This is a genomic window from Tenacibaculum sp. MAR_2009_124 (genome assembly GCF_900105455.1).
Taxonomy (GTDB): domain Bacteria; phylum Bacteroidota; class Bacteroidia; order Flavobacteriales; family Flavobacteriaceae; genus Polaribacter.
Window position 1 is genome coordinate 1,618,015 of record NZ_FNSF01000001.1, and the last position, 57,671, is coordinate 1,675,685.

General features: G+C 31.7%; 59 protein-coding genes (2 of these 59 only partly in view). 28 read left to right on the forward strand and 31 right to left on the reverse strand.

Going from position 1 to position 57,671, the window contains the following annotated elements; all coding sequences use genetic code 11:
• The 3 genes from dapA to BLW23_RS06175 all read right to left on the reverse strand — a co-directional run.
• Nucleotides 1-645 carry the 5' portion of a 4-hydroxy-tetrahydrodipicolinate synthase gene (gene dapA, locus BLW23_RS06165; RefSeq protein WP_093668329.1) on the reverse strand. It extends 231 nt beyond the left edge of the window, so only the first 645 of its 876 coding nucleotides appear in the window; it begins with the start codon at nucleotides 643-645; its stop codon lies off the left edge, out of view.
• On the reverse strand, nucleotides 645-1,157 hold the full coding sequence (locus BLW23_RS06170) for a DUF6913 domain-containing protein (RefSeq protein WP_093668330.1): 513 nt from the start codon (nucleotides 1,155-1,157) through the stop codon (nucleotides 645-647). The genes dapA and BLW23_RS06170 overlap by 1 nt, the downstream gene beginning before the upstream one ends.
• A gap of 64 nt (nucleotides 1,158-1,221) precedes the next feature.
• Entirely contained in the window at nucleotides 1,222-2,238 is a 1,017-nt protein-coding gene (locus BLW23_RS06175; RefSeq protein WP_176829764.1) for an esterase-like activity of phytase family protein, read from the reverse strand.
• Between the two features lie 160 nt (nucleotides 2,239-2,398).
• On the opposite strand from BLW23_RS06175, the gene BLW23_RS06180 reads away from it, so the two are divergent.
• A complete protein-coding gene (locus BLW23_RS06180) occupies nucleotides 2,399-2,785 on the forward strand; it encodes a DoxX family membrane protein (protein WP_093668332.1) in 387 nt (128 codons plus the stop codon).
• 69 nt (nucleotides 2,786-2,854) lie between these two features.
• Here BLW23_RS06180 and BLW23_RS06185 read toward each other — a convergent pair whose 3' ends face one another.
• The 9 genes from BLW23_RS06185 to BLW23_RS06225 all read right to left on the reverse strand — a co-directional run bounded on the left by BLW23_RS06185 (nucleotide 2,855) and on the right by BLW23_RS06225 (nucleotide 11,732).
• Nucleotides 2,855-3,313, reverse strand: coding sequence for a GyrI-like domain-containing protein (locus BLW23_RS06185; RefSeq protein WP_093668333.1), 459 nt, complete (start codon nucleotides 3,311-3,313; stop codon nucleotides 2,855-2,857).
• 37 nt (nucleotides 3,314-3,350) lie between these two features.
• Nucleotides 3,351-4,070 carry a helix-turn-helix transcriptional regulator gene (locus BLW23_RS06190; RefSeq protein WP_093668334.1) on the reverse strand — a complete coding sequence of 240 codons (720 nt, stop codon included), beginning with the start codon at nucleotides 4,068-4,070 and terminating at the stop codon, nucleotides 3,351-3,353.
• Between the two features lie 22 nt (nucleotides 4,071-4,092).
• Nucleotides 4,093-4,791, reverse strand: coding sequence for a lysoplasmalogenase (locus BLW23_RS06195; RefSeq protein ID WP_093668335.1), 699 nt, complete (start codon nucleotides 4,789-4,791; stop codon nucleotides 4,093-4,095).
• Between the two features lie 63 nt (nucleotides 4,792-4,854).
• The gene (locus BLW23_RS06200; RefSeq protein WP_093668336.1) at nucleotides 4,855-5,523 is read right to left on the reverse strand and encodes a lysoplasmalogenase; all 669 of its coding nucleotides are present in this window, start codon (nucleotides 5,521-5,523) and stop codon (nucleotides 4,855-4,857) included.
• Between the two features lie 21 nt (nucleotides 5,524-5,544).
• Entirely contained in the window at nucleotides 5,545-7,542 is a 1,998-nt protein-coding gene (gene ligA / locus BLW23_RS06205) for an NAD-dependent DNA ligase LigA (RefSeq protein ID WP_093668337.1), read from the reverse strand.
• Between the two features lie 21 nt (nucleotides 7,543-7,563).
• A complete protein-coding gene (locus BLW23_RS06210; RefSeq protein ID WP_093668338.1) occupies nucleotides 7,564-8,136 on the reverse strand; it encodes a DinB family protein in 573 nt (190 codons plus the stop codon).
• Nucleotides 8,137-8,303: 167 nt separating this feature from the next.
• A complete protein-coding gene (locus tag BLW23_RS06215; protein WP_093668339.1) occupies nucleotides 8,304-8,678 on the reverse strand; it encodes a lipocalin-like domain-containing protein in 375 nt (124 codons plus the stop codon).
• A 100-nt stretch (nucleotides 8,679-8,778) separates the two neighbouring features.
• Entirely contained in the window at nucleotides 8,779-10,221 is a 1,443-nt protein-coding gene (locus BLW23_RS06220; RefSeq protein WP_093668340.1) for a glyceraldehyde-3-phosphate dehydrogenase, read from the reverse strand.
• Between the two features lie 131 nt (nucleotides 10,222-10,352).
• Nucleotides 10,353-11,732 carry a trypsin-like peptidase domain-containing protein gene (locus BLW23_RS06225; RefSeq protein ID WP_093668341.1) on the reverse strand — a complete coding sequence of 460 codons (1,380 nt, stop codon included), beginning with the start codon at nucleotides 11,730-11,732 and terminating at the stop codon, nucleotides 10,353-10,355.
• Nucleotides 11,733-11,863: 131 nt separating this feature from the next.
• Here BLW23_RS06225 and dapF point away from each other — a divergent pair, with 131 nt between their 5' ends.
• The 4 genes from dapF to BLW23_RS06245 all read left to right on the forward strand — a co-directional run bounded on the left by dapF (nucleotide 11,864) and on the right by BLW23_RS06245 (nucleotide 14,989).
• Nucleotides 11,864-12,640 carry a diaminopimelate epimerase gene (gene dapF, locus BLW23_RS06230; protein ID WP_093668342.1) on the forward strand — a complete coding sequence of 259 codons (777 nt, stop codon included), beginning with the start codon at nucleotides 11,864-11,866 and terminating at the stop codon, nucleotides 12,638-12,640.
• Nucleotides 12,640-13,164, forward strand: coding sequence for a GNAT family N-acetyltransferase (locus BLW23_RS06235; protein ID WP_093668343.1), 525 nt, complete (start codon nucleotides 12,640-12,642; stop codon nucleotides 13,162-13,164). Before dapF ends, BLW23_RS06235 begins: the two co-directional genes overlap by 1 nt.
• Nucleotides 13,157-14,185, forward strand: a complete 1,029-nt coding sequence (gene mltG, locus BLW23_RS06240) for an endolytic transglycosylase MltG (protein ID WP_093668344.1) — start codon at nucleotides 13,157-13,159, stop codon at nucleotides 14,183-14,185. The genes BLW23_RS06235 and mltG overlap by 8 nt, the downstream gene beginning before the upstream one ends.
• A gap of 171 nt (nucleotides 14,186-14,356) precedes the next feature.
• Nucleotides 14,357-14,989, forward strand: a complete 633-nt coding sequence (locus BLW23_RS06245; protein WP_255362744.1) for a lytic transglycosylase domain-containing protein — start codon at nucleotides 14,357-14,359, stop codon at nucleotides 14,987-14,989.
• Nucleotides 14,990-15,019: 30 nt separating this feature from the next.
• Here BLW23_RS06245 and BLW23_RS06250 read toward each other — a convergent pair whose 3' ends face one another.
• The 3 genes from BLW23_RS06250 to dnaA form a co-directional block, all read right to left on the reverse strand.
• A complete protein-coding gene (locus tag BLW23_RS06250) occupies nucleotides 15,020-15,724 on the reverse strand; it encodes an SAM-dependent methyltransferase (protein WP_093668468.1) in 705 nt (234 codons plus the stop codon).
• A 4-nt stretch (nucleotides 15,725-15,728) separates the two neighbouring features.
• On the reverse strand, nucleotides 15,729-16,175 hold the full coding sequence (locus BLW23_RS06255; protein ID WP_255362745.1) for a low molecular weight protein-tyrosine-phosphatase: 447 nt from the start codon (nucleotides 16,173-16,175) through the stop codon (nucleotides 15,729-15,731).
• 72 nt (nucleotides 16,176-16,247) lie between these two features.
• Nucleotides 16,248-17,672 (reverse strand): chromosomal replication initiator protein DnaA, encoded by a 1,425-nt coding sequence (gene dnaA / locus BLW23_RS06260; RefSeq protein ID WP_093668345.1) that lies wholly within the window; start codon nucleotides 17,670-17,672, stop codon nucleotides 16,248-16,250.
• 179 nt (nucleotides 17,673-17,851) lie between these two features.
• On the opposite strand from dnaA, the gene BLW23_RS06265 reads away from it, so the two are divergent.
• The 4 genes from BLW23_RS06265 to secA all read left to right on the forward strand — a co-directional run bounded on the left by BLW23_RS06265 (nucleotide 17,852) and on the right by secA (nucleotide 22,744).
• Nucleotides 17,852-18,286: an acyl-CoA thioesterase gene (locus BLW23_RS06265; protein ID WP_410529742.1), complete on the forward strand. Its 435-nt coding sequence runs from the start codon at nucleotides 17,852-17,854 to the stop codon at nucleotides 18,284-18,286.
• Nucleotides 18,287-18,372: 86 nt separating this feature from the next.
• Entirely contained in the window at nucleotides 18,373-18,945 is a 573-nt protein-coding gene (locus tag BLW23_RS06270; RefSeq protein WP_093668346.1) for a cob(I)yrinic acid a,c-diamide adenosyltransferase, read from the forward strand.
• Nucleotides 18,946-19,043: 98 nt separating this feature from the next.
• Nucleotides 19,044-19,265, forward strand: coding sequence for a DUF2795 domain-containing protein (locus BLW23_RS06275; protein ID WP_093668347.1), 222 nt, complete (start codon nucleotides 19,044-19,046; stop codon nucleotides 19,263-19,265).
• A gap of 125 nt (nucleotides 19,266-19,390) precedes the next feature.
• Nucleotides 19,391-22,744, forward strand: coding sequence for a preprotein translocase subunit SecA (secA, locus tag BLW23_RS06280; RefSeq protein WP_093668348.1), 3,354 nt, complete (start codon nucleotides 19,391-19,393; stop codon nucleotides 22,742-22,744).
• 47 nt (nucleotides 22,745-22,791) lie between these two features.
• Here secA and BLW23_RS06285 read toward each other — a convergent pair whose 3' ends face one another.
• Nucleotides 22,792-24,411: a WG repeat-containing protein gene (locus BLW23_RS06285; RefSeq protein ID WP_093668349.1), complete on the reverse strand. Its 1,620-nt coding sequence runs from the start codon at nucleotides 24,409-24,411 to the stop codon at nucleotides 22,792-22,794.
• A 274-nt stretch (nucleotides 24,412-24,685) separates the two neighbouring features.
• Here BLW23_RS06285 and BLW23_RS06290 point away from each other — a divergent pair, with 274 nt between their 5' ends.
• Together BLW23_RS06290 and BLW23_RS06295 are read left to right on the forward strand one after the other, a co-directional pair.
• Entirely contained in the window at nucleotides 24,686-25,567 is an 882-nt protein-coding gene (locus BLW23_RS06290) for a UDP-2,3-diacylglucosamine diphosphatase (protein WP_093668350.1), read from the forward strand.
• Nucleotides 25,568-25,575: 8 nt separating this feature from the next.
• The gene (locus BLW23_RS06295; protein WP_093668351.1) at nucleotides 25,576-26,586 is read left to right on the forward strand and encodes a glycosyltransferase family protein; all 1,011 of its coding nucleotides are present in this window, start codon (nucleotides 25,576-25,578) and stop codon (nucleotides 26,584-26,586) included.
• Here the strand turns inward: BLW23_RS06295 and ung are convergent.
• A complete protein-coding gene (ung, locus tag BLW23_RS06300) occupies nucleotides 26,573-27,238 on the reverse strand; it encodes a uracil-DNA glycosylase (protein WP_093668471.1) in 666 nt (221 codons plus the stop codon). The two genes, BLW23_RS06295 and ung, sit on opposite strands and share 14 nt — an antisense overlap.
• A gap of 377 nt (nucleotides 27,239-27,615) precedes the next feature.
• Between ung and BLW23_RS06305 the strand changes: the two genes are divergently transcribed.
• From BLW23_RS06305 to BLW23_RS06320, 4 genes are all read left to right on the forward strand, one after another.
• Nucleotides 27,616-29,820: an endonuclease MutS2 gene (locus BLW23_RS06305; protein WP_093668352.1), complete on the forward strand. Its 2,205-nt coding sequence runs from the start codon at nucleotides 27,616-27,618 to the stop codon at nucleotides 29,818-29,820.
• A 1,465-nt stretch (nucleotides 29,821-31,285) separates the two neighbouring features.
• Nucleotides 31,286-31,486, forward strand: coding sequence for a hypothetical protein (locus BLW23_RS06310; protein ID WP_093668353.1), 201 nt, complete (start codon nucleotides 31,286-31,288; stop codon nucleotides 31,484-31,486).
• A gap of 1 nt (nucleotide 31,487) precedes the next feature.
• Nucleotides 31,488-32,072 (forward strand): super-infection exclusion protein B, encoded by a 585-nt coding sequence (locus tag BLW23_RS06315; RefSeq protein WP_093668354.1) that lies wholly within the window; start codon nucleotides 31,488-31,490, stop codon nucleotides 32,070-32,072.
• 162 nt (nucleotides 32,073-32,234) lie between these two features.
• Nucleotides 32,235-32,990, forward strand: a complete 756-nt coding sequence (locus BLW23_RS06320; protein ID WP_093668355.1) for a hypothetical protein — start codon at nucleotides 32,235-32,237, stop codon at nucleotides 32,988-32,990.
• A 260-nt stretch (nucleotides 32,991-33,250) separates the two neighbouring features.
• On the opposite strand, the gene BLW23_RS06325 is transcribed toward BLW23_RS06320, so the two are convergent.
• From BLW23_RS06325 to BLW23_RS23640, 3 genes are read right to left on the reverse strand one after another with little or no spacing between them, the layout of a single operon-like run.
• The gene (locus tag BLW23_RS06325; protein ID WP_093668356.1) at nucleotides 33,251-34,399 is read right to left on the reverse strand and encodes an IS91 family transposase; all 1,149 of its coding nucleotides are present in this window, start codon (nucleotides 34,397-34,399) and stop codon (nucleotides 33,251-33,253) included.
• Entirely contained in the window at nucleotides 34,399-34,698 is a 300-nt protein-coding gene (locus BLW23_RS23635) for a tyrosine-type recombinase/integrase (protein WP_410529743.1), read from the reverse strand. The genes BLW23_RS06325 and BLW23_RS23635 overlap by 1 nt, the downstream gene beginning before the upstream one ends.
• 50 nt (nucleotides 34,699-34,748) lie before the next feature.
• Nucleotides 34,749-35,003: a tyrosine-type recombinase/integrase gene (locus tag BLW23_RS23640; RefSeq protein ID WP_255362746.1), complete on the reverse strand. Its 255-nt coding sequence runs from the start codon at nucleotides 35,001-35,003 to the stop codon at nucleotides 34,749-34,751.
• 596 nt (nucleotides 35,004-35,599) lie between these two features.
• Here BLW23_RS23640 and BLW23_RS06335 point away from each other — a divergent pair.
• The 7 genes from BLW23_RS06335 to BLW23_RS06365 all read left to right on the forward strand — a co-directional run bounded on the left by BLW23_RS06335 (nucleotide 35,600) and on the right by BLW23_RS06365 (nucleotide 40,792).
• Nucleotides 35,600-35,902, forward strand: a complete 303-nt coding sequence (locus tag BLW23_RS06335) for a hypothetical protein (protein WP_093668357.1) — start codon at nucleotides 35,600-35,602, stop codon at nucleotides 35,900-35,902.
• A gap of 2 nt (nucleotides 35,903-35,904) precedes the next feature.
• Nucleotides 35,905-36,132 carry a hypothetical protein gene (locus tag BLW23_RS06340; protein WP_093668358.1) on the forward strand — a complete coding sequence of 76 codons (228 nt, stop codon included), beginning with the start codon at nucleotides 35,905-35,907 and terminating at the stop codon, nucleotides 36,130-36,132.
• A 460-nt stretch (nucleotides 36,133-36,592) separates the two neighbouring features.
• On the forward strand, nucleotides 36,593-36,958 hold the full coding sequence (locus tag BLW23_RS06345; RefSeq protein WP_093668359.1) for a hypothetical protein: 366 nt from the start codon (nucleotides 36,593-36,595) through the stop codon (nucleotides 36,956-36,958).
• A gap of 112 nt (nucleotides 36,959-37,070) precedes the next feature.
• Nucleotides 37,071-37,703 (forward strand): chloramphenicol acetyltransferase, encoded by a 633-nt coding sequence (locus BLW23_RS06350; protein WP_093668472.1) that lies wholly within the window; start codon nucleotides 37,071-37,073, stop codon nucleotides 37,701-37,703.
• 4 nt (nucleotides 37,704-37,707) lie between these two features.
• Entirely contained in the window at nucleotides 37,708-38,280 is a 573-nt protein-coding gene (locus BLW23_RS06355) for a Crp/Fnr family transcriptional regulator (RefSeq protein ID WP_093668360.1), read from the forward strand.
• A 205-nt stretch (nucleotides 38,281-38,485) separates the two neighbouring features.
• A complete protein-coding gene (locus BLW23_RS06360; RefSeq protein WP_093668361.1) occupies nucleotides 38,486-39,355 on the forward strand; it encodes a nuclear transport factor 2 family protein in 870 nt (289 codons plus the stop codon).
• Nucleotides 39,356-39,934: 579 nt separating this feature from the next.
• Nucleotides 39,935-40,792, forward strand: coding sequence for an AraC family transcriptional regulator (locus BLW23_RS06365; RefSeq protein ID WP_093668362.1), 858 nt, complete (start codon nucleotides 39,935-39,937; stop codon nucleotides 40,790-40,792).
• A gap of 8 nt (nucleotides 40,793-40,800) precedes the next feature.
• Here the strand turns inward: BLW23_RS06365 and BLW23_RS06370 are convergent, their stop codons facing one another.
• Nucleotides 40,801-42,093, reverse strand: a complete 1,293-nt coding sequence (locus BLW23_RS06370) for an MFS transporter (RefSeq protein ID WP_093668363.1) — start codon at nucleotides 42,091-42,093, stop codon at nucleotides 40,801-40,803.
• A gap of 71 nt (nucleotides 42,094-42,164) precedes the next feature.
• Complete coding sequence (locus tag BLW23_RS06375) at nucleotides 42,165-42,974, reverse strand: M48 family metallopeptidase (protein ID WP_093668364.1); 810 nt, start codon at nucleotides 42,972-42,974, stop codon at nucleotides 42,165-42,167.
• A gap of 128 nt (nucleotides 42,975-43,102) precedes the next feature.
• Between BLW23_RS06375 and BLW23_RS06380 the strand changes: the two genes are divergently transcribed.
• Genes BLW23_RS06380 through BLW23_RS06390 form a run of 3 tightly spaced genes read left to right on the forward strand, consistent with a single transcriptional unit; the run spans nucleotide 43,103 to nucleotide 45,065 of the window.
• The gene (locus BLW23_RS06380) at nucleotides 43,103-43,969 is read left to right on the forward strand and encodes an alpha/beta hydrolase (protein WP_093668365.1); all 867 of its coding nucleotides are present in this window, start codon (nucleotides 43,103-43,105) and stop codon (nucleotides 43,967-43,969) included.
• A 28-nt stretch (nucleotides 43,970-43,997) separates the two neighbouring features.
• Nucleotides 43,998-44,462, forward strand: coding sequence for a peptide-methionine (R)-S-oxide reductase MsrB (msrB, locus tag BLW23_RS06385; protein ID WP_093668366.1), 465 nt, complete (start codon nucleotides 43,998-44,000; stop codon nucleotides 44,460-44,462).
• 48 nt (nucleotides 44,463-44,510) lie between these two features.
• Nucleotides 44,511-45,065, forward strand: coding sequence for a DUF1572 family protein (locus BLW23_RS06390; RefSeq protein WP_093668367.1), 555 nt, complete (start codon nucleotides 44,511-44,513; stop codon nucleotides 45,063-45,065).
• Between the two features lie 27 nt (nucleotides 45,066-45,092).
• Here the strand turns inward: BLW23_RS06390 and BLW23_RS06395 are convergent, their stop codons facing one another.
• Nucleotides 45,093-45,674, reverse strand: coding sequence for a DUF3575 domain-containing protein (locus BLW23_RS06395; protein WP_093668368.1), 582 nt, complete (start codon nucleotides 45,672-45,674; stop codon nucleotides 45,093-45,095).
• 389 nt (nucleotides 45,675-46,063) lie between these two features.
• On the opposite strand from BLW23_RS06395, the gene ffh reads away from it, so the two are divergent.
• Nucleotides 46,064-47,392, forward strand: coding sequence for a signal recognition particle protein (gene ffh / locus BLW23_RS06400; protein WP_093668369.1), 1,329 nt, complete (start codon nucleotides 46,064-46,066; stop codon nucleotides 47,390-47,392).
• 97 nt (nucleotides 47,393-47,489) lie between these two features.
• Entirely contained in the window at nucleotides 47,490-48,368 is an 879-nt protein-coding gene (gene folD / locus BLW23_RS06405; RefSeq protein ID WP_093668370.1) for a bifunctional methylenetetrahydrofolate dehydrogenase/methenyltetrahydrofolate cyclohydrolase FolD, read from the forward strand.
• A gap of 74 nt (nucleotides 48,369-48,442) precedes the next feature.
• Here the strand turns inward: folD and BLW23_RS06410 are convergent, their stop codons facing one another.
• The 7 genes from BLW23_RS06410 to BLW23_RS06440 all read right to left on the reverse strand — a co-directional run bounded on the left by BLW23_RS06410 (nucleotide 48,443) and on the right by BLW23_RS06440 (nucleotide 56,125).
• Nucleotides 48,443-49,657: a hypothetical protein gene (locus BLW23_RS06410; protein ID WP_093668371.1), complete on the reverse strand. Its 1,215-nt coding sequence runs from the start codon at nucleotides 49,655-49,657 to the stop codon at nucleotides 48,443-48,445.
• Nucleotides 49,645-50,568: a hypothetical protein gene (locus BLW23_RS06415; RefSeq protein ID WP_093668372.1), complete on the reverse strand. Its 924-nt coding sequence runs from the start codon at nucleotides 50,566-50,568 to the stop codon at nucleotides 49,645-49,647. Before BLW23_RS06415 ends, BLW23_RS06410 begins: the two co-directional genes overlap by 13 nt.
• Before the next feature lie 3 nt (nucleotides 50,569-50,571).
• Entirely contained in the window at nucleotides 50,572-51,039 is a 468-nt protein-coding gene (locus BLW23_RS06420) for a hypothetical protein (RefSeq protein ID WP_093668373.1), read from the reverse strand.
• A 160-nt stretch (nucleotides 51,040-51,199) separates the two neighbouring features.
• Entirely contained in the window at nucleotides 51,200-52,069 is an 870-nt protein-coding gene (locus tag BLW23_RS06425; protein WP_093668374.1) for an alpha/beta hydrolase, read from the reverse strand.
• Between the two features lie 15 nt (nucleotides 52,070-52,084).
• Complete coding sequence (locus BLW23_RS23490; RefSeq protein ID WP_317039307.1) at nucleotides 52,085-52,342, reverse strand: cupin domain-containing protein; 258 nt, start codon at nucleotides 52,340-52,342, stop codon at nucleotides 52,085-52,087.
• Between the two features lie 250 nt (nucleotides 52,343-52,592).
• Nucleotides 52,593-53,027 (reverse strand): hypothetical protein, encoded by a 435-nt coding sequence (locus BLW23_RS06435; protein ID WP_093668375.1) that lies wholly within the window; start codon nucleotides 53,025-53,027, stop codon nucleotides 52,593-52,595.
• 458 nt (nucleotides 53,028-53,485) lie between these two features.
• On the reverse strand, nucleotides 53,486-56,125 hold the full coding sequence (locus BLW23_RS06440) for a valine--tRNA ligase (RefSeq protein WP_093668376.1): 2,640 nt from the start codon (nucleotides 56,123-56,125) through the stop codon (nucleotides 53,486-53,488).
• Between the two features lie 180 nt (nucleotides 56,126-56,305).
• Between BLW23_RS06440 and BLW23_RS06445 the strand changes: the two genes are divergently transcribed.
• Nucleotides 56,306-56,716 (forward strand): DUF1573 domain-containing protein, encoded by a 411-nt coding sequence (locus tag BLW23_RS06445; protein ID WP_093668377.1) that lies wholly within the window; start codon nucleotides 56,306-56,308, stop codon nucleotides 56,714-56,716.
• A gap of 602 nt (nucleotides 56,717-57,318) precedes the next feature.
• Here BLW23_RS06445 and BLW23_RS06450 read toward each other — a convergent pair.
• A protein-coding gene (locus BLW23_RS06450) for an efflux RND transporter periplasmic adaptor subunit (RefSeq protein ID WP_093668378.1) crosses the window boundary here: on the reverse strand, nucleotides 57,319-57,671 show its 3' portion. The gene runs 775 nt beyond the window's last position; only the last 353 of its 1,128 coding nucleotides appear in the window; its start codon lies beyond the right edge, outside the window — the gene reads right to left on this strand; the stop codon is at nucleotides 57,319-57,321.

Here is a 57,671-nt window from a genome sequence, read left to right on the forward strand (position 1 = left end):
TTTCGGAAAAGCTTGACCAATCACAGAAATTACTCCAGCTCCTCCCGCTAATACTGTACCTAATGCCAAATCATCATCTCCAGAAATAATTAAAAAATCTTCTGGCTTATTCTTTAATAATTCATAATACTGCTGTTGAATGTTTCCAGCTTCTTTAACTCCTATTACATTATCGTAATCTCTAGCAAGTCTCAATATTGTTTCTGGCAACATGTTTTTAGCTGTTCTACCTGGTACATTATACAAAATAACAGGTTTTGTACTAGCCTCAGCTACCACTTTAAAATGCTGGTAAAAACCTTCTTGCGTTGGTTTACTATAGTAAGGAGCCACAGATAACACGGCATCAATGCCTGTTAAATCTAATGATTTAAGTTCGTCAACTACCACTTGTGTATTATTATCTCCAACACCAAGAACTAAAGGTAAACGTCCTTCATTAACTTCAACAATTACCTTTATTATTTCAATTTTCTCTTCTTTAGTAATTGTAGCACTTTCGGCGGTTGTACCATTTATAACTAAATAGTCTGTTCCATTATCTATATTGTAAGTAACTAATTTTCTTAAAGCGCCAAAATCTACACTCAAATCCTCGTTGAACGGTGTCACTAAAGCAACTCCCATTCCCACAAACTCTTGCATTATATTTTATTTAAAATCGTTAAATATTTTTTTAATTCTTGATTTAAAACTGCTTCATTAAATGTAGCATCTGACACCACTATATCAAAGAGTTTATCATCAATACCTGCAAAGCCAGCTTTTAGCTTCGCTTGCGAATGCAAAGTTATTACATTAGTATATAGATTAGACGATTTTGTATAATTTATAAGCAAATCATAATCATTTTTAACAAAGTTTTTCAAATTGTCAGATTTCAAACTTGCATTAAAACCAATTTCTTTTTCTGTAAAGAACTTAGGCACTTCCTCATCTTTTTTCGAAAAATTTCGATAGACTAAAAAAGTTATATTTTTTTTATCAAAGTTTAACTTACTCGCTAAATTAGATGTTATTACATTCTCAAGTGAAGCATTATCTAAAATAACCGCTACTGATTTTACCTTCCCTCCTTTATTATTGGAGACTATATTCTTCTCTTTAAGTTTATTGTACTGTTTTTCAATGGACTTGTACTTAAAATTACCTATCATTTATTTGTAATTTGTAATCTTTTTTAATAATTAGGGTGATTATTTTTTTGAAATTTCAAAAATTTTATTCTACTATTTCCATCAATATGAATTGATTAAGTTGCTTTCCATATAATTGAAAATTATCATCGGAAATTAAAAGTAATGTTTTATTCCCATTAGGTAAAACATCTCCAAAACAAATTCCTTCTATATTATCTATAACCCCTTCCATTAATTCGGCTTTTACCCATTCAAAATCAAACAACAACTCCTTTTTTAACGGTATATAATTTGAATTCTTCAAAGATTTTACCCCCAATGTATTCGTTGTTTCATTATCTGCACTCGCCTTAAAAATTCGAATGGTATTTCCATAACTCCCATAACCACTTTGATAAATTCTTTCAACAACAAAAAACTTTCCTCTACCAAACTCTAAAATAGCCGTTACTCCATTCAAATTAATATCTCCTTTCGCTGGCTTTTCAAGATATTCCAATTCATAAGCATATTGCTTCGTGGCCTTCTTTTCTTTAGAATCAAAATACGTAATTCTTATAGGAGACTTTTTTTTACTATAGGAAGGTTCTTCTCCATCTATCCTAAGAGGAGCTTCTAAAGACACCCAAAAACCTCTTCCATCAATAGACTTACTAGATCCCTCAAAAACCCCATTATGCCTATGTTTACCTACATCAATATCACCTAAATAATCGGGTAAAAGTACTTCTTCAACAAAACTACCTAAAGAATCCGTTACAAACACGGTAGGTCTTTTATTATTTTTTATAGAGCCCTCACTTGTTACATTCAAATTTCCTTTAGAGTCGACAAAAACCGACTCTAAATCCAATATTTCTTTTTGATAAAACCCATTTATAGTATCATTTATCAATATTGTTTTTTTAAAAGAAACATCTATAATTTTTCCATTCTCAATAACTATTTCCCCCTTTAAAACTCTTGGTTTTTTTGAATCATCTACAACAAAATAATAGGTACTCTTGTTTTTATCAACTCCTGATAGTCCACCAATTACTGATTCTTCAAAAACAACAGAATCTTGAAAAACATACTCATCTAGAAAACGTAGTTGCATTCTCTTAGTTTTACATCCCAAAAAACTGATTCCAATTATTAGGAAACACCAATATTTCTTACCTATCATTATAGTACAATTAGCAATAAAAAGTGCTAAAATAGTATTTATCTATGTAAGGTTTAGAATTTTATCCGTCTAAATCCTAAAACACGAAAACATGAAAAAACATATTCCGTTCTTGTTAAAAGTAATAGCGGCCATTATCATGCTTCAAACCTTATTTTTTAAATTTTCTGGAGCACAAGAAAGTATTGATCTTTTTACAATAGTTGCTGGAGAAAATGAAGCTATAATGCGAATTGGGACTGGCATAATTGAGCTCATAGCTTCAATTTTACTATTTGTTCCAAGTAAAACATGGGTAGGCGCGATTTTGACCATAGGCTTAATGGGAGGTGCTATTATGAGTCACATAACAAAAATAGGAATTGAACATAACGGCGATGGAGGTATTTTATTTGCTTCAGCTATAGCAACATTCGTTATTGGAGGTATTTTATTAATTTTAAATAAAAAGGATGTTCCATTTCTAAATAAAATTTAAATTATTGTTTGTTTAATTACTAACCATTAGTTTCTTTTGTATAAAAAGAAACCAATGGTTTTTTACTTTCTAAGAAATTGCAATAAAAATTTCGACTTCCCCATTTGATGGATCTTTCGCTTTTTCTCCATACAACTCAAAGTCCGCAGTATACTTTCTATTTAAGTCCATTCCCCATATTTCTTTCCATTTATTCACCACAACATCTTTGGTAAGATCTCCTTGGGCTAAAAATTTCTGATAAGAAGAATTTTCAATTGCAATGCCAACCATTCCGTCTGGAATATTATCCAAATCAGACACTCTAAAGCCTAAAACTGTATCGTAAGGCTTGGTATGATCCGATTCATAATTAGTATATACTGCGCAAATGGTGTCATCAATTCTATTATTTATAACACCTTTCATGTCCTTTGTCATAAATTGGTTCCAAAGCATAGGTATATCTTCTTTCGCTTTTTGATTCTCATTAGAAGTTCTAACCGATATACCCACTACATAAAACTGATCTTTTTGTATTGTTTCCATATTTTAGTTTTAAATTCAAAACAAAAATATACTTGAGTTATGACAGCCCTTTGTCAGGGGAGGATAGATATTTTTCGTTACACATTTCGAAGTACTGTTGAATAGTCATGTCATGAGGTTCGAAAGTTTCAATATTATGAACCAACTTTTGCATGCGATCGAGTCTAAAAGCACGAAATTCATTCCTGAAACGGCAAAAAGCAATCAATAACCAATTTTCATTCGTACTATACAAAGCGAAAGGTTCAATAACTCTTTTTGTAAACTTATTCTCCAGTGAATTATACTCAAGTTCTAATAAATTAAAGCTAGTAATAGCTTTTTGAATTTGAATCAAATAATTACTAGATCGCTCTTCCGTTATATTTGCTCTGAACGCAATTCTTTTTGATAATAAATTAGCTTTATCTTTTTGAGAAAATTTTAAAACTGCTTTTATTTTCGTAATAGCATTCTTATAATTTTCAATCAAAGAGGCATCCCTATTTTTAAGAATTAACTGCTCCGCTGTGATTAATGCATTCGCCTCTTCTTCAGAAAACATTACTGGAGGTAATTGATACCCTTCTACTAAAGTATACCCTTTTCCTTCTTCCGTAGTAATTGGAACTCCAGAGTTTTCAAGTGTCCTAATATCTCTATAAATCGTTCGAATACTCACCTGATACTTTTCTGCCAGTTCTCTTGCAGTAACAATCCGTTTTGATTGTAATTGTATTACGATTTGGGTTAACCTAGCTATACGCGGCTTTTCCATGTACTATTTTTTAAGTAGAATATTAATCTTCTCCTTGTAAATCTTCAGCAAATTTAATATCGATTAATTGATTCTTTGATATCATTGCTCTACAAATAAAATATTGCGCAATGATATACAATACAATTATTGAAATGCTAAATAAATGGCTTGGATTGTAGAAATTATTTAACGCTATTAAACTATCTGACAAAACAAATAAAACTGAACCTAATAGCAACCATAAGTTTTCTGTGCTTTTACTTTGTCTATAATTAAGTAATGTTACCGCTCCAAAAGCTGCGATTGTAACCCCATAAACTATAACAGGAATCAATAAATCTCCTAAATTCGAATAAGTAATATACAACACGCCTACAAACAATAAAACAAATGGAATAGCTGAACTTATCATCTTAGCCGTTAAGTGCCTTTCTAAAAAACCTATGGTAATTTTGATGTATATTATATGTGCCATTAAAAATGATGCCAGACCAAACAAAAAATAATTTTGTTTATCTAATAAAAACACATCTCCCCAAAATGAAAAAAATAAACCACTTACAAACCAAAAGTTTGGCTTTTTCACTCCTACCAAATACACAACTACCAATGTTGTCATCAAGAGTGGTTTGAATATAATTTCAAGGATTTTGTTGCTCGTAATTACCGCAAATATATCAGTAATGGCTATCAATAAAAATAACAATGTTGCAATGGTTAATTTGATTTGTTTTGACATTTTAAAATTTAATTATTTATACGATTTCAAGCTAAAAACAGCGGGAAAATTTATTTTCTTTTACTATAACAAGCTATTGTTTCCTTTTGCTATCATTGCTTTACATATAAAATATTGAGCTATAATATATAACGTTATCAATAAAATGTTAACGAAATGATAGGAGCCATAAAAATTATCAAACCCTACAAAAATATTCGAAAAAATAAACAAAGTACTACCAATGAGTAACCATAGGTTCTCTACTTTACTTTCTTGCAGATAATTAAGTAAGCATACTACTCCAAAAATAGCAATCACAACTCCATACAATATTACTGGAAACATCATATTGCCAAGATTGTTAAATATAAAATACATTACGGCAAGAAATAATAATGAAAACGGGATCGTTAAAACAAGGACTCTAGAAATGGAATCCTTTTTTAAAAAACCAATTATGATCTTAATATATATTAAATGCACAATAAGAAACGTTACTAAACCATAAATAAGGTGACTCTTTTCATAAATGAGAAACACATTTCCCCAAAATGAAAAGAAATAACTAACAATAAACCAAGTATTGGGTTTATTAACTCCAGAAAAATAAACGATCAACAAGGTGATCATTAAAAATGGCTTAAAAATGAGTTCAAGACTTCTGTTACTAACAAATACAGCATAAACGTCAATGGCTCCTACAATTAAAAAAAGGAGGTGCGATAATATAATTTTCGTTTGATTATTCATTGTAACACTCTCATTATATTATTAATTTATCATATCTATAAAATCTTGTTCAGAAATAATTGGAACTTCAAGCTTTTGAGCTTTTTCTAATTTACTCGGCCCCATATTATCACCTGCAATTACATAATCTGTCTTTTTCGAAATGGAACTACTTACCTTTCCTCCGTTGTCTTCTATAGCTTTCTTAAGTTCGTTTCTACTCAATTGATGAAAAACACCAGAAACGACAAATGCTTTTCCTTGTAATTTATCTGTTTGATTTTCTAAACTTTCAGCAGAAACTTCTAGTTGTACACCAAAAGATTTCAACCTTTTAACTAACTCTTTATTTCCTTCATTTGAGGAAAAATCAATAATACTTTGTGCTATTCGTTCTCCAATCTCATCTACAGCTATTAATATTTCTAAATTAGCACTCATCAAATTATCCATTGACTTAAAATGCTTTGCTAATTTCTTTGCAACAGTCTCACCTACAAAACGAATACCGAGTGCAAACAATACCTTTTCAAATGGAATTTCTTTAGATTTTTCAATTCCATCAATCATATTTTGAGCAGATTTCTCTGCCATCCTTTCCAATGGAATCACCTGATCTTTGGTTAACTCATATAAATCAGCATAATTTTTAACCAATCCTTCTTTTCGAAGTAAATCAACAGTCTCACCACCTAGCCCATCAATATCCATAGCTTTTCGTGAAATGAAATGTTGAATTCTACCAGTTATTTGAGGAGCACAACCGAACTCATTAGGACAGTAATGCTTGGCATCTCCTTCCGTTCTAATCAATTCTGTACCACATTCAGGACAATTTGCAGCATATTTTGTTGGTAATGAATCTGATGGTCTTTTAGCGAAATCTACCTTGATAATCTTAGGAATTATTTCTCCTCCTTTCTCAACAAAAACAGTATCTCCTACTCTAATGTCAAGTTTTTCTATTTGATCGGCATTGTGTAGCGAAGCTCTTTTTACGATGGTTCCCGCTAAATGAACCGATTCTAAATTTGCTACGGGTGTAATAGCTCCTGTCCTCCCGACTTGATAAGTAATTTCATTTAAAACCGTAGTTACTTGTTCTGCTTTGAACTTATAAGCAATTGCCCATCTTGGTGATTTTGACGTATACCCCAACTCTTCTTGTTGTTGTAAACTATTTACCTTAACTACAACTCCATCGGTTTCATATGGTAAATCATGACGCTTTTCATCCCATGCATTAATAAACTCAAAAACCTCCTCAATACTTTTAGCTAACACAATTGTTTCTGGAACTTTAAACCCTGAATTTCTCGCAGCTTCTAAACTCTCGTAATGTGTTTTATATTTTCTTTCATTTGTTACTGCCTGATATAACAAACAATCTAAAGGTCTTTTCGCTACTTCCGAACTATCTTGTAACTTTAAACTTCCACTTGCAGTATTTCTTGGATTTCGATATGCTTCTTCTCCATTTGCTACTCTCTCTTCATTCATTTTATTAAACCCTTCCAATGGTAAAATAATCTCTCCTCTCATTTCAAAATTCGAAAGGAAATCTTTTTTTGGTACTAAAGGAATCGATTTAATTGTTTTAACATTCGTTGTTACATCATCACCTTGAAATCCATCGCCTCTTGTAACCGCTCTTAAAAACTCCCCATTTTCAAAGGTTAAATTAATCGAAGCTCCATCATACTTTAACTCACAGGTGTATTCAATTTCAACCGAACCTAAATTCTTTTGTAAACGTTTCTCCCAATCTAATAAATCTTCCTTCGAATAAGAATTATCGAGAGAGTACATTCTATTCTTATGGGTTATTGTATTGAAGTTTTTTGTGATATCTCCCCCCACGCGTTGTGTTGGAGAGTTTGAATCGAAAAACTCGGGATGTTCATTCTCTAGTTTTTCAAGTTCTTTTAATTTTATATCAAATTCATAATCAGTAATTGTGGCATTATCTAAAACATAATAGTTATAATTATGTTCACGTAATTCTTCTCTCAATCCTTCTATCCTATCCTTTATTGTCATCGAAAAAATATAGCTATTTAATTATTTTTTAACCTTACCCGTTAATAAACTCACTCCTTTAGGAAAAGGATTTCCAGAAGATCTTCTGAATGATACTATCTGACCAACATGCCAAATAGCATCGGCAATAGGTCCATTTAATTGATTCCAAAAGGGAAATTCAGCCGTGTTATCACCTCTTGGGATTTTCATCACAAACTTTGACAAGTCATTTGACTTCTTTAAAATATCACTAGTTTTTTTAAAATTCTGAAGCGTTTTTTTTCTTAAATCATCAAACACAAGATCATCACTTTTTTCAAAAACTACCTCCTTCCCTTCTACCGCACTTAGAGTCATTACGGATAATACTAATAAATGCTCTAAGGTCTCACGAACTGACCTCGCTTCTTGATTCGGTTTATACGATAAATCTTTAGGTTTCAGTCCTTCTGTTGCCCAATAATAACGAAAACCTAAACCATCTACCATTCTCGCAGCTACAGTACCTTGCGTATACTCTTTAGGAGCTTCAGGTATTTCATAATACGGCAATTTTTGAGCATTTATTTTCCCCATAGTAAACAACATTACAAAACTTAATACAACTCTCATTTAAAATCTAATTATCTATAATACTAAAAATGAACTACTCGTAAAAACATATTTCACTGCAGTTATATTGGCTAAGTTAAGGAAAACTTTTATACATTTTAACTGATAAAATTAGGCATAAAAAAACCGAGGAATTTACCTCGGTTTATATTTTATATAAATACACTTTACTTTTTTAAAGTCATGGTATATACCACATCTTGGTCTGTTGCAGAAAACAACAACTCTTTGTCAGTTAGCTTTAAAATTTTAAAATTATCAATAGCTCCTTGGTTTTCAAACTTTAATACTGTTTCATTATTCTCCAAAGTCCATTGACCTAATTTTTCATTTTTTCTCATCATCATTTTGTAACTTCCATTTTCTTGAAAAACCAACCAACTGTTGTTGCAGTCAGCAAAGGATTCCTTTTCTTCTCCAATTTTTAAAGATTCAATTTTCCATTTTCCAGAAGTTAAAAATGACTGATCAGAACTTTCCTGAGCATAAGATGCTATTGTAAAACCAACAGCAAAAACAAAAAATGCCAAAGCTTTTTTCATACTATTTCGGGGGATTATATAAGGTTAATAAACTCAAATATAAAAAAAAACCGAAACATTTCCATGTTTCGGCTTAATATTGTACTTATTTAAAGTTTTCTTAATAGTAGGTATATCTACGTACTTTTGCTATATGTTTTGCTAAACGCATTACTTGATGAGAGTATCCATACTCATTATCATACCACACGTAAATAACAATAGTATCTCCTTCTGCAATGGTAGCTTTACTATCGAAAATTGAAGGTGCTGTTGTACCAACGATATCAGAAGACACCAATTCATTGCTTAATGAATATTGAATTTGTTCAACTAAACTTCCTTCCAATGCGTATTGTTTCATTATAGCATTTACCGAATCAACAGTTGCATTAGAGTTTAATTGTAAATTCAAAATTGCCAACGAACCATTTGGTACGGGTACGCGAATTGCACTTGAAGTTAATTTACCTTCTAAAGCTGGTAATGCCTTTGAAACTGCTTTTCCTGCTCCTGTTTCTGTAATTACCATATTTAATCCAGCAGCTCTACCTCTTCTGTATTTATTGTGCATATTATCTACCAAGTTTTGGTCATTTGTATATGCATGAATTGTTTCTAGGTGTCCTTTCTTTATTCCGAAATTATCCTCAATAACTTTCAATACCGGAGTTATAGCATTTGTTGTACATGAAGCCGCTGAGAAAATATCGATATTATCAGGATTGTTTTCTAAGTGGTTAACACCATGAACAATATTAGGGATACCTTTTCCTGGAGCTGTTAACAATACTTTACTTGCTCCGTTTGAAGCTAATAAACGGCTTAACGCTTCTTTATCTCTAAACGCTCCTGTATTATCAATAATTAAAGCATCATTGATTCCGTATTTTGTATAGTCAATATCTTCTGGTTGGCTCGCAGAAATCATCTGAACGGTCGTACCATTAATAATTAACGCGTTGTTTTCTGCATCTACCTGAACAGTTCCTAAAAAGTCTCCATGAACTGAATCAACACTCAATAATGAAGCTCTTTTTTCTAAAACAGATTGATCTATTTTTCCTCTTGTTACAATAGCACGTAAACGTAGCTGAGAACCTTTCCCCATTTTACTACTCAACTCACGAGCTAGTAAACGTCCAATACGTCCGAAACCGTATAAAACAACATCTTTAGGCTTAAAAGGAGCTGCTTCAGTAGCATCTTTTAATTGATTTTTTACGAAATCAACTTTATCTAAGTTCGAACTATCTGTTAAATGATATTCGTACGCTAATTTCCCTATATCTAACTTTGAGGCTGGCAAATCAATTGACTGTATTGCTTTGGCTATTTCAAGAGCATCTATGATAGAAATTGGCTTCGCAACAAACTCTTTTGCATAATTGATCAAATTAAGAACTTCACTAGCTCTCTTATCAACTAATGGATTTCGAAATAAAACCAATTCTATTGATTTATCATACCATAAATTGTTTACAATATTGATAAATTCAACAGTAGCTCTTCTTACCTGAGTTTGATTGGCTACTTCACTTTCGTAATTTATTATTGTTGACATAGTTGTGTGTTAACTAATTTTAAAAAATTTGTGCAAAAATACATATTTCAATCGATTTCGTAAGTTTTTTGAAATAAAAAAACCCTATCTTTTTAAGGACAGGATTTTTTCTATTTTATAGACTTATTTTTTTAATATCTGAACATTTCTGTTTTCCCTTCTGGGGTGATCATTTCAAATATATAACGTCTCTTTGCATTACTATCTAATAATTCAACTGCATGTTGCGCTGAAGTTACATTTTCTCCATTTATTTTGGTTAAAATATATCCTTTTAAACCATCATAATCTTCAAAATATGGATTCACTGAAGCTGTAATTTTCGCTCCTCCATCTATATTGAACTTTCTCTTCTCTTTCTCAGTTAAATCCTTAAACTGCGTTCCAAGAACTTTACTCGTTGGTACTACAATTCTTTTAATCAATTTAACCGTTTTAACCAATTCATCTCCATTTCTATCAACAGTTACATCAATAATATCCCCTGGTCTTTTTGCCGTTAGTTGACCTTTTAAGTCAGAAAACTTTGAAATTTTCACATTATTAACCTTGGTAATTACATCTCCTTCTTTTAAACCTGCCTTTAATGCTTCACTATTTTCATCTATTGACCCAATTTTAACTCCTTGTATCTCTTTATCTCCTTGATCAATTCCGATACCTAAAATAGCTTCTTGTACAGCTCCAAACTCTAATAAATCATCAATAATTTTTTTAGCTATATTTGATGGTACTGCAAAAGAATATCCAATAAAAGATCCCGTTTTTGAAGTAATAGCTGTATTAATTCCAATTAATTCACCTCTCGTATTTACCAAAGCTCCTCCGCTATTCCCTGGGTTTACAGCGGCATCAGTTTGAATAAATGATTCCGTATTTGTATTCCCATCCAAATCACGTCCTTTAGCACTTACAATTCCTGCAGTAACTGTAGATGTTAAATTATAAGGATTTCCAACAGCCAATACCCATTCACCTATTTTCACAAAATCCGAATTTGCAAATGGTAAGTAAGGAAGATCTTCATCTATGTCAACCTTTAATAAAGCAATATCATTGTCTTTTGAGGTTCCTATAAGTTCAGCCTTTAGTTTCTTTCTACTGTTTAAAGTGATTTCAATTTCTGATGCGCCTTCAATAACATGGTTATTTGTTACAATATATCCATCCGGAGAAATAATTACCCCACTTCCTGTTCCTACTTGTTCAAATTTTCTTGTACCGCTTCCCCTTCCAAAGAAATGCTCTAACCATGGATTCTGTTGTGTTCGTAAAGCCGTGTTTTTTACATGGACTACGGCATTCACCGTACTTTCTGCAGCCTCAGTAAAATTAGTTGGTACTGAAGACGTAGTTAAAGTAGGTGTTGTATAATTAGTCTTTACAGTTTGTAAAGCTGGTAACTCCTCTTTAATAATCACTTGAGGTTCTTCTAAAAACATTTTGTATCCTGTAAGCGATGCCGCCCCTCCAATAAACGCTACTACTAAAATTCCTAAAATTTTCTTCATATACATACAATAATTAGTTACTCAAATATACAATTTTAACATTTTAACAGAATCTGTTTAACTTGATTTTAACGATTTTTAACCGCTATTTAACAATGAAAAATAAACACGTAAATACGTATCTTTGCCCTATGAATTTGACTTTTTATAAATATCAAGGTACAGGTAACGATTTTGTTATTATTGACAATAGATCAAACATCTTTCCAAAAGATAACGTTAGCATTATTGCTTCATTGTGCAATCGTTATTTTGGAATTGGTGCTGATGGAATGATTTTATTAGAGAATGATAAGGATACCGATTTTAGAATGGTATACTATAATGCTGATGGTAATGAAAGTACTATGTGCGGAAATGGAGGAAGATGCATTGTTTCTTTCGCTCATAAATTGCAGCTATTCGAAAAAGAAACCACTTTTATTGCTATTGATGGTTTACATCATGCCTCTATTGAAAACGGTATCGTTTCTTTACAAATGATAGATGTTGATGAAGTTGCTATATATGACACTTATTGTTTTGCTAATACAGGTTCTCCTCATCATGTAGAATTGGTGGAAAATTTAGATTCTTTTGATGTTTTTACAAAAGGAAGAAATATTCGCAATAATATATACGGTAAGGAAGGTAGTAATGTAAATTTTGCAGAACAAATAAATACATCTACTTTTAGAGTCAGAACCTATGAAAGAGGTGTAGAAAATGAAACATTAGCTTGTGGAACTGGTGTAACTGCCGTTGCTCTTGCCATGCATGCTTCTGAAAAGACCAAGGAAACTTCTCTAACTCTTCCAGTTCAAGGTGGTGAACTCGCTGTTTCTTTTCAAAAAAATAATGATCGTTATACCAACATTTTTTTAACCGGACCCGCTACCTTTGTTTTTAAAGGGGAAATAGCTATTTAATGCACACTTTAAAAGGAAAACATATTAATTTAAGAGCCTTAGAGCCGGAAGACTTGTCTTTTTTATTCGATATTGAAAATAATGAACAGTTTTGGGAGATAAGTAATACACAAACTCCTTTTTCTCGTTTTTTACTAAAGCAGTATTTACAAAACTCACATTTAGACATATATGAAGCCAAACAGTTACGCCTAATTATAGAGCTTTCCAATAATTCACTTCCGATTGGTATGATTGATTTATTCGATTTTAGTCCTCAACACAAACGTGCAGGAATTGGCATTTTAGTTCATCCTGATTATCAGAAAAAAGGACACGCAAATGAAGCTCTCGATCATTTAATTGAGTACTGTTTCAAACACCTAAATTTACGCCAGCTTTATGCAAATATTGCATCCGATAACTTAAATAGCTTACATTTGTTTCGAGGTAAAAACTTTACTGAAGTGGGGATCAAAAAAGACTGGATTTATAATCAAGGAAAATTTAAAGACGAAATTTTATTTCAACGAATCAATGAATAAAAAAATTATTTTAGGAATTATAGCCGTTGTTTTGACAACCGCTATAATTGTGGGGTTTAGCTTCTACAACAAAATCTTTGGAAAAGCAATTACAAAGAATGGGCTTCTTTTAATAAAATCAACTGATGATTTAAGCGATGTTGCATCAAAACTCAATCAATTCATTGATAATCCCTCTAACTTTAAATGGGTCGCTAAAAAGAAAAACTATGTAAATCCAAAAAGTGGTCGCTATGAACTGAAAAAAGGAATGAGTTTAAATGATCTTGTTAATCTTTTAAGAATTGGTAAGCAAAAACCTATTAAACTTTCCTTTAACAACCAAGATACTCTGGAAAAACTTGCAGGAAGAATATCAAAACAAATAGAAGCAGATTCGATTTCATTATTACAAAGCATGAAAGACTCCGATTTTTTAGAATCAAATGGATTCAATGAAAAATCCGCTCTTGGTATGTATATTCCTAATAGTTATGAGTTATACTGGAATACTTCATCTGAAAAATTCAGAAACCGAATGCTCAAAGAATACAATCGTTTTTGGAATGAAAAAAGAATTGCAAAGGCGAAGAACTTGAATTTGTCCAAAGCTGAAGTTCTTACGTTAGCTTCTATTGTACAGAAGGAAACTGCTCAAAAAAGTGAACGCCCAATAGTTGCTGGATTATACTTAAACCGATTAAAAGGTAACTGGCCACTTCAAGCAGATCCAACAATTATTTATTGCTTAAAACAAATAAATGGACAAGAATTTGTTGTAAAAAGAGTTTTGAATAAAGATCTTACTATTAACTCACCATACAATACTTACAAAAACACTGGTCTTCCTCCTACACTTATCTCAATGCCGGACATTTCTGCTATTGATGCCGTTTTAAATTACAAAAAACATAATTATTACTATATGTGCGCTAGTGTAGAAAACATTGGTTTTCATGAGTTTGCTAATTCCCTTGCTCAACATAACAGAAATGCAACAAAATATCAAAAATGGATTAGTCAACGAGGGATTAATCGATAATTTTAACAATATTTTATTCTTATAAAAACAGATATTTAATTGATTATCTGAAACTAAACGACTCTGTAAATCTCTAAATGAGCAAAATCGCAGTGTTTTTCTTAGGATTTTATATATTGTAAAAAACCATAATCAACTGGTTATTAGTTATATTGTAATTTTATTGTACCTTTGCCCTCGCTAAACAGAAAGTATCTAATTATCAAACATTTAGTAATTGTTTTTTTAGGATTTTTTATACTCACAAGTTTTACAAAAAATCCAACAAAAGGGAAAAAAGGGGAAAGTATTACAATTACAGTCAAACCTATATCGGAGGTTGTTTTTAAAGAGGAGTTTAACTTTCCATTTTTACAAAAAGATTTTATTGGCTTTAGAGAAGCTTTAGCTTTTAAAGAATCTCAAGGAAGTTATACCGTAGTTAACAAACTTGGTTATTTAGGAAAATATCAATTTGGAAAATCTACATTAAAAAGATTTAGAATATACAATACCTCAAATTTCCTAAAGAATCCAGAACTACAGGAAAATACTTTTACCGCATTATGTAAAGTAAACAAATGGATTTTACGAAGAGATATAAAACGATTTGTCGGTAAAAAAATAAATGGTATTCGAATTACCGAATCGGGAATTTTAGCCGCAGCTCACTTAAGTGGTGCAGGCAATGTAAAGAAATACCTTCGATCATATGGGAAATTTACCTTTAATGATGCTTTTGGAACATCAATACAACATTATTTAAGGAAATTTAAAGGCTACGACGTTTCAAATATTATCGCCAATAAACACGCGAAAGTATAATATATTTTTAAAAGTCGATTTATGAAATCGTTATCTGTGAATTATAAAAATAGCAGGGCGCTTATGTAAATCGGCTTTTTCATTTTTCCACTCTTTTATTGGTAGTGTTTTAATGTATTCGGTAGGTAATGTTATATCACAAGCAATACAAAGTCTTGTTTGGGGAGAAAGTGCCGCGGATAAATCTGCTAACATTTTCTCATTCCTATAAGGAGTTTCGATAAAAATTTGGGACTGATCCTTTTCCTTTGAAATTTTTTCTAACTCTTTTATTGCTCTTTTTCTATCCGATTTATCAATTGGTAAATATCCATTAAAAGCAAAGCTTTGTCCATTCATCCCAGAGGCCATAATGGCAAGTAAAATAGAGGAAGGCCCAACTAACGGTACTACCTGAATCCCTTTTTCATGTGCTAACTTCGCTATAGTTGCGCCAGGATCAGCAACAGCGGGAACCCCTGCTTCAGAAAGTAAACCTACCGAAACACCTTCATCACAAACATTTAAATAGTTTTGCGTTTCCATTTCATCGGAATACTTATCTAATAACATTAATTGAAGTGAACCTTGAGATTTCGCAGGAGTAATTTTCTTAATAAATCTTCTCGCCGATTTTTCGTTTTCAACAATGAAATGATCTAATTGTTCAATTACCTTTTTTACTGAGATAGGCATTACTTCTAAAGGTTCTGTATCTCCTAAAGTGGTTGGAATTAAATATAACTTACCTTTCATTGATTTAAATTTTAGAAGCAATTACGTCACAAGCTTCATCCAGCATATTATAAACATTTTCGAAGCCCTGATCTCCTCCGTAATATGGGTCAGGAACGTTCATAATGTTATTCGTTGAGATTTCTTTTAATATTAATTTTACCTTTTCAGCATCTTCATCATTTCGAGCCAAAGAAACGATGTTATGATAATTGCTTTCATCCATCGCATAAATAGTATCAAAGGTATCAAAATCAGCAATTGAAAATTTTCTAGACCTCTGATCTGTAATATCAATACCATACTTCTTCGCAACGGCAATAGATCTTTTATCTGGCAACTCACCAATATGATAACCAGCAGTTCCGGCAGAATCTACATAAACATTTTCAGAAGATACTTTAGACTTTAAAATACCCTCAGCCAATGGGGATCGACAAATATTCCCCAAGCAAACCATAAGTATTTTCATCTATATATTGTTTTAAAATGCAGACCAAACTTTACTACTTAAAAGCAGTAAAGTTCTACAATCGCTTTTGAGTTATAAAGTTAACTTTTTAGTTAAATCTTCAACATATTTCTTAAACTGCTTATCCGTTTCAGTTAAATTATCTACAGTTTTACAAGCATGTAATACCGTAGCATGATCACGTTTACCAATTTGACTTCCAATGCTTGCTAAAGAAGACTTAGTCATTCTTTTCGCAAAATACATTGCTAACTGACGTGCCTGAACAATATGTCTTTTCCTCGTTTTTGATTGCAATGTTGCCACATCCATATCAAAGTACTTAGAAACTACCTTCTGAATATAATCAATAGAAAGTTCTTTCTTTGTATTCTTAACAAACTTATCAACAATTTGCTTAGCAAGTTCAATCGTAAATTCTTTTCTATTAAAAGAAGCTTGAGCTATCATTGAAATAATAACACCTTCTAACTCTCTAACATTAGATTTTATGTTCTTGGCAATATACTCTACAATTTCTTCTGGCATTTCAACTCCATCTCTATAGAGTTTATTTTGAAGAATTGAAATTCTTGTTTCGTAATCTGGTGATTGTAATTCTGCTGATAATCCCCATTTAAAGCGAGATAATAAGCGCTGCTCTATATCCTGCATATCCACAGGAGCCTTATCAGAAGTTAAAATTACTTGTTTACCGTTTTGATGCAAATGGTTAAAAATATGAAAAAACACATCCTGCGTACCGGCTTTACCCGATAAGAACTGAACGTCATCAATAATTAACACATCAATCATTTGATAAAAATGAATAAAATCATTTCTTGTATTTGATTTTACCGAATCAATAAATTGTTGCGTAAATTTCTCTGATGAGATATATAACACTGTTTTATCAGGATATTTATCTTTTATTTCAACACCAATGGCATGAGCCAAGTGGGTTTTACCTAAACCAACTCCTCCGTATATTAACAATGGATTGAATGATGTTCCTCCAGGTTTGTTAGCAACTGCCATTCCTGCAGATCTAGCTAACCTATTTGAATCACCCTCTACAAAGTTTACAAAATTATAATTTGGATTTAATTGAGATTCTATTTTCACCTTTTGCAAGCCAGGAATTACAAACGGGTTTTTGAGTTCTCTTTTAGACTCAAGAGGTACGGTTACCTTTTGTGGTTTAATTGGATTTCTATTAGAACTAGGTATTTTTACAGTTTGTGGATTGTTACTACTATATGTATTCTCCATACGAACATCATATACTAATTTTGCCTCGTGTCCTAGCTGCCTTACCAAAGCAACACGCAACAATTTAATATAATGTTCTTCCAGCCACTCGTAAAAAAATTTGCTCGGAACTTGAATAGTTAAAGCTTCCCCAGATAACTTTACCGGCTTAATCGGTTCAAACCACGTTTTATATGCTTGTGGCTTGATATTGTCCTTTATAAAGGTCAAACATTCCATCCAAACTGAATCAGCTGTTTTAGTCATATTGGTGAAAAAAGGATTAAATTTTTTGTTAAAATTATTCAGATTATAGGGGACTCTAAAATCACATATTCGGAGGAACAAAAGTGTGAATAAAATTCAGTAAAAAAAAACCAAATCACTATTGATTATTATTTTTTTTTTTACGTATTGTTATTCTAACATATATAAAATAAAACACATTGTATAAAAACACATTGTATAAAAACACAACATCGGTCAGAATAAGATATAATGAAACAGACCAAATGGGAGTCGTTTACTATGGTAATTATGCCAGTTTTTTAGAAGTAGGTAGAACAGAATGGTTACGCAGTTTAGGAACAACTTACAAGCTACTTGAAGAAAGTGGTGTTATGCTGCCAGTAATTTCACTGACCTGCAATTTTAAAAAGTCGGCCTATTATGATGAGTTAATTACCATTCATACTATTTTAAAAAAAACACCAACAGTAAAAATTGAATTTGATTATGAAATTTTAAATGAAAAAAATGAACTTTTATGTAGTGCTAATACTACTTTAGCTTTTGTAAATGCGGCAACAATGAAACCAACTCGTTGCCCAGAATACATTCTAAACAAATTAACAAAAAATACAACAACTCAAGATAAATAACAGCAATAAAACTGAAGATATAACATACAAACATATATCCATATCTTAATGTTATATTTATTTATATTGAATTATTAAAATAACGAATGAAAATATATACAAAAACTGGAGATAAAGGTACTACCGCTTTATTTGGAGGTGGTCGTGTTCCAAAACACCATCTTCGTATAGAGAGCTATGGAACCGTCGACGAATTAAATTCTTATATAGGACTTATAAAGGACCAGCAAGTAAGCAATCACATAAAGAAAAGTCTCGTAAAAATTCAAAGTGATCTTTTTACATTAGGAGCTATGCTTGCTACCCCTCCTGAAAAAGAGACATTAAAGAATGGAAAAGAACGATTAAACATTCCAAAAATAAATGAATCATCTATTGAGTTTTTAGAAAACGAAATAGACGAAATGAATGAGGAGCTCCCTCCTATGACACATTTCATTCTACCTGGAGGACACCAAACTGTGTCATTCTGTCATATTGCGCGATGTGTTTGTAGACGTTCAGAACGTTTATCAGTAGCTTTAAACGACGAAGAAGTTATTCATGACACCATTTTAATGTACTTAAACCGACTTTCTGACTACCTTTTTGTGTTGGCACGAAAGTTGACTAAAGATCTACAAGCTGAGGAAATTAAATGGGTTCCTGAGAAGCTATAGTGAAGTTCTTTTATTTATAACAACAGATTTTTCAAAAAAAACTTGACTTTTTAGAAAAAAAAATTATTTTTGCGGAAATCAAAAAAACCGATAAAGAAATGTATTGGACACTTGAATTAGCATCTTATCTAGCAGATGCGCCTTGGCCAGCAACAAAAGATGAATTAATCGATTATGCAATCCGTACAGGAGCACCATTGGAAGTTGTAGAAAACTTGCAAGACATTGAAGATGAAGGTGAAGCTTATGACTCTATTGTAGAAATATGGCCGGATTACCCCTCCGAAGAAGATTATCTTTGGAACGAAGATGAATATTAAAAAAACAATATAAAAAAGTCTCATTACAGAGGCTTTTTTTTTGCTTATTTTTAGCATACATATTACAACCACTTTAATTATGTTAATTACCAAAACTAATTAACTAGAAAACAACAGTTTATAAAATGAGTATTTTAGATTCGATTATAAAAATATTTGTTGGAGACAAACAACAAAAGGACTTGAAAGTTTTACAACCTATAGTAGAAAAGGTAAAATCTTTCGAAAACGCATTAAGCACTATTTCAAATGATGAGCTTAGAGCTAAAACTGTTGAATTTAAAGCAAAAATTGCAGAGGTTACCAAACCTTTTAATGATAAAATTATTGTTTTAGAAGAAGAAGTTTTAACAGCTGATATCGATAGACAAGAAGATATTTATTCTGAAATCGATAAACTTAAAGACGAGGCTTATGAGGCTTCTGAAGAAGTTTTAAATAATATTACCGCTGAAGCATTTGCCGTTGTAAAAGAAACTGCGAAGCGTTTTACGCAAAATACTGAAATGGAAGTTACTGCAACTCCTTTTGATAGAGAATTATCAGCTACCAGAGAGCATATTATTTTAGAAGACGACAAAGCATTTTGGCAAAATTCTTGGGATGCGGCTGGAAAACCAGTTACTTGGGATATGATTCATTATGATGTTCAATTAATTGGTGGTTCTGTATTACATACTGGTAAAATTGCAGAGATGATGACTGGGGAAGGAAAAACTTTAGTTTCCACTTTGCCTATTTATTTAAATGCTATAACAGGAAATGGAGTTCATGTAGTAACAGTAAATGATTATTTAGCGAAACGTGACCGTGCTTGGATGGCTCCTATTTTTGAATTTCATGGTTTAAGTACAGACTGTATTGACTACCACCAACCTAATTCAGAAGAGCGAAGAAAAGCATATAACGCAGATATTACCTATGGAACTAATAATGAATTTGGTTTTGATTATTTGCGTGATAATATGGCGAGTTCTAAAAATGACCTCGTTCAACGTGCTCCTAACTATGCCATTATTGACGAGGTAGATTCAGTTTTAATTGATGATGCACGTACACCTCTAATTATTTCTGGACCAGTTCCTCAAGGTGATCGTCATGAATTCAACGAATTAAAGCCTTTAGTTTCTGATTTAGTATCTCTACAAAATAAATATTTAATTGGTGTTTTAGCTGAGGCTAAAAAATTAATTAAAGATGGAGATACAAAAGAAGGAGGTTTTCAATTATTAAGAGTATATAGAGGTTTACCAAAAAATAAAGCCTTAATTAAGTTCTTATCACAAGAAGGAGTTAAGCAAATTCTTCAAAAAACGGAAAACTTCTACATGCAGGATAACAATAAGTTAATGCCTGAAGTTGATGCTGAACTTTACTTTACTATTGAAGAGAAAAACAATCAAATTGACTTAACGGATAAAGGTGTTGCTTATCTTTCTGACATTACAAAAGAGGAAAGCTTCTTTGTTTTACCAGATATTAGTGTAAAAATTGGAGAGATTGATAAAGCTGACACTACTGTTGAAGAGAAGGCTAGTTTGAAAGAAGAACTTTATCAAGATTTTAGTGTTAAGAGTGAGCGTATTCATACAATGAACCAACTTTTAAAGGCATATACTGTTTTTGAAAAGGATGTTGAATATGTTGTAATGGACAACAAAGTAATGATCGTTGACGAACAAACTGGGCGTATTATGGACGGTCGTCGTTACTCTGATGGGTTGCACCAAGCCATTGAAGCAAAAGAAAGTGTAAAGATTGAAGACGCTACGCAAACTTTTGCTACTGTTACTCTTCAAAATTACTTTAGAATGTATCGCAAGTTATCAGGAATGACTGGTACGGCAGTTACAGAAGCTGGTGAATTTTGGGAAATCTACAAACTGGATGTTATCGAAATTCCTACAAACAGGCCAATTGCAAGAGACGACAAACAGGATTTAGTTTATAAAACAACTCGTGAAAAGTATAACGCTGTTATTGAAGACATCGTTAAACTTGTAGGAGAAGAAAGACCTGTTTTAGTAGGAACTACTTCTGTAGAGATTTCTGAATTATTAGGAAGAATGCTTAGTATTCGTAAAATTCCTCATAATATATTAAATGCGAAACTGCACAAAAGGGAAGCTGATGTTGTTGCCGAAGCTGGAAAACCAGGACAAGTAACAATAGCAACAAATATGGCTGGTCGTGGTACCGATATCAAATTATCTGATGAAGTAAAAGCTGCAGGTGGTTTAGCTATTATTGGAACTGAGCGTCATGATTCACGTCGTGTTGACCGTCAGTTAAGAGGACGTGCAGGTCGTCAAGGTGATGTTGGTTCTACTCAATTCTATGTTGGGCTTGATGACAACTTAATGCGTTTGTTTGGTTCTGAAAGAATTGCAAAAATGATGGATCGAATGGGCTTACAAGAAGGCGAAGTTATCCAACATTCTATGATTAGTAAATCCATTGAAAGAGCTCAGAAGAAAGTTGAAGAAAACAATTTCGGAATTCGTAAAAGATTACTAGAATATGATGATGTAATGAGTTCACAACGTGAATTTATTTACAAACGTCGTCGCCATGCTCTTGATGGGAAACGTTTACAAATTGATATCGCAAATATGATTTATGATACTTGTGATTCAATTGTAAAGAACAATAAAGGATCGAAAGATTATCAGAATTTCGAATTCGAATTAATCCGATTCTCGTCAATGACTTCTCCTTTTACTGAAGAAGAGTTCAACGCAACTCCAGAAGATGAATTAATTGGAAAGTTATACAAAGTAGTTTCAGAACACTATAAAAACGATGCTAATAGAAATGCTACTCAAGCTTTCCCTGTTATTCAAAGTGTTTTTGAAAATGAAGGAGATCGTTATGAACGTATTGTAGTTCCTTTTACCGATGGAACCAAAACGTTACAAGTAGTAACTAATTTAAAAGAAGCGTATGAATCTGAAGGTAAATCTTTAGTTTATGACTTCGAAAAGAATATAACTCTTGCTATTATTGATGAGAACTGGAAAGACCACTTAAGAAGGTTAGACGAACTTAAGCATTCTATTCAGAGCACTGCCCACATCGAACAAAAAGATCCATTACTTATTTATAAATTTGAAGCTTTCAAAGTTTTTGAGCAAACACTAGATAAAATTAATAAAGAAGTTCTTTCTTTCTTATTTAAAGGAAAGCTTCCAACTCAAGATGAGTCTCAAATATCAGAAGCAAAAGAACAAGTAAGAGAAAAATTAGATCTTCGTAAAGATGAAGTTCAAAATTCATCTCAGCAGGCGATTAGTAATACCAGACAGCAGAACACTCAAGAACAACAAATTGTAGAAACTGTTGTAAGAGAGCAACCTAAAATTGGTAGAAACGAACGAGTAACCATTAAAAATGTAATGAGTGGTGAAGAAAAAGTTGTAAAGTTTAAGCAAGCCATTCCCCTACTCGAACAGGGAACTTGGGTTCTTTACAATAAATAATATAAATATACAAAAGCTCGGTTTTACACCGAGCTTTTTACTTTTTACTACTCGTTATAAGAGTATACTATATACATATTTGAATAATCTCTTGATAATTTTACTTTGACTTTATCTTCGATTAAAATTTCTCCAATATCATTGATTTTATTGTTTTTCAACAAGGCCATTTCTATCTTCTCCAGTAATTCTTTCGTTTTTCCTTTCCCTTTCCTCTGAGGTTTTATTTTTACTCTAATTGAGCTTACCTTAGAATCCTCATTAAAGAATTTTCCGTCACCATTTTTCGAAATAACTCTTTCATTAAAATAATACTTTAATGAAAATGAAATATTCGAGTCAAACTCAAAGTACCCATTCATTAATTGATAAGTATCTATCGTTTTTTTCCCTACTCCAACTTTATCAATTAGTGATATTTCCTTATCATATTCCAACATCAAATTCTCTAAATAACTTGCATCTAGATTTTTCCTTGCTGTCATTATTTTATGCATTACTCCTGAGCTTTCCTTCATTATTTCTTTATAAAACCCATCAATATTGATAAAAGAACTTTTTAAAGTGCTATTCAAATCAAACGGAGTATTATCTTTATATACAGATTTTGTAAATGGTTCATGATATATCAAACGAATACTCTTATTAAACTCGCTAATATCCTTTCCGTTTTCATCAATATACATCCATTCTCCACCATCCTTAGCAAAGGCTCCATTGTTCAAAAATGGCATCATATCTTCAAATTCCGATCTTGTAGTGAGCTCTCTTTCCGAAGACATAAAACCAAGCTTTCTATTGCTTCCTTGATATATGGAAAGACCATTAAACAATTTAACAGGAATTTTCTCTCTTGTCTTTATCAAATAACTCCCTTTTTCATCTATTAACCCATACTCTCCATCATCTCCTTTAACTGAGGCTAATCCTTTAAAGAAAGGAAATGTTTCTCTCCAAGAATCACTTACAATAACTTTGTTTCCATTTATATCTATATAACCTGATTGATCATCGCTTTTAAAAGCACTTAAACCTTCCGAAAAAGAATCTAATTCCGTAAACTTGGTAGATAATTGAACAACGTATTCTCCTTTATTATCGATAATTCCTACTCGATTTGTTTTAGATTCTTCGTCATATTTTTCTACAATAGAAAAACCTTCCCTAAACGATTTAACTTTATGGTAAACAGGTTTAACTACAACGTCTCCTTTTAAATTCATAAATCCCCAATCTCCTGCAGCATTACTAAATTTAAAAAGACCACTAGAAATTGGCCCTGCTTCTTCAACATCATCAAGAATAATTACCATTTGAAGTGTTTTATCATAAAAGGCCAGCTTACCATTATTTAGTTTACATAAAATAGTACCTTCATGAAAAGACAATGCATCTAATAAGTCCGTAGTTGTTTCCTTTCCCTTATCATTGACAAAAACTAATTTTTTATCATAAGTATAATGAGTCCAATTTTCGGTCATAATTTTTGGTTTTGCATCAAGTTCAAAATCCACCAGAATCTTACCATCTAGTCCAACCAAACCATAATCACCTCTATTCGTTTCTCTAATAGGAATCCCTACTCCGTCAAAATAGGTCTCTTTTCCGCAAGAAACTAACATCAATACAAATAAAAAATATTTAAAGCACTCTAACATCCTCACCATAAACTATTAATTATCAAAAACTTAAATGTAAGCTAATATAAAAAAACTATCTTATTTGTATATTACTCTCGATATCAGATAGTTTTATCAATCTCATTAAATCTAATGAACTCGTTTACTTTTCTATAACAATCCTCTTACTTTATAATAATCTTATAATTACCAATCCTTTACAATTTACTTTCACTAACAAAACATATACCTATTAACTTTGGTTGTTGTCGAAGCATTTTTTCTAATGAAATGTGTCCAAGCAACTGTATAGTTACTTTATATGAAAAAAAGCAAAAAACGAAAAATTGATATCTCAGTAATATCAGATGTGCATTTAGGTACTTTTGGTTGTAGGGCTACTGAACTTAACAACTATCTAAAAACAATACATCCTGAAACACTAATATTAAATGGTGATATTATTGATATTTGGCAGTTTAACAAACGTTACTTTCCTAAAGCACATTTAAAGGTAATAAAACAACTATTATCATTTATTACATCAGGAACAAAGGTGTATTACATTACAGGAAACCATGATGAAGCTTTAAGAAGGTTCACAGGTTTCACCCTTGGAAGCTTTGAAATTGTAAATAAAGTTGTTCTTAATCTTGATGGTAAAAAAGGTTGGTTTTTCCATGGAGATGTTTTTGATGTTACGATGCAACATTCAAAATGGTTAGCAAAATTAGGCGGTATTGGTTATGATACGCTAATTATGATTAACACTGCTTTTAATTGGATTAGTGAAAAACTAGGTTATGGACGTTTATCATTTTCCAAAAAAATAAAAAACAGCGTTAAAAGTGCTATTAAGTTTATCAATGATTTTGAAACCATTGCTTCAGATATTGCTATTTCAGAAGGCTATGATTATGTGGTATGCGGACATATACACCAACCAGAAATAAAGAATATTAAAAACGAAAACGGTTCAACAACTTATTTAAATTCTGGTGATTGGATTGAGAACCTAACAGCTTTAGAATATAATAACCAAACCTGGAGTTTATATGAATATGAGAAAGATTGTTTTGCTAAAAATCTAACCTCAGATTCGAAAACTGATAATGATAAAGAATTAGTTGGATTTAATGGAAATAATGCCCAACTTTTCGAAGAACTCTTGGTTGAATTTAACATTAATAAATCTTCAAAGTAATCCTAACTATGAAAATTTTATACGCCATTCAAGGTACGGGAAATGGACATGCAAGTCGAGCAATTGAAATCATCCCATATTTACAAAGAAAAGCAGAAATAGATGTATTGATAAGTGGATATCAATGTGAATTAAAGTTTCCTTTTAAAATTAAATACAAATTATACGGACTTAGTTTTATGTTCGGAAAAAAAGGAGGTATTGATCTTTCTAAAACCATAAAAAAAATAAAACTCAAAAAATTAGTCAAAGAGATTAGATCCATCCCCATACACGAATATGATTTAATCATTAATGATTTTGAACCCGTTACTGCCTGGGCTGCCAAACTTAGAAATATTCCAATTATATCATTGAGTCATCAAAATGCTGTTTTAAACGAAAATGCCCCTAAATATGGACTTTATAAGTTTGAACGATTAATTTTGAAGTATTATGCTCCTGCCAAAATAAAATTCGGGTTTCATTTTAAAACCTATGCTTCTTCAATCTTTACTCCTATTATAAGAAAAGAAATAAGATATCGTAATGTAACCAACAAAGGTCATTACACAGTTTACCTTCCCGCTTATAGTGATAAAAAAATTATTAAAGTATTATCAGAGTTTAAGAATACTAAATGGGAAGTATTCTCAAAACATACAAAAGAGCATAAATACCATAACAACATCATAATTCGTCCAATTAATGGTGAAGCATTTATAAAAAGCTTAACGTCTTCAAATGGTGTACTATGTGGGGCTGGATTTGAAACTCCAGCGGAAGCTTTATACTTAAAAAAGAAATTACTCGTAATTCCTATGAAAAACCAGTACGAACAACAATGTAATGCTTTAAGTTTAAAAGAAATGGGAGTTGTAGTACTTAAAAAATTCAACAAGCACCAATATAACGAAATAGCTAAATGGTTGAAGTCAAAAAACACAATTGATGTAAGTTATCCTGATTGCACAGAAGATATTTTAGACGCCATTACTTTACCATACTACAATCAAGTAATATTGCCTACCATAATATAGTAGGCAATTCTTTTGATTGTAAAAAATTATTGGTTTTTGAAAAATGTTTGTTTCCAAACCAATATCCTCTATTGGCACTAAGTGGAGACGGATGTCCTGAAGTTAGCACATGATGTTTTTTCTTATCAATTTTTGCTCCCTTTTTTTTGGCATATCCTCCCCATAACAAGAAAACTACATTTTCTTTATCTTCCGAAATCTTAGAAATTACAGCATCCGTAAATTGTTCCCATCCTTTTTTCTGATGACTTCCAGCCATACCTGCTCTAACGGTTAAGGTAGCATTTAATAATAATACACCTTGTTTTGCCCATTTGGATAAATCACCCGAAGTGGGATATTCAGTACCTAAATCTATTTCTATTTCTTTAAAAATATTTTTTAATGATGGTGGATGCGCTACTCCATCGTAAACAGAGAAACATAAACCGTTAGCCTGCCCCTCTCCATGATAAGGATCCTGACCAAGAATAACCACTTTAATATCTTCAAAAGAACAATTATCAAAAGCAGCAAAAATATCGCTGTCTTTCGGATAACATATCCTATTCTTATAATCTTCTTTCACAAAAGAAATCAATTCTTTATAATACGGTTTATCAAATTCCTTTTGAAGTATACCTTTCCAATTATCTTTAATTTCTATATCCATAATATCATTTACAATTTCCAAAAATAAACCATTTCTTTTGGTTTCATTCAAGCAAATTATGCACTCTCTTCTATTCTAACAACAAACCAAACTCTTATTCCATTTACCAATTCAAATTACCGTAATACAATATTCATTTTTTCCTGTTACAATAATTTCAAATCATAACTAGTGTTAAACAATCAAAGAAAACTATTCTAAAAATTCGACATCTATTCCAAACATTTCAACCTGATTTAGTGATTAAAAAAAAATCATCACCATTCTTTTAGACTTCCATAGCAAAGTTTTTAAACTTTAACTAAAAAAGCTTCGTAGTTCTTCATTGCTCCCAAAAAGAATTTATAGATTTGTTGTCCAAATAAAAATTACTTTTTTTGAGTCAACAAGTTATAAAAAAAACGCTGCAAGATTTAGAGTTCAATACTGTATTAGAGCAAGTAACGGAGTTTTGTATTTCAGAACTTGGTAAGAACGCTGTTCTTAACATTACCCCTATTTCAAAAAATCACACTTTATTTTTTGAGCTAAATATGGTGAATGAGTATTTAAGTTCTTTTGAAAATGAAAACAGAGTCCCTAATCATAACTATGACAATATAACGGAACACATTCAGCGGCTTGCTATTGAAAACAGCTTTCTAGAAACAGAAGCCTTTTTAAAAGTAGCGACAACAACTACTACCGTTAATGAATTAAAAAAGTTTTTAACCAAATTCAAAGATTACTACCCAAAGCTTAATGAGTTAAGCGATAGGATTGAATATACAACCTATGTATCAGATGCTATAGAAAAGAAAATCACCTCCTATGGTGAAGTTGCTGATAATGCTTCATCTGATCTTAAAAGAATACGTAGAGATATTGGTGGCATACGAGGTAAAATTTCAGAAAGCTTCTCACGTGCATTAAGTAAAAACATAGCTAGTGGTTATTTAGATGATATTAAAGAAACCATCATTGATAATCAAAGAGTATTAGCTGTTTTAGCAATGCATCGTCGTAAGGTTTCTGGTAGCCTTTTAGGTTCATCAAAATCTGGAAATATTGTTTATATTGCTCCACAAGCCACGCTAACTTATAGCAGGGAACTCCAAAACTTAATATACGAAGAAAAACAAGAAATTGTTAGAATACTTAGAGCGTTAGCAGAAGAAATTCGTCCTTATGTTTCTTTATTGGAGCAGTATTTAGTTTTTCTTACACACCTTGATGTTATTGGCGCCAAAGCAAAGTATGCTTTAGAAATTAATGCCATTTTACCAAAAATTAGTAAAAAACGAAGGCTGTTTTTAAGAGATGCATACCATCCTATTTTATGGAGAAAAAACAAGGATAATAATGTTAATACCATTCCACAAACCATTGAATTAAGTGATCAACAACAAATTATTGTTATTTCTGGTCCAAACGCCGGAGGAAAAAGTATTACCTTAAAAACTATCGGACTTCTACAATTAATGCTACAAAGTGGCTTGTTAATTCCGGTTCATGAACGAAGTGAAACCACGCTGTTTAGCACATTTCTAACAGATATTGGAGATAATCAATCCATAGAAAATCAGTTAAGCACTTATAGTTATCGTCTAAAAAACATGCGTCATTTTCTTCGTAAGTGTAATGAAAACACCTTGTTTTTAATAGATGAATTCGGAACTGGATCAGATCCAGAGTTAGGAGGATCATTAGCCGAAATATTTTTAGAAGAATTTTACAACAAAAAAGCCTTTGGTATTATCACTACACATTATGCAAACTTAAAAGTTTTGGCTAATGAGTTAGATAATGTAACAAATGCCAATATGCAGTTTAATGAAAGAACGCTTGAACCTACCTATAAATTACTTATAGGACAAGCAGGTAGCTCTTTTACCTTTGAAGTTGCCCAAAAAAATGGAATCCCTTATAGCTTAATTAATAGAGCTAAGAAGCGTGTTGAAAATGAAAAAATTCGTTTAGATAAAACCATCTCTAAATTACAAAAAGAAAGAAACAGGCTCCAAAAAACATCGGATACTCTTGAAAAACAAAAAAGCAAGGAACAAGAACATTTAGAAAATCTAAACAATAAAGAACAGAGATTAAGAGAAAAACTTGAAGGTTTTCAAGAATTGTATGATAGTAATCAACGTATGCTATCTTTAGGTCGATTTATTAATGAGCTTTTGAATAAATACTTTCAAACAAATAATAAAAAAGAGCTTTCAGCAAATTTCTTTAAATGGGTTACTTCGGAAAAAACAAAATTCACAAAAAAGAATCCTCCAAAAAAGAAAACTAAAACAGAGAAGAAACAAGACGAAATAGCTGAAAAAAAACAGAAAGAAGCGATTAAAAAAGTAGAACAAGAAGTTCTTAAAAAAGTAGTTAAGGTTAGAGAAGAAAAGAAAATTGAAGCCGCTAAAATTGCGAAAGCAAAAGCTGAATATGTTTTTAAAATTGGAGATAAAGTTCGTTTGGTAGATGGAAATGCTGTTGGAACTATTGACAAAATTGAAAAGAAGAAAGCCTTTGTAAACTACGGATTCTTTACTACTGAAGCCAAAATTGAACAACTGGAGTTGGTACAGAGAGCAAAGTAAAATTGTTTTAAAACCAAATCATTTATTTATAAGGTTTTAAGAAAAATAAACAGTATAGACACCGGTATTGAAAACTAAAAAAGGCTTCTCTTTACAAAATTATTTTCATTCTATTGTAAATAATTTAACTACCATTGACCTCTTTTTTAGAGGTTTGTAAAACAAATAGCTCTATCGAATCATAAATAACGTGAGTTCGATGTAAGGATTATTAAACTTAAAAAGTGTCGATTCGAGTGAAAATCGTAGGATTTTTGTATCGAGAATAGCTTTTTAATATCGAAAATCAATTATTTTTGATACATTTTTCTTAGAAAAACAATCAAACTGACATTGATTTTTTTGTATCGAACTCACGTTAAATAAGAATGTTTCTCTCCTTTGCCTTGATTCAAAGAAGCAAAAATCAAGACTTATGATAAGAATTTAAAAATACTACGACACCACCAGCCATAGATAAAAAGAACTCGCTACCGCTCAAACGGCTTTTCATCTTTCAGCCAACCCTGCTACCTTGATTTTTAGAAATTCTTATCAATAGGTCGAAAATTATCAAGTTCGATGCCATTGCAATTGTTTAGGAAAATTTACAGCATATATTGCGTTTAGCAGTATCGCGGAAGCCAATACACAACATGAATTCCGTTTAGCGGCGTCGCTGAAGCCAATACACATCATGAATTCTGTTTAGCGGTGTCGCTGAAGCCAATACACATCATGAATTCTGTTTAGCGGTGTCGCTGAAGCCAATGCACAACATGAATTTCGTTTAGCGGTGTCGCTGAAGCCAATACACAATATGAATTCTGCTTAGCGATGTCGCTGAAGCCAATGTACACCATGAATTCTGCTTAGCGGTGTCGCTGAAGCCAATACACAACATGAATCCCGTTTAGCGGCATCTCTGAAGCTTTTTAGCCTCTTAGACATTATCCATGATTATATTGGATGGGCAAAAGAACAATACCTTCAAAATATTGATCACTAACAACCGATAATTCACAATTTCTGTATGTCGGTTCGAGTGTTTTTTAAGAGTGTTAACCAAGTAAAAATGTATCGAGAACTTTATTCAACACCAACGAATGAAAACTGATAATTGATAACCGATCACTGATAATTGATCACTGACTAAACTCATCATTTAAAATTCAACACTACAAATTAAACTCAAGAGATTGAGGGAAACCGTAAGAAAATTTAAATTCATTTTAGTAAGTTTGTTACAGAAAGAAAAAGCAATACTAAAAAATTAACCAAATACTACAAATTTAGGGATACATGCTTTAACCGCATACTTCAAAATCTCTTTTCTTATGGTAACAATTTTACTTTTTAGCAAGGCTTTTTAAATAATTAACTAAATGGATAACAAAACCCAAAAGGTAGGGTTATCTGGGGATTTAAATTAGATAAACATTATATCTGTCGGGATATAACCAGTTAGCATACATACCCAAGCAATATGGAAATAGGACAAAAATGCAAGATAAATAATGACGAAAGAGTTTATAAAGTGACAAACTCTTGGAAAGAGAAACGAATAATCGAGAATACAGAAAATTCGATTGAATATGAAATTGAAATTTTTGTGAATTTAGAGGAAATTGATAATTCGGAAAACACAAAAGCAAAAGTTTCAACAACAAAAGTATATCCAGTCTAATATGAGTTTTTCTTTCAGCGACTTAATTGATTTTAGTAAAGTACCAATAAAGATATTTATACTTTTTGCTATTGTTAGCGGAATTTTATTGTTTGGAACTGACGAATTCTTGGCTCAACTAAAATTAGACGAATTTGAAAAGGACTATGGTAAGTTTTTTGGAATAGTGTTTATAGTTTGTATCTCTTTTATTGCTCTATCAATTATATACTATATCATAAAAAAAATTAATCTATCTTTTTTCAAATCAAGAGTTAAAAAAGAAGTAATAGAAGATATTAAAAGGTTAGACCCTTCAGAACAAAGTGTATTAAGAGAGTTTTTTATTATGAGAAGGTCTACTATATCAATGCCAATGGATCACCCAATCGTTTCTGGACTTATGGATAAATACATACTTGTTAGAAAGTCTGATATTGGAACAGGAATGTATTTCCCAATGGCGTTGTCTGATTTAGCAAAAAAGCATTTAACTGAATTTGATTTAGGACTTCGAAGAGGAATGTCGGAGTCAGAAAAACAAAAACTTGCGAATAATAGACCGCAATGGACATACGATTTCCTCTATGAACGAGCGAATAAATAAGCACGTATGCTAACATTGTATAACCGCAATTACGGCGGATTCGACTACGTCCGAATCCACTCGGAATTGCTAACGTCAGTGCTAAACCGAAAAGTAAAACATATAAACCCGTAACTGACGGTTATACGAGACCGTTATAGCCAATGCCGAAAACTGAAAATAATGAGTAAAATAAAAATACGAATAGTAATTTTAGGACATATACCACATTCTCTTAACATTCAAAAAGTTCAAAATTGGAAATCTGATTTGTTTGAAATTTTATCGCCAATAGATACTGTAAATATTGTTGGTGATTCTGATGGCTTTGAATGGGAATTTTTGGATGAAAATATGGAAAGACAACTTCCCGTCAGAAATGGAGCCGATGTTCTAATTGGGGTTACAAATGTTCCTATTCAAAATAATTATTTTGCACGTAGGTATTCGGATAATAGGGTCTGTATGACTTATAGTACTATGACGGATATTCTTAAATATGATAATATTCCATTAGAGAATTTATTACTACGAGTTATTTACTCGGTATCTTTTGTCTATAGAAGATACGGAAATAGAATACCATTAATAAGTGAATCAACAAATTTTGCTCATGATGAAACTAGAGGTTGCATATTTGATATGAACGGAATAAAAACTGACGTAATATATTCTCTAAATAAACCCCAACTTTGTGATTCTTGTATTAACACTTTGACTAATATCCCGCAGTATAAAGTAGGAAAAAATGTAATTGCAAAGGTTCAATCTGAACTAAAAGGGATTAAAAAAGGGCTTTATTATCGAATAACAGATTTATTAAAAAAACATCCGATACCTGCAATAATTTTTTCATCGATTTTTGCAATTACACTTGGGGTAATAGGATCAACAATTGGTCGTCTATTATGGGAATTGTGGATAAAGCACTGGCTATAATAACTAAGCATATGGCGTGCCGATAGGCTAACGCTATATGCCTTGTTGACTGATCCGTATTCCATAAGGGGGAAAACGATCAATTCAGTTTAATTTTAGTAATTTATTTAGAGGTTTTTCAGTGATTATTCTCTTGGTTTTCGGATTTCATAGCCTTGGTTTTTATTTTCAGCACTTATTATTCTTTTTGTAATCGCTTTTTTAGGTAAAAATCTCAGATCTAAGCATTAGTGGTCCAGTCCTCTTTTTTGAAGATAATTTTATAATATGTGTTTTTTAATTTTACTAATAACCAGTTCTTTATATTTTTTAGGAGGACCTCTACTATCAAAAATTATTAATGTGACTAGACCTGGCTTTTTACAAATCGGGCAACAGCGATGTACACTTTTCTCTTTCGTAATAATAACATCAATACAGTCTTTCTCTTTATCTGCTAATAGCATTTGTAAACGAGGTAATTTTTCTTTTTTCCAACTACTACTTAAAATACCATAATGTCTAATTCTAGTAAATCCTTTAGGTAAAATATGTTGTTGAAAACGACGTATAAACTCTTTGATTTTTAAAGTTAAATTACTTACTTGACCACCTTTCTTGTAGTTCTTAACACGAAAAGTAACGGTGCCTTTTTGTTTATCAATAGCCTGTATTCGATGATTACTAATAGCTATCTTATGTGTGTATCTTCCTAGATATTCTAGCACGTTTTTTGGGTTGCCAAAAGGAGGTTTTGCATAGATAACCCATTTGTGTTTAAATAATTTGTCATAGAGTGATTGTGGTAAGTTTGGAATTGTTTTTCTTAATTCAGCAACAAAAACACCTCTAAACTTTACACTTAAAGCCTTTATACTGAATAAGAAATCATCCTTGTTTTTCCCTTTTTTCCAATACCCTGCCTTTGTTATTCCTCCTTTAGGAACAATACAGTGTAAATGAGGATGTAAGCTTAAATTTTGTCCCCAAGTATGTAACACAGCAATCATTCCAATTTTAGCGCCTAGATGCTTGGGATTATTTCCAAAAGCAACCAAGGTTTTCCAAGCACTATCAAACAGTATTTTATATAGCTCTTTCGGATATTGAAGTGCCACTGAGTTTAAATTATTGGGCAAGGTAAAAACGACATGAAAATAAGGAACTGGCAATAACTCTCTAGATCTACCTTCAATCCATTGCTGTTGTTTATGACCTTGACAAGTAGGGCAATGTCTATTGCGATAAGAATTGAATTGTAGATGCAGTTTATCACATGATTTACACCAATCTAAATGTCCTCCTAGCGCTTTGGTACGGCATTTTCTTATCGCATGCAGCGTTCTTTCATGCCAACTACTTCTAGATAGTTCTTTTAAATGATTTTCTTCTAAATTCAACACTCCTGCTAACGTATGTTTTGCTAGCATTACTCTGTGTATAAGGTATCTAGTGGACTGTACTTTTTTGAACTCCCTGAGTTGGCGACATGTAAATAGATCATGGTGGTTTCTATATGAGCATGCCCTAGAAGTTCTTTTAAGCTAATAATATTAACACCATCTTCTAGTAAGTGTGTTGCATAAGAATGACGTAGTGTATGCGCTGTAAATTTCTTTTTTGTATTCACTTTAGCCCGATTCTCTTTGAGTATCCATTGAATCGCTCTGACTGTTATTGGCTGAGCAGCTCCGTCTTTAGTAACCTGACTGTTAAATAGATATTTCACAGGGTTTTCTGTTTTCAAATAACATCTTAAACCTCTTATTAAAAGAGTACTTAAAGGAACATAACGATCTGTCTTCCCTTTTTTTTTCTAATAAATACAGTTTTCCGATTAAAATCAACATCAGATTGAAGCAACCCACATAGCTCATAACTCCGTAAACCACAACCGTACAACATACCTAAAATAAGGCGATGTTTAAGATACTTAGGTGCTTTTAATAATTCTCGAACTTCTTGTTTGTTAAGTACAATAGGTAAATCTTTTTGCTTTTTTATTTGAGGAAGCGCTATGTGCTTTTGCTCCATTCCCAGTACCTTATAAATAGCACGGAGTCCGAAAACGGTATGCTTAAAAAAACTTTCAGAGGGGGTTTTGTGAAGATTTTGACAATGAAAAAGATAATCATTGATTTGTTCATTATCTAAAGTTTCTGGGCTAACCTTAAAATGTAAGGTTATGTGGGCTAAACAGCGTAAATAGTTATTTAATGTACTTGATGATTTACCGTTAATTGAAAAGCTTTTGGTTAATTTTTTAACGACAATAGAAAAATCAGGAACCTGCTCTAAAGAGGTTTCTAAAATTGTTTTACTTTTTTTTATACATCTTATTTAATTTTGAATCATAAATTTAACTATTTTTAAAACATTTCAAAAAAAGCTTCCGAGGTAACGAGGATTAGTTCAACAATGGCTATAGTTAATACGGGTTTGAGTGTTTAACCCAAAGTTTAGTGTATTTTTACTAAGTCCGCCAAATCTTTTTGATTAGGCTTTAAAACACAAAAATTAAAACAAAATAAAAAGTTTTGGCTAAGTGCTTAATCGAAAGTTTACTACTTTTAATTCCCGTACTAACCATAGCCGAGACGTTGGCGTGCATTTGAGAAAAAACCAAGTAAATGATTAAAAGCAGTAAAATATCCAGTAATATAAACCAATGGAATATTGAATATGACCAAAACGGATTCGTATCTGATGAAAATAGGTTAGTTACTGCTGAAAAAACAGAAGATATTTTACAATTAAGTCATATTTATCAAGAAGTACCGATTTTAGATGTTGGATTCTACACAGAGAATTATAAAATTTATGTCATTTATGGCAATGATTGGGATAAACCAAAAGAAGTCTTTGAATCCAAAATAGCGGAATCTGTTGCGGAAAAACTTTACGAATTGATTGACAAATACGCGAATGGATAATTATGAGTCGCTCAAAAAAGAAAACAAAAATACATGGGACTACAACAGCGAAATCTGAAAAGGAAAATAAGCGGGACGCAAACCGAAAATTACGTAGGATTATAAAACAAAAAGTTAACTCGGGAAAAACCGAATTTCCAGAATTACGTGAAGTTTCGAATGTTTGGAGCTTTGACAAAGATGGAAAAAGATATAATCCTGAAATGACTGAAAAAGAGTTACGAAAATAAAAAACTAACTAAAGATACTAATCGTTTTCGACCCCTATTATTATCGGGACTACCCCAACCAATAAGGGAACTTACCCCTCTATCTAATCCTTTCAAAAAAAATAAATTCTAATCTTTTATTATTAGCAATATTTACCATTCAAGGCACATACTATAAATTAAAAAGAAGCTTTCAGAACCTCCTTTTCGGTTTACTTTCAATCTTCCTGAACGAAAAAACATCCAATACCGGTTAAAATTAAGTTCAAGTTTTATTTTTTAATGATAAAATCCAAATCTTTGTTCTGATTATAAAATGTCACGAATCCATTATAATCTGAATAAAAAAATTCATAGTCAACATCTAGCTGAATAAACTTAAAATGTTAAAAAAACCACGGTACTTTTAACAAAAAATATTTCGTGTTTTTTACGAAAGTTGCGTTATATTTACCATCCCATAAAATATTAAATCAATCTCATGAAAAAGGTATTCGTTTTATTCTTTTTTCTAGTTACTCATTTCGCAGTAGGACAAGGAAATTATGAAGAAGTAATCTCAAACGCTATTCTCAATTATGACAGCACCAAGATTGACAGTTTGGCAAAAACAATTGGCTATAAAGGTGGTGAGCAAGTTGAAACGTTAGTGAGATTCAAAGTTAATCATGAAGGAAAAACTGTTGATGTGACTGCCGAAGGTCCTCACGAAATTTTCATCAATGAAAGCATAAAAATTATTCAAAATCTACCCAAACTAGATTTTGGAATTACTATCGAACAAGGGAAAACCCTTAGTTTAAAATTACCTATAAATTTTAGTATAAAACTCGATAGCGAACAATAAAGTTTATAATTCAATTTACATAGAAATGCACATTTATTTGTGCATTTTTTTTGATCATATATGAATCCTTTTTTTAAGATTTACTTAAATTGCAAGGTAAATGGATTCTATCATGAAAACGAAAATTGATATTGATACCTGGAATAGAAAAGAGGTTTTTAATTTTTTTAAAGATTTTAATGAACCTTTTTACGGCCTTACTGTAGATATCGATTGTACTATTGCTTATGATTTTTGTAAAAAAAACAATATTTCCTTTTTCCTATTTTATCTTCATAGATCATTACTCGCAGCTAATAAAATTGAAAACTTTAAATATAGAATAATAGGTGGCGAGGTTTATGTTTATGACAAAGTCAATGCATCACCAACCATAAATAGACCCAATGGAACTTTTGGTTTCTCATATATGTCATATCATCAAGAATTTTCTGAATTTGAAAAAGAAGCAAAATTAGAAATAGAAAGAGTTCAAGCCACCAATACTTTAATTCCAGCCACTTCAGGCGAAAACGTTATCCATTATTCATCAATTCCTTGGATTAAATTTACTTCATTATCTCATGCAAGACATTTTGAATTTGAAGATAGTTGTCCAAAAATCACTTTTGGAAAAATGACAGATCGTGGCAGTAAAAAAGAAATGCCAATGTCTGTTCATGCTCATCATGCACTCTTAGACGGCTCACATATTGGTCAGTACATTGACCTTTTTCAAGAATTTTTAAACAATACTTCTATATAAAAACATGAAGTTATTAGCTCAATACATAAAAAATCAAGTCGATATTTCTGATAACGACTTACACGAGTTCTGTAATTACTTCATCACTGTTTCCGTTAAGAAAAAAGATTTTCTATTAAAGCAGGGTGACATCTGTAATTTCGAAGGTTTTATTACCAAAGGATGTTTCAGGCTTTATACTATTGATGAAAAAGGTAATGAACATACCTTATACTTCGGTATAAAAAATTGGTGGGTAACCGACTTAAATAGTTTTTTAAATAAAACTCCTGCTACATTTACCATTCAAGCGTTGGAAGATAGTACGGTATTACTAATTAACAGGGAGAATAAGAACAAATCTTTTGAGCAAATTCCTGCTATAGAAAAAATGTTTAGAGTTATGACTCAAAAATCTCATGTGGCATTAGAACAACGAATGATTCGGAACATTAGTACTACGGCCGATCAACGATATATTGAGTTTATAAGAAAGTACCCTCAAATTGCTGAACGATTAACCAATATTCAAATAGCTTCATATTTGGGTATTTCTCATGAATTCCTAAGTAAAATTCGACGAAAAATAGTAAAATAGTCAACTACCTCCGGCAAGCCCACGAGACATTCAGAGGAAATTATTTTCAGGATTTCGACACAAGTGTCGGAGTATTTTAATCTCACCTAGTGAGTAAGACTTAACTTCTTAAAAAATTAAACACTTGTTCAATTTATTGTACTAGTTCAATGTTTTTTGTTTCTACATACTTCATTTTTGTCATGTAATTTGAAAAATTTTAAGAATGAAGTACTTATTAAGTCCCTTACTTATTTTCGCAAGCCTTTTAATTTTCGTGAGCTGCGATGAAAATGACGACATCGTTAATGAATTGACATCTGCTGAAATCGCAAGAGGCTTTTACCAAGAGGTTATTGTTGAAAAAAACATGACTAAATTCAACAAGTATATTGGCGATACGTATAAACAACATGCTCCTGCCTATGCTGATGGTGTTGAACCATTGCGTGAAGAGCTTCAAGCAAATGCCAATAGCGACAACAAAATTGAAATTTTAAGAGTTGTTGGAGAAAATGACTATGCCGCTTTACACTCTCTATGGACTGTTGGTTCTGACCAATACATTTACGTGGATATCTGGCGAGTTGAAGACGGTAAGCTAGTTGAACACTGGGATCAATACCAATCACCTCCTAGTGAAGCCGAAAATGATAATACCATGCACGCTGGTCCAGATACCAATATAAATGCTCAGCAAAACATTTCTCAAAACAAAGAAAGAGCGATTGCCGTTTTAAAAACATTCGACAATCTAGATGATTTGTCAGCGGTTGAAAACTTTGTAGCTGATGAATACATTCAACATAATCCAACTGCAGCGGATAAAAAAACAGGATTACTTGATTTAATGGCTTTTCTAAAAAGCATTAATTACCAATCGAAAACAACTATTGCAAAAGTGATTGCGCAAGGTGATATGGTAGTTATCCATTCTAAAGTCGAAGATTTGAACGCAATAGAAAATGCAATTTCTGGAGTTATCGATATATTCAGATTTGATAACAACGGAATGATTATAGAACATTGGGATGTTATAGAAACAATGACCGGTCAATCATTAAACAATAACGATCCATTCGAATATCCAAATTAAGAGCCCCTTCTAACAAATCCGCCTGAAGAAATTTGGGTGGATTTTAAATTTCATTATAGTATTTGAGTAAAAATCAAAAAATAAGAATTCCCTTTATGTATATTATACTATTAAATTAAACTTTCGCCTCGCGAAATTTTAAACAGTAGTGTTTTATAAAATTAAAAGGGTAAATTCTAGAAAATACAACCTTAAATTATCTCTATTGCATTTTTCATGAATTTACCCATTAAAACAAGATGTCCCCCCCTTGTTCTAAATAGCCCAAAGGTGTCGCCTAAACACCTATAAAACCAAAACAATGTTGTTTATTCCATAGAATAAACACACTTCAAATTAAAGGCATTTCTCCTTCAGAATCTATTAATATTGTTATACAGAACGATATTATACTTTTTATCGAGTTGTAAAAATTTCAGAAAAAAGGATTAACAAGGGTATATAACTGAATCTCAGTACTTATATTTAATATAGCCTCACTAACCAAACCACTTTATTTGCTGAAAATTAGATATTTAAACAAATAAATCGTATATTTTTATAACGGTACAATTATTCCGAATCCCCAAAATTAATTCAATGCATCACCCCAATAATAAAAGAAAAGTATTTAATCTAAAGAAACTTGGTTTCAATGGATGTTTAAATTTTGGCTATTATAACTATCATATCGCTGAACCTAACTTGGAAATCCATAGACATAAAGATTCTATTGAAATGTGCTACTATTTAAAAGGTGAACAATTTTATGAAATAGAAGAAGAACTATTTAAACTTCGCGGAAATGAATTTTTAATCATCCCTCCAAACATACCCCATGGTAGTGGTAACTATCCAGAAGATATTGGTGAGTTATTTTGGTTACAACTTGAACTTTGTGAAAATGGACGCCTATGTTACTTATCAAAAGAAGAGTCCAAATATTTGATCAATCAACTTAGAACGAAGGAAAGAAAAATACACAAAGGAACCTTTGCTTTAAAACCTATTTTGGCGAAAATTCTCAAACATTTAGAAAATAAAGAAGAGGCAATCAATACTATTAGTATCAATAATCTAATCATTCAACTTTTATTAGAAACCATTACTGAAAGTAACAGAACGCCAACTAAAGATCAAACGCATAAGTTACATGGTATCGATGAGTTTATCAAAGAAAATATTTATCGTCAAATATATGTGGACGAGCTCGCTGATTTATTTTCTTTATCTACCGCTTATTTCAAAATATGGTTTAAACAAAATTTTGGTATTCCACCAAATACTTATGTTAGCCGTATTAAAATTCAGCGTGCCAAAGAGTTGATGAAAACAAATTGTCAAGTAACCAAAATAGCATTTGAACTAGGTTACAATTCCTCTCAATACTTTTCAACGGTATTTAAAAAACATGTTGGAGAATCTCCTAAATCATATATGAAATCATTAAATAAATAGCATCTCTGCTATTGAACATATTTTGTTTTCTTAAGTGTGCTAAGAATTATAAAAGAAATTAAAAAGAATATTGCCATGCACAGTACGCTCCATTGCATCGAATTAGTCATAGCATATAATAAACCATACACAAATGTTCCTAAAACAATTGCTATTTTCTCTGTAACATCATAAAAACTGAAATAAATTGCATGATCTTGAGTTTCTGGCAACAGTTTTGAGTACGTCGATCTAGTTAACGATTGAATAGCTCCTAATACAAAGCCTAATAAGCCTCCTAAGCCGTAAAAATAAAGACCAACATTCTCTAAACTTTTATCTAGTGAAAAAGCGCAAAAACATACTAATGTCCAGATTGCTAAAGTTATTTTTAAGGCTAAAATATTACCATATCGCTCAGATAATCTAGAAAAAAGAAATGCTCCCAATATGGCCACTATTTGAACGAGCAAAACCGTAATAATCATACTTGTTGAGTCTAAGCCTAATTCCTTTGAACCAAAAATAGTAGCTGTTAAAATAATGGTCTGTACACCAATACTTAGTAAGAAAAATGAAGCTAAAAACTTTCGTAAATATGGGTAACTTTTAAGTTCAGAAAAAACAAGTTTTAACTCCCTAAAACCTTTCCATATATAATCACTTTCGGGTTTCCTATTATATATATTATCTGGTAATTTATGAAAAGTAAAATATGCAAAGCCTACCCACCAAATTCCTACAAGAACAAAAGAATATCTCATCATAGTGAGTTTGTCTTCTCCATTCTCCTGAGATAAAATCATTCCAAGACAAATTAATAGTAATAACACAGATCCCACGTATCCATAAATAAACCCTTTTGCACTAGCTCTATCTTGTTGTTCTGGTAAAGCAATTTCTGGTAAATAAGCATTGTAAAAAACAATACTTGCCCAAAAACCAATACTTGCCAAAATAGTAAACCAAATCCCAATCCATACAGTATCAACGCCTTTAAAAAAATACAGACTCATTACTGAAAGGGACCCCATCCAACAGAAGAACTTCATGAATTTTTTCTTACTACCAGTATAATCGGCTATTCCTGATAAAATTGGAGATATAAAAGCTACTACCAAAAACGAAAAAGATAACGCATAGTTATATAGAGTTTCTGGATGCTCCCACTCTACTCCTAAAAACTGAACAACTTTATCTTCTGTGATTGCTCCGTAGTACAAAGGAAAAACAGCGGTGCTTATTACTAGTGAATAAACAGAATTAGCCCAATCATAAAAGGCCCAACTGTTTATCACTTTTTTACTACCAATTTTATGCATAATTAACCAAATAAAAAAACCGTTCTAATATTAGAACGGTTTGCAATATACTATAAATTATAAGTATTTGTTTATTTTTTAGCAGGCACATTATATTTCGCTGCTAGTTGACGTGCTTCTGGCAAATATGACCTCAATGTTTGAATTCTAGTTTGATTAGAAGGATGAGTACTTAAAAACTCAGCAGGTGCTTTTTTCCCAGCACGCTGGCTCATTCGCACCCAAACCTCAGCTGCTTCTTCTCCGTTATAACCAGCCATTAACATAAATACCAAACCAAGTTTATCTGCTTCTGTTTCATGTGTTCTACTAAAAGGAAGCATTACACCAACCTGACTACCTATACCATAAGCCGTATTCCATAAAGCTGCGTTTTTACTGTTTCTAGTACCTAATGCTAAAGCTACCCCTCCCAGCTGTTGTAACTGTCCTGTAGACATTCTTTCTTGACCATGTTTGGCAAAAGCATGTGCTACTTCATGTCCCATTACAGCGGCAACTCCATCTTCATTTGCACAAATAGGCATTATTCCAGTATAAAAAACGACTTTACCTCCAGGTAAACACCAGGCATTAACTGTTTTGTCTTCTACTAAGTTAAATTCCCATTTATAGGCCTCCGCTTCAGCTTGCATACCATTTGTTCTCATGAACCTATCAACAGCTTCAGAAATTTTCTTTCCAACTCTTTTTATTTGATTTGATTTAGAAGCGTCTTTTGATAATTTGTTTTCTTTTAAAAATCCTTCATATTGGGCAAAACTTGCAGGCAACACCTGTGCATCGCTTACCGTATTTAATCTTTTTCTTCCAGTAATAGGTACTGTACTACACTGTACTAATATAGTAGCCACAAAAGCTAAGGCTATCATTTTCTTCATACTCTAATATTTTGTTCAGGTTATTATTCAATTATTATGACACAAAAATAAATTTCATGTCACAAAATACCACATTAATTATGCCTTTAAAATTACAAATTCTATATTTAGGGTAAAAACATCAATTGATGAATTTTACCAACGTGCGTGTACATCAAAAAAGTATTCAAATACCCAAAAAAGTAATTTTACTAGCTAAATCACTTCAATACATATCATCAAATTATGCTGCTAAGTTCGCGGCAAAACTGTTTATTACTCCTGTTCAATTTCCTTCTCCCAAGAGAGAAAAAATGCTATACAAAAGTGCTCAAAAAAAAATAATTCATATACCTACTATCGATAAAAGTGTTGAAATTTTACAATATGGTTACTCAAAAAGAAAAGTTCTTTTTGTACATGGTTGGGCGGGAAGAGGCACTCAACTTTTTTTAGCAGCCGATAAGTTATTAGAAAATGGTTTTATGTACGTTTCTTTTAACGGGCCTGCTCATGGAAAGTCATCAGGAAAAACTACCTCAATGCTAGAATTTATAGAAACTATAAAAGAAATTGATAAGCAATTTGGTCCGTTCGAAATTGCTATTGGTCATTCATTTGGAGGTATGTGCTTGTATAATTCAATTGCAGCTGGTTTTTCTGTTAAGAAACTCATTACAATTGGCGCCGCTGATAAGATTTCTGGTGTAATCGAAGAGTTTATTTATAGTTTAAAGCTAAAAACTATTGTAGCTAAAAAAATGAAAAGAATTTTTGATGAGCAATGGGGAAAAGATATTGACATTCACTCATCGAGTACAATTGCATCTAAAATACAAATCCCTACATTAGTTATTCATGATAGTAATGACGGAGATGTACCTGTAAGTTCAGCCATAAAAATTCGTCAAAGTTTACAAGAAGGAATACTTTTTATTACTGAAGGTCTGGGACATACTAAAATACTTAGAGATAAGAAGGTAACTTCAAAAATAATCAACTTCATAAACAGTTGATTTTGTAGAACACATAAACTTTGAATGCATGAAGAAATACTTTTTATTTATTATAATGGCAATTTTATTTTCTGAAGTATCAATAGCACAGAAAAAAGAATATAGAGTTTCTAAATCTAATAAAGAATGGCAAAAACTCCTTACGCCAAAGCAATATTATATATTAAGAGAAGCAGGGACCGAAAGACCTTTTACGAGTCCACTAAATAAAAACTATGAAAAAGGAGTTTACGTTTGTGCTGCATGTAAAACTCCGTTATACAAATCTGAGCATAAATATGACTCTCACTCAGGTTGGCCATCTTTTGATAGAGAAATTAAAGGCAATGTTGAAAATGATGTAGATTATAAAATTGGCTACGCAAGAACAGAATTAAAATGTAATACTTGTGGTGGACATTTAGGCCATTCTTTTAGAGATGGACCCAAAAAAACAACAGGAATACGACATTGCATTAATGGAGCTGCCTTAGAGTTTATTCGAAAACAATAAATATTTGTAAATTAGAGCTAGTAATTACCAGCTCTAATTTATAATAATATGCAAAACTCGTATTTACCAAGTGTTTTAAAACAAGTAAATTACTATAAGAAAATTGGGTATCAAACTCTTGAAAAATTAGATGACGATCATATTTTTTATAAACCTGATAGTGATAGTAATTCCATTGCTATTATTGTTAAGCATGTTGCCGGTAATATGCTGTCACGATGGACGAATTTTTTAACTGAAGATGGAGAAAAAAATTGGCGAAATAGAGATGATGAGTTTATAAATGACTTTACCACGAAAGAAGAGGTAATTTCGTATTGGGAAAAAGGATGGAACTGTTTTATTTCAGCATTAAATTCTCTAGAACCTCAAGATCTTGAAAAAATCATTCATATCAGAAATGAAGGACATACTATCACCGAAGCCATAAATAGACAACTCTGTCATTATCCATATCATATTGGGCAAATTGTTTTTCTGGGAAAACTAATTCTAAAAGAAAAATGGATTTCATTATCGATTCCAAAAAACAAATCTGAAGAATATAATCTTCATAAATTTAATCAGAAAAAATTTAAAAAACATTTTACCGACGACCAGTAATAAAATTACTACTCTCCTATTTTAAAACTACTTTCTTCTCGAAGGAATTCGATAAACGAACATTATTCCTCCACGATAGGGTATTAGCTCACCACTTAAGTTAAATGGTCTGGTTGCAAGTTCATCCTGTGTATCAACTCGTTGTCCATTGCTATCATATCCTCTATAATGCGCTTGTTGACTTCCTCCTCCTACAAAAAATTCCAGCGCCCAGTTTTTACTGATATCTGTTTTATATCCAACAGTTATTCCAAAATAAGTATTTCGACCAGATTGATACGAATATTTTATTTTTCCATATTTCCTTAATGTAAACATGCCAACACCTATGTGACCTCCAATAAAAAAACCACGCATATTAGGTTTAAAGTATCTCCTATATTCAGGAAAAATTTGAGTAATATGCAAAGGGCTTCCATCAATTGAATCCCAAAAAGAAGCTAACACATCCAGTTGAACACTACTTCTTTCTCCCAATTGAATTTCTACACCTACATTCGGTATTAAAAAAGCGGTAGTTAAAGCATTAAATTTCACTTCGGTTTGAGCGTGAATAGAACTGGATATAAGAAATAACAAGAATAAGGCAGGGGATAATATCTTTTTCAATTTTAAACAATTTAAGTTTTAAAAACACGCCAAAATTAGTCAAATTCTCGCAATACCAAATAAGATATCTTAACTATTTTTTTAAGCATTTTTGGTATTAACCCTTCGGGTTTAACAATTCCTACTAGCTTATTAACTATGCAAATAATTCCGATATTTTCTATTTAATAATTTCATTTCCTTTCACCTTTCATACATTAAAAACTGATTTAGAAACATCTACAACAATCAAAGGTAGATTCTATGAACTACCATTCTTATTTTAACGGTTCTAAAATCAACATTAAAAAAACAGAAATTAATCATAATCAGTTTAATTTACCAGTGTAAAATCAATATAACTAGAACTAAATTTGTTATATTTGTGCCTCTAAAAATGAAGCCGATACATGTTTAATAATTTAAGCGAAAAGTTAGATAAGGCGTTACATACGCTAAAAGGACACGGAAAAATCACCGAAGTTAACGTTGCCGAAACTTTAAAAGAAGTTCGAAGAGCTTTACTCGATGCCGATGTTAACTTTAAAATAGCTAAAAATTTCACCAAAACGGTTAAAGAGAAAGCCATTGGTCAAAACGTATTAACTACGTTAAATCCAGGGCAATTAATGGTTAAACTCGTTAAAGATGAATTAACAGCTTTAATGGGAGGTGACAGTGTTGGTATTAATCTTGGAGGTTCTCCTACGGTAATTTTAATGTCAGGTTTACAAGGTTCAGGTAAAACTACTTTTTCTGGTAAGCTTGCCAATTACCTAAAAACCAAAAAGAGCAAGGAAGTATTGCTTGTTGGTTGTGATGTTTACCGTCCTGCGGCTATCAACCAGCTTCGTGTGGTAGGAGAACAAATAGGAGTTGAAGTTTACGCTGAAGAGGGTAATCAAAATCCTGTTGAAATTTCTCAGAATGCCATTAAACATGCGAAGGCTAACAGTAAAAATGTTGTTATTATCGATACAGCTGGTCGTTTGGCTGTTGATGAAGAAATGATGACTGAAATTTCTAACATTCACAAGACTGTTGGACCTCATGAAACATTATTCGTTGTAGATTCTATGACAGGTCAAGATGCTGTGAATACAGCCAAAGCCTTTAATGATGTATTAAATTTTGATGGTGTTGTTCTAACTAAATTAGATGGTGATACTCGTGGTGGTGCGGCTCTTTCGATAAAGTCAGTTGTAGATAAGCCTATTAAGTTTATTGGTACTGGAGAAAAAATGGATGCCGTTGATGTTTTCCATCCAGATCGTATGGCGGATCGTATTTTAGGAATGGGAGATGTTATCTCTTTAGTTGAGCGAGCGCAAGAACAATATGATGAAGAAGAAGCTAGAAAACTTCAAAAGAAAATAGCTAAAAACCAATTCGGTTTTGATGATTTCCTAAGTCAAATTCAGCAAATCAAAAAGATGGGTAGCATGAAAGACTTAGTTGGAATGATTCCGGGAGCGGGTAAGGCTTTGAAGGATATTGATATTGATGATGATGCCTTTAAAGGAATCGAAGCCATTATTCATTCTATGACCCCTTCAGAAAGAACCTCTCCTAGTGTGATTAATGCAAGCCGTAAAAAAAGGATTGCTAAAGGATCAGGGACTTCCGTTCAAGAGGTTAATCAATTGATGAAACAATTTGATCAAATGAGCAAAATGATGAAAATGATGCAAGGTGGAGGCGGAAGAAAAATGATGCAGATGATGCGTGGAATGAGATAAAATATAGATAAATAGAATGTAAAAAGAGAAGTATTAGCTTCTCTTTTTATGTTTTACTGTCTACTTTTATATATAAATAACAACACAACAACGAATCATGATATTACTTGACGGAAAAAAAACTTCGGCAGACATTAAAGAAGAGATTGCTCTAGAAGTTGCAGAATTAAAAGCACAAGACAAAACGGCTCCACATTTAGCTGCTATAATTGTTGGAAATGACGGTGCAAGTTTAACTTATGTAAACGCAAAAGTGAAAGCTTGTGAACGTGTTGGTTTTGAGTCTACACTAATTAGACTTCCTGAAGAAACCACAGAAGAAGATTTACTTAATGAAATTGCTGTATTGAATGTTGATAATGACATTAATGGTTTTATAGTACAATTGCCTTTACCTAATCATATTGATGAGCAAAAAGTGTTAATGGCTATTGACCCAGAGAAAGATGTAGATGGATTTCATCCTATGAATGTAGGGAAATTAGCATTAAACTTACCTACATTTATTTCAGCAACTCCTTTTGGAATTTTAGAATTATTAGAAAGATATAATATTGAAACTTCAGGAAAAAATGTTGTTGTTATTGGTAGAAGCCATATTGTTGGAAGTCCTATGAGTATTCTTTTAGCTCAAAAAAGAAAGGTAGGAAATGCTACGGTTACTTTAACTCATAGTAGAACTAAAGATTTAGAATCGATAACTAAGCAAGCTGATATTATAGTAGCCGCTTTAGGTATTCCTGAGTTTTTAAAAGGAGAAATGGTGAAAGATGGCGTTGTTATTATCGATGTAGGAATTACTAGACTTGCAGATCCTTCCAAAAAGAATGGATTCCGATTGGTTGGTGATGTTGACTTTAATGGTGTAAAAGAAAAAGTTTCTCATATTACTCCTGTTCCAGGGGGAGTTGGCCCAATGACTATTGCAATGCTATTAAAAAATACTTTGTTGGCTTATTATAGACAAGAAAGTTAATAAATTGAAAATACCAAAATAAAAGACTGCCTCGTTGCAGTCTTTTTTAGTTTTGGTCAACTCTTTTGATATTGTTAATGATTCATTTTCTCTCTGATATTGGTAACTTTTGAAAGGATTCTTTTTAATATATTAAGTAATGCTTGTTGATTCTCTTCTGAAGCTGGTGAACCATTTGCCGTTACCGTATTACTTACATTTAAGGTTGGTTGAACTGGGTTATTAAATGCATTTTTAAGTGCCTCTGATTTTTGCAATATTTTTTGAGTATAATAAAGTAACTCTTCTTGGTTCCCAGACCACTCTGGTAAGGGTATTAATTCTACTTCCCTAATAAACGACAAATCGTTCTCAGGTACTATTTCAATCCACTCTGAATAGCCGTATCTCGATAATTTCACTTTTGTATTAGAGGCATCTGAAGGTGATTCAAATAAGGTTTTCAACGTTCCTGTAAAATCCAAGTTTTCTTGTAAAACATTTTCTGGTGACGGTACAAAATCTGTTACCAGCAAATCCGTATTTGTCAAGTTAATCAGCTCAACGTATTTATATGTTCCTGTACTATCGATATATCCGAATTCAATACTGGAACCATTGGCTATAGAAATTCTCTCTGTTGCCTGAATACTGCTAAATTTTGAACCAAACCTTAAAGCACTTGCATTTACTGTTATAATCTCTTCAGTCTCATCAACGCTAAATACTTCGGTTGCAGTTTGGTCAATTACAATACTCCATCCTGGTCTCAAAACCAATTGATCACCTACAATTGTAAAAAAAGAATTAGCAATACCTAAGGTCGTTACATTATCGACTTTAAAACTTTTGGCCTTATCATACAATTTGTCTAGATCATCAATTACCGTATAGGCATCAACGACACTTTTATTCGTTTCCGAAACACCTGCGTCTTCAAAAATTTTAGTTGTTAAAGAAGTACCGTTAACACCTTTAAGCTCTGCATCGGGTATTATTTGGTATAAATGGTTATAAGACCAAATGTGAATATCGAATAAATCACTATCATCATTATTTTTACCTCTATAATCCCAAGCATAGGTACCTGTATTTAAACCATTTGAGGCTCCTGAATTAGCCACATTCGCAGCTAATAAAATTTGTTGTTGTGGAATATTTCCATTCACATCAGTTTGGACTAAATACTGATTATCAGCAGTATTATTTACCACATGTCCTTCACGGTTATAAGTACTTCTATTTCCATTATTCGTATCTACAATATACATAGTCGCTCCCGAAACGGGATTGTTATTTACATCTTGCACACAAGATCAAGTTCTTGGTAAACTAGAGCTACTCCATAACCATTTCCATTACCGCTTTGATGGTTTCCCGCAATTAACTGCGATCCTGTTTTAGAATTTATAAGAATTGGTCGACATCCTGCCCAAAACTTTATGTCTTGAGTATTTCCTCTATCTCCCCCAGAATATCCTCTGAACGTTACATCATAATTTGGTGTTGAAGAAGAAAATGCTATGGCACCACCAGTAGTTTCGGGTCTATAATTATTCATTTGTTGTGGTCTTCTCAAAAATGTAATATCCCCTTCACCATTTCCTATAAATGTAAGTCCATCAACAAAAAAGTTATCTGAACTTTGCCTTACTTGAACAACATCGGAAGTTGCACTTCTTCTTACCAGTAAAACACCATTCATAATATTTACTGTTGATGTAGGCTCTGCAAACCAAGGTAATTGGCCAACATCTATAGTAGCTCCTCTCCAATTCCAAGTTGCACCTCCTCTTACATAGAGTACCGCCTGACCTGATCCACAACATCCAGCATCCGTTGAGGAGATAAATATTCCAAGACCTAGAGTTTGCCTCGTAATTCCATTGACAGTGAGGTCGCTTCCCAAATTGTATTCAGCTCCATTCTGAATATCAATAATTGGGTTGCCTGGATTATTAAATAATAGTTGTTCCTGCTCGGGATTATGGCTTAAGGTTCCTTGGATGACCAACCTTAAATTGTTCAAATTATATGTAATGTATTGATTGGTTCCAGTACCATTAGTAGTTGTAGTTACTCCTGCAATGGACGCTAGTCCAGATAAATCATTATCTGTTCCTGTTTGTGTAATTATACTACCTGATAATGTGAAATTTGCCAACAAGGTATTTACAAACAAGAAAAAATAAATGACCGAAACACTTTTCTTTTTATTCATCTTTTAATTATAAGTTAATGCCTGTACTTGAGAAAGTGTATTCGGCTGTGTTCCCGTTCCTGTTGATCTAGCTTCTACATTAATGTCAGTTTTATCGTACCTTATAACTAAAAAATCGCTTCCATTTTCAACTAAAGAAACATAACAATAATCATCATCTTCAAATATTAATTCAGCTGTAACATCTTTAAATGTAGTTGTTATTTGGAATACAGATTCTGTATTAGTAATTGTTAGAAAAGGATCTACAGATGTAATATTTTTTACTGGAGCTAACATTTGCCATGAACTATCATCTCTAAAATACAATCCCTTAATAGTTGTATTGTATAGAATAGAACCTTCATTAGGCAAAGAAATAGAATTCATTTCTGTTGTTGAAGCTTTTGGTAAACCAAATAAAGAATTAGCATCTATCTGAGAAAAGATCACATTTGAAGATACCAATAATAAAAAAGTTATTTTTTTCATCACGATTATTTAAGGGGGTAATCAAATATAACAAAGTTATTCTTACTACCAAAAAATCAAACACTTATGAGACCTTAATAAAAAAAACAAATAAATATTTATATAAACATGTGAGGTTAGACCTTATGAATTAATATGGTGGTGCTATTTATTTTTATGATTAAAACGAAATTGTCCTAGAATTAATCCATTCTTTAATTTTCGGCCAAACTTCACTTTTTGCGCTTTGTGATTTTAGAATTCTGCTATGATTATAGTCCTCTAAATTTCCATTTCTCTTTGATAAGTACCATAGCTTGTTTGACTCATTCTTAAAAGCATTGAGAAACTTTTTACACCCAATCTTCGGAGCTATAAAAGTATCTCCTTCAGCACATATTGATAAAACTGGTACATTTACAGTATACATTTTTTTAAGATAATTAAAACCATTATCACCGATAAAGTTGTGTTTCAAATTCCAATTGAACCATTGCTTCATCATATAATAACTTTCATCGTGCTCGGTTGAACCTACACTCTTAGCTGGTATTTTACCCAAAATCAATGTAACATACTTTCCTATGAAGATTTTAATTTTGTTTGAAAGCGAGCTTCCAGCACCAAAAGCCTGCGTACCAAATAGTATTATACTATTCACTTTCTTTTGATAATCTGGATTATTGATTAATAACATTGTCAGAGCTATTCCTCCTCCACTATGCGCCAAGCAGTCTATAGAATTTACTCCTATTGTTTCAAATAAAAAATCAAACGTCGATTTTAAATCGTATTTCGCAATGGTTTCAAAATTAAATTCTAAATCACTACTATAACTACTTCCATGATTTCTCCATTCCATAATCCAACAAGTAAAGCCTCTTTCTACTAAAAAAACAGCAATACCTTCGCATATCTTCCTATTTGAAAAAGTTCCATGAGTCAAAAACACATTTCTACTAGAGATGGTTTCGGAACTTAGTTTCCATAATGCAATGGAAATTCCATCTGATGTTACAACATGGTATAATTCTTCTTTCAGAACACTCATTCTTTATTTGGATTATTAATGCTTTAATACAGTTATCGGAATCCCTTCTATTCCAGCATAGAAAACTATAATTTCAGCCGGTATATCGCCTTCATTTTCTCCATAATGCCAAGTATTAACTAGCTCAACAATAGGATCTCCTTTCTTTAGATACAATGTGTCATTTTTCTCACTTATTACGGTTAAGGCACCACTTAAAAGAACCCCTGCATTAATTTCGGGGTGCTTATGAATTTCCAATTTCTTCTTGGGAGGAATAGTTATTCTTAATATAGTAACCTTAGGCTGACCATTTTGGTATTTCGGTAACCTATCTCCATTTCAACTTTGTGTCGTTTCAATAAGTTTATCGATTTTTATACTAGACGTATGATTTGATTTACATGAAATATTGAGTAAACAAATTAAACATAATACGTTTATTGAAGTTTTCATAGAAGGTAGTTCATATAATAAAAACTCCTAATCTATAACTTTACCCTTAACTAACATAACATATCAATAAAAAAACAGGGAATTAAAATTAGTTCAACCAATTCCTTTTTATAGAAAACATTGAAAACCACACTAAAAAAAGACCAAAAGCAACGACTAAAACGGGCATTGTAATTGTATGAAGTAATCCATAAACATCAATTGATTTCGTGAAGAAGACATTATGAATCATTTGAGGTATGATTGCTAAAATTGAAATTACAAAAGCGATTTTAGACCACTTCTTCTTTAAAATTAAACCTATTGACCCCATGAGCCCAAAGAACACTGCTATTCCAAATATGACTGTAATCCATATTGGATATTCGTTATACAAAACTCTTTCATTTTCTGGAAGTTGAGCCAAAGTATCCGCTGAAATAAAAGTATGTACATAAAATGAGAAAACTCCCATAATGTTCCATAGTAAAAAAAAGACCGCTAATATCCAGTACCAATTAGGCATTTTATTGTTATTCTCCATGATATTTAATTTAGTTTGTTACACGAAACAACCTCTTAAAGATTGATTATGATAAAGTTAATTATTTTATAATTAATACTAACTAAACATTAAAACCACATATATAAATTGTTACTTCTTAGTTTATTGTTCTTAAAAAGCACCATATAACAAACTATGTTTGAGTTGTTTTTCAAAATTCATTTTAACAATATCTCTACTAAAAATTCAAATGGTATAACTTGTACTATGTATAAATAAATTATTTCGCATATGAACAGTTTATTTTTACATTCTACTGCGTTAAAAAAGAAACCATAGCTAAGGTTATGATTTGTTATTTTCCTTGTATAATAAAAAAATAACTCTATTTATTTACACGAAATTTTCAATTACAAATCGTATTAATCATTAAATTCTTCTTCATAAAAAAAAGCCTATCATTACGATAGACCTTTTATAAAATTTAAGAATATTTTTTACTGTAAACTTGTTAAACTATTTTTAATCGTTTCTATTTTAGCTAAAGCATCTGCTTCCTTCTTCTTTTCATTAGCTACAACCTGATCAGGTGCGTTACTTACAAAACGTTCATTCGCTAATTTCTTCTGAACAGATTTTAAGAATCCTTCTGTATAATTAAGTTCTTCCATCAATTTTTCAACTTCCTCTTCTACATTAATATTCTCTGCAGAAATAGGTACGAAGTACTCATTTGACTTTACACGAAAGCTTAAAGCCCCTTCAATTTTATCATCAGAATACGACAATGCTTCTATATTTCCCAACTTCTTTATTACTTTATCGAAGTTCTCCGAAACCTTTTCATTATTAGTAATAATTAAATCGATAGTTTCCTTAAAAGGAATATTTTTTTCTTTTCTAATGGTTCTAATTCCCGATATAACTTCAGAAGCTAAATCGAATTCAGCAATTAAAGCTTGTTTACTTTTTTGAGATACCGGATATTTAGCTATAATTAATGCCTCTTCAGGAGTTCTAGTTGCGATAGATTGCCATATTTCTTCCGTTATAAACGGCATGAATGGGTGTAAAATCTTTAAGTTCTCTTCAAACAAAGCAATTACCTCATTATATGTAATTGCATCGATTGGTTGTTGATAGCCCGGTTTCACAATTTCTAATAGCCACCCACAAAAATCATCATAAATTAACTTATATATCGCCATGATCACATCACTCAAACGATACTTGCTATAATGATCTTCAATTTTTTCTAATGTTTTCTGGAATTTCGCTTTATACCAATCTAGAGCAATTTTGCTCGACTGAGGCTGTTCTAAAGTTTCAGAAACTTCCCATAGCGTTGTTAAGTAAAAAGCACTCCAAACTTTATCACCTAATTTTTTTCCTTGCTGACAAAGTGTCTCATCAAACAATAAATCATTCCCAGCTGCAGAACTTAATAAAAGTCCTACACGTACTCCATCAGCTCCATAGTTTTCTATTAATTTTAAAGCATCTGGTGAATTCCCTAACGACTTAGACATTTTACGACGTTGCTTATCACGTACTAAACCAGTAAGGTAAACATTTTCAAAAGGACGTTGATCTTTATATTCATATCCAGCAACGATCATACGTGCTACCCAGAAAAACAAAATATCTGGTCCTGTTACTAAATCATTTGTTGGGTAATAATATTTTATTTCCTCATTCTCAGGATTTCTGATACCATCAAATACACTCATTGGCCATAACCAAGAAGAAAACCAGGTATCTAAAGCATCTTCATCTTGACGAAGATCACTTTCCGTTAATAAAGGGTTGTTTGCTTTTTCTTTTGCTAATTCTAGGGCTTTTACCGCATTTTCAGCAACAACAAAATCTTCTTTACCTTCTCCATAATAATAAGCAGGTATCTGTTGTCCCCACCATAATTGTCGAGAAATATTCCAATCGCGAATATTTTCCATCCAGTGACGGTACGTATTCTCAAACTTCTTCGGAAATAATTTCACTTCTCTGTCTTCTCCCAAAACAGCTTCCAACGCAGGTTTTGCCAAATCCTCCATTTTTAAGAACCATTGATCCGATAATCTTGGCTCAATAACTGCTTTCGTTCTTTCAGATGTTCCTACTTTATTTGTATGCTGCTCTATTTTAACTAAGTAGCCTTTTTCTTCAAGTTCTTTCGCTATTTCCTTTCTAACAACAAATCTATCCTTCCCTTCATAATGTAAACCGAAAGAATTTAAGCTTGCATTGTCATTAAAAATATCAATAACCTCTAAATTGTGTTTTTCTCCTAAAACTTTGTCATTCTCATCATGAGCAGGGGTTACTTTTAAACATCCTGTTCCAAACTCAATATCAACATAATCATCTTCAATAATAGGAATTTCTCTGTTACATAAAGGAACAATTATTTTTTTCCCTTTTAAATGAGAATATCGCTCATCATTTGGATTGATACAAACCGCAGTGTCTCCTAAAATCGTTTCAGGACGAGTAGTAGCAATAGTAACTTTCTCATTAGAACCTACTACATCATATTGCAAATAATATAGATTTCCTTGACGTTCTTCATAAATTACTTCCTCATCAGATAAAGTTGTTTTTGCTTCAGGATCCCAATTAACCATTCGAAATCCTCTATAGATATATCCTTTTTTATATAAATCGACAAAAACTTTTATTACAGATTCTGATAATGCAGGATCCATGGTAAAAGACGTTCTTTCCCAGTCACAAGAAGCTCCCATTTTTTTAAGCTGCTCTAAGATGATTCCTCCATATTCATTCTTCCATTCCCAAGCATGTTTTAAGAATTCTTCTCTAGTAAGGTCTTTCTTATCAATTCCTTGCTCTTTCAATTTCGCTACAACTTTTGCTTCAGTTGCTATAGATGCATGATCAGTTCCAGGAACCCAACAAGCATTTTTACCTTGTAGACGAGCTCTACGAATTAATACATCTTGAATTGTATTGTTTAACATATGTCCCATATGAAGTATCCCCGTGACGTTTGGTGGTGGTATAACAATTGTATATGGCTCTCTGTCATCTACTTCAGAATGAAAGTAATTATGCTTCATCCAGTAATCGTACCATTTTCCTTCTACTTCTTTAGCGTTGTATTTTGATGGAATATTCATATGTTTTTACTATATTTAACCAAATAAATTTTTTGGCATTATTTTTGAAATCTAATTAGCAAAAATACAACTATCTCTGAGCTATAGAAAAATAGTTGTCATTTTTTTAATACGTAAAAAATAATTATAAATTTGTGCAACGGTTGTATTATATAACCCCTTTTAAAAAAAATAACATTTATGAAGACAATTTTATCATTTGTAGCTATCTTCTTTATCGCGTTAACGATAAATGCTCAAGAATTCAAATTTGAATCTGAAGTAATCGACTATGGAAAGGTAGCTCTTGGATCTGAAGGAAAACGTGTTTTTGAATTTACTAATGTTGGAGATGCTCCTTTAATCATCAAAGATGTTAGATCTACATGTGGATGTACTGTTCCTAAAAAACCTGAAAAGCCAGTTATGCCAGGTCAAAAAGGACAAATAGAAGTTTCTTATGATACTAAAAGACCAGGTGGTTTTTCAAAAGCAATTACTATCATGTCAAATGCGAAGGCTGAGAGAAAAGTATTAAAAATTAAAGGTTTTATCGATAAAAATGCTGCTCCTGTAAAGGCTAAAAGCATGGTATCAAGCGGTACAGAATAAAAACTTAATTTTATAAAATACCTGAACCTGTGGAAGATTCCACAGGTTTTTTTTTACCTTACTGTTAAAGTTTACAGATTTATTATCTAGTCAAATCATACATATCCCGTGAAAATTTGAAATAATCCCAATAAAACACATATTGATACTTCTTCTCAATTTTATTCATTATTCGTTTAAGTTAATTCACTAATAAGTTAACTATTTTAGAATATGTTCGAATGTTTACAAGAACCCATTTCTCCATTTTCTGGAAGCCAGTGATAGAAACAATCTTCATTTCAACTGACATTTAAGATTTTATGACTTCTCATAATTTATCACTTTGTTTTAATAATTTATAGGGAATCGCTACAAATAATACTGTTTACAAATAAGGTTTTTGTCTATAAACAATTTCTTTTTACTACATTTTTTTTAATTAATAAAACCTTAGCTAAGCTATTTATTTACTTGTTTCACGCTAGTAACCAACAACTTAACATACTACAAGAAAATTTCATTTATAAACAGCATAACATGCCATTAAATAATTAAAAAAAAAGATGCTCATTGTATAATGAGCATCTTCATAAGTTAAAGAGATAGAATTAAGTTTTAATTTAACTATCCTCTTTCTTGTCTTTATCTTTGTCTTTAGAAGCTTTATTCCATATTTTAATTTGGTCATTGGCAGTAACTCCTTCTAAAATTTCTACATTAACACCATCAGAAACTCCTAGTTTTACTGTTTTCTTTTCAAACTTTCCTTCATCATTTAACTGTACCTCTACATAAGGTTCTTCTGACTCTTTATCGAACCTTAAAAGAGATTCTTTAATTGAAAGGACACTGTCTTTCTTTTCAAGAACAATATTCGCATTAGCACTGTATCCAGCTCTTACAAAATATTCATCATCTAAAGAAACATCTGCCTTAATCTTAAACTGCACTGCTCCACTTTCTTCTGTTCCCT

Bases quoted from the DNA above. Each gene is read 5' to 3' on its own strand.
- BLW23_RS06275 (WP_093668347.1), top strand. From the start codon at position 19,044: ATGTATTGGACACTTGAATTAGCATCTTATCTAGCAGATGCGCCTTGG.
- BLW23_RS06170 (WP_093668330.1), bottom strand. From the start codon at position 1,157: ATGATAGGTAATTTTAAGTACAAGTCCATTGAAAAACAGTACAATAAA.
- dapF (WP_093668342.1), top strand. From the start codon at position 11,864: ATGAATTTGACTTTTTATAAATATCAAGGTACAGGTAACGATTTTGTT.
- BLW23_RS06290 (WP_093668350.1), top strand. From the start codon at position 24,686: ATGAAAAAAAGCAAAAAACGAAAAATTGATATCTCAGTAATATCAGAT.
- BLW23_RS06425 (WP_093668374.1), bottom strand. From the start codon at position 52,069: ATGAGTGTTCTGAAAGAAGAATTATACCATGTTGTAACATCAGATGGA.
- BLW23_RS06325 (WP_093668356.1), bottom strand. From the start codon at position 34,399: ATGCTAGCAAAACATACGTTAGCAGGAGTGTTGAATTTAGAAGAAAAT.
- ung (WP_093668471.1), bottom strand. From the start codon at position 27,238: ATGGATATAGAAATTAAAGATAATTGGAAAGGTATACTTCAAAAGGAA.
- BLW23_RS06215 (WP_093668339.1), bottom strand. From the start codon at position 8,678: ATGAAAAAAGCTTTGGCATTTTTTGTTTTTGCTGTTGGTTTTACAATA.
- BLW23_RS06355 (WP_093668360.1), top strand. From the start codon at position 37,708: ATGAAGTTATTAGCTCAATACATAAAAAATCAAGTCGATATTTCTGAT.
- BLW23_RS06185 (WP_093668333.1), bottom strand. From the start codon at position 3,313: ATGGAAACAATACAAAAAGATCAGTTTTATGTAGTGGGTATATCGGTT.
- BLW23_RS06420 (WP_093668373.1), bottom strand. From the start codon at position 51,039: ATGAAAAAAATAACTTTTTTATTATTGGTATCTTCAAATGTGATCTTT.
- ligA (WP_093668337.1), bottom strand. From the start codon at position 7,542: ATGACAATAAAGGATAGGATAGAAGGATTGAGAGAAGAATTACGTGAA.
- BLW23_RS06440 (WP_093668376.1), bottom strand. From the start codon at position 56,125: ATGAATATTCCATCAAAATACAACGCTAAAGAAGTAGAAGGAAAATGG.
- BLW23_RS06375 (WP_093668364.1), bottom strand. From the start codon at position 42,974: ATGAAGAAAATGATAGCCTTAGCTTTTGTGGCTACTATATTAGTACAG.
- BLW23_RS06310 (WP_093668353.1), top strand. From the start codon at position 31,286: ATGGAAATAGGACAAAAATGCAAGATAAATAATGACGAAAGAGTTTAT.
- msrB (WP_093668366.1), top strand. From the start codon at position 43,998: ATGAAGAAATACTTTTTATTTATTATAATGGCAATTTTATTTTCTGAA.
- BLW23_RS06220 (WP_093668340.1), bottom strand. From the start codon at position 10,221: ATGTCAACAATAATAAATTACGAAAGTGAAGTAGCCAATCAAACTCAG.
- BLW23_RS06175 (WP_176829764.1), bottom strand. From the start codon at position 2,238: ATGCAACTACGTTTTCTAGATGAGTATGTTTTTCAAGATTCTGTTGTT.
- BLW23_RS06200 (WP_093668336.1), bottom strand. From the start codon at position 5,523: ATGAATAATCAAACGAAAATTATATTATCGCACCTCCTTTTTTTAATT.
- BLW23_RS06210 (WP_093668338.1), bottom strand. From the start codon at position 8,136: ATGAGAGTTGTATTAAGTTTTGTAATGTTGTTTACTATGGGGAAAATA.
- BLW23_RS06380 (WP_093668365.1), top strand. From the start codon at position 43,103: ATGAATTTTACCAACGTGCGTGTACATCAAAAAAGTATTCAAATACCC.
- secA (WP_093668348.1), top strand. From the start codon at position 19,391: ATGAGTATTTTAGATTCGATTATAAAAATATTTGTTGGAGACAAACAA.
- BLW23_RS06285 (WP_093668349.1), bottom strand. From the start codon at position 24,411: ATGGTGAGGATGTTAGAGTGCTTTAAATATTTTTTATTTGTATTGATG.
- BLW23_RS06195 (WP_093668335.1), bottom strand. From the start codon at position 4,791: ATGTCAAAACAAATCAAATTAACCATTGCAACATTGTTATTTTTATTG.
- BLW23_RS06255 (WP_255362745.1), bottom strand. From the start codon at position 16,175: ATGAAAATACTTATGGTTTGCTTGGGGAATATTTGTCGATCCCCATTG.
- BLW23_RS06315 (WP_093668354.1), top strand. From the start codon at position 31,488: ATGAGTTTTTCTTTCAGCGACTTAATTGATTTTAGTAAAGTACCAATA.
- BLW23_RS06390 (WP_093668367.1), top strand. From the start codon at position 44,511: ATGCAAAACTCGTATTTACCAAGTGTTTTAAAACAAGTAAATTACTAT.
- ffh (WP_093668369.1), top strand. From the start codon at position 46,064: ATGTTTAATAATTTAAGCGAAAAGTTAGATAAGGCGTTACATACGCTA.
- BLW23_RS06340 (WP_093668358.1), top strand. From the start codon at position 35,905: ATGAGTCGCTCAAAAAAGAAAACAAAAATACATGGGACTACAACAGCG.
- BLW23_RS06225 (WP_093668341.1), bottom strand. From the start codon at position 11,732: ATGAAGAAAATTTTAGGAATTTTAGTAGTAGCGTTTATTGGAGGGGCG.
- dnaA (WP_093668345.1), bottom strand. From the start codon at position 17,672: ATGACTAAAACAGCTGATTCAGTTTGGATGGAATGTTTGACCTTTATA.
- BLW23_RS06295 (WP_093668351.1), top strand. From the start codon at position 25,576: ATGAAAATTTTATACGCCATTCAAGGTACGGGAAATGGACATGCAAGT.
- BLW23_RS06320 (WP_093668355.1), top strand. From the start codon at position 32,235: ATGAGTAAAATAAAAATACGAATAGTAATTTTAGGACATATACCACAT.
- folD (WP_093668370.1), top strand. From the start codon at position 47,490: ATGATATTACTTGACGGAAAAAAAACTTCGGCAGACATTAAAGAAGAG.
- BLW23_RS06270 (WP_093668346.1), top strand. From the start codon at position 18,373: ATGAAAATATATACAAAAACTGGAGATAAAGGTACTACCGCTTTATTT.
- BLW23_RS06365 (WP_093668362.1), top strand. From the start codon at position 39,935: ATGCATCACCCCAATAATAAAAGAAAAGTATTTAATCTAAAGAAACTT.
- BLW23_RS06415 (WP_093668372.1), bottom strand. From the start codon at position 50,568: ATGAATAAAAAGAAAAGTGTTTCGGTCATTTATTTTTTCTTGTTTGTA.
- BLW23_RS06235 (WP_093668343.1), top strand. From the start codon at position 12,640: ATGCACACTTTAAAAGGAAAACATATTAATTTAAGAGCCTTAGAGCCG.
- BLW23_RS06445 (WP_093668377.1), top strand. From the start codon at position 56,306: ATGAAGACAATTTTATCATTTGTAGCTATCTTCTTTATCGCGTTAACG.
- mltG (WP_093668344.1), top strand. From the start codon at position 13,157: ATGAATAAAAAAATTATTTTAGGAATTATAGCCGTTGTTTTGACAACC.
- BLW23_RS06350 (WP_093668472.1), top strand. From the start codon at position 37,071: ATGAAAACGAAAATTGATATTGATACCTGGAATAGAAAAGAGGTTTTT.
- BLW23_RS06335 (WP_093668357.1), top strand. From the start codon at position 35,600: ATGATTAAAAGCAGTAAAATATCCAGTAATATAAACCAATGGAATATT.
- BLW23_RS06190 (WP_093668334.1), bottom strand. From the start codon at position 4,070: ATGGAAAAGCCGCGTATAGCTAGGTTAACCCAAATCGTAATACAATTA.
- BLW23_RS06370 (WP_093668363.1), bottom strand. From the start codon at position 42,093: ATGCATAAAATTGGTAGTAAAAAAGTGATAAACAGTTGGGCCTTTTAT.
- BLW23_RS06435 (WP_093668375.1), bottom strand. From the start codon at position 53,027: ATGGAGAATAACAATAAAATGCCTAATTGGTACTGGATATTAGCGGTC.
- BLW23_RS23640 (WP_255362746.1), bottom strand. From the start codon at position 35,003: ATGGAGCAAAAGCACATAGCGCTTCCTCAAATAAAAAAGCAAAAAGAT.
- BLW23_RS06345 (WP_093668359.1), top strand. From the start codon at position 36,593: ATGAAAAAGGTATTCGTTTTATTCTTTTTTCTAGTTACTCATTTCGCA.
- BLW23_RS06180 (WP_093668332.1), top strand. From the start codon at position 2,399: ATGAAAAAACATATTCCGTTCTTGTTAAAAGTAATAGCGGCCATTATC.
- BLW23_RS06360 (WP_093668361.1), top strand. From the start codon at position 38,486: ATGAAGTACTTATTAAGTCCCTTACTTATTTTCGCAAGCCTTTTAATT.
- BLW23_RS06250 (WP_093668468.1), bottom strand. From the start codon at position 15,724: ATGAAAGGTAAGTTATATTTAATTCCAACCACTTTAGGAGATACAGAA.